50 protein-coding genes and 6 pseudogenes (1 of these 56 only partly in view) are annotated in these 57117 nt (G+C 60.8%); 18 read left to right on the top strand and 38 right to left on the bottom strand.

The features are described 5' to 3' along the window. The 3 genes from GV044_RS14500 to GV044_RS14490 form a co-directional block, all read left to right on the top strand. Nucleotides 1-1669, top strand: the 3' portion of a protein-coding gene (locus GV044_RS14500) for an error-prone DNA polymerase (RefSeq protein ID WP_159872117.1). The gene continues 1610 nt to the left of window position 1, outside the view; only the last 1669 of its 3279 coding nucleotides appear in the window; the start codon falls outside the window, past its left edge; the stop codon is at nucleotides 1667-1669. 3 nt (nucleotides 1670-1672) lie between these two features. Then, a complete protein-coding gene (locus GV044_RS14495) occupies nucleotides 1673-1960 on the top strand; it encodes a hypothetical protein (protein ID WP_159872115.1) in 288 nt (95 codons plus the stop codon). 71 nt (nucleotides 1961-2031) lie between these two features. Next, the gene (locus tag GV044_RS14490; RefSeq protein ID WP_159872113.1) at nucleotides 2032-2238 is read left to right on the top strand and encodes a DUF3606 domain-containing protein; all 207 of its coding nucleotides are present in this window, start codon (nucleotides 2032-2034) and stop codon (nucleotides 2236-2238) included. 41 nt (nucleotides 2239-2279) lie between these two features. On the opposite strand, the gene GV044_RS14485 is transcribed toward GV044_RS14490, so the two are convergent. Further along, nucleotides 2280-2642 carry an HU family DNA-binding protein gene (locus GV044_RS14485; RefSeq protein ID WP_159872439.1) on the bottom strand — a complete coding sequence of 121 codons (363 nt, stop codon included), beginning with the start codon at nucleotides 2640-2642 and terminating at the stop codon, nucleotides 2280-2282. A 142-nt stretch (nucleotides 2643-2784) separates the two neighbouring features. Here GV044_RS14485 and GV044_RS14480 point away from each other — a divergent pair, with 142 nt between their 5' ends. After that, nucleotides 2785-3417, top strand: coding sequence for an SOS response-associated peptidase family protein (locus GV044_RS14480; RefSeq protein ID WP_159872111.1), 633 nt, complete (start codon nucleotides 2785-2787; stop codon nucleotides 3415-3417). 323 nt (nucleotides 3418-3740) lie between these two features. Here the strand turns inward: GV044_RS14480 and GV044_RS14475 are convergent. The 25 genes and pseudogenes from GV044_RS14475 to GV044_RS22230 form a co-directional block, all read right to left on the bottom strand. Next, a pseudogene (locus GV044_RS14475) lies at nucleotides 3741-4060 on the bottom strand (RES family NAD+ phosphorylase); the annotation flags it as partial. Nucleotides 4061-4101: 41 nt separating this feature from the next. Next, complete coding sequence (locus tag GV044_RS14470) at nucleotides 4102-4413, bottom strand: addiction module antidote protein (RefSeq protein ID WP_159872109.1); 312 nt, start codon at nucleotides 4411-4413, stop codon at nucleotides 4102-4104. Next, the gene (locus tag GV044_RS14465) at nucleotides 4406-4666 is read right to left on the bottom strand and encodes a type II toxin-antitoxin system RelE/ParE family toxin (RefSeq protein WP_236555013.1); all 261 of its coding nucleotides are present in this window, start codon (nucleotides 4664-4666) and stop codon (nucleotides 4406-4408) included. Before GV044_RS14465 ends, GV044_RS14470 begins: the two co-directional genes overlap by 8 nt. Nucleotides 4667-5125: 459 nt before the next feature. Continuing rightward, on the bottom strand, nucleotides 5126-5425 hold the full coding sequence (locus GV044_RS14460; protein ID WP_159872107.1) for a hypothetical protein: 300 nt from the start codon (nucleotides 5423-5425) through the stop codon (nucleotides 5126-5128). Nucleotides 5426-6149: 724 nt separating this feature from the next. Next, nucleotides 6150-9164, bottom strand: coding sequence for a conjugal transfer protein TraG N-terminal domain-containing protein (locus GV044_RS14455; protein ID WP_159872105.1), 3015 nt, complete (start codon nucleotides 9162-9164; stop codon nucleotides 6150-6152). Between the two features lie 6 nt (nucleotides 9165-9170). Then, the gene (locus GV044_RS14450; protein WP_159872103.1) at nucleotides 9171-10616 is read right to left on the bottom strand and encodes a conjugal transfer protein TraH; all 1446 of its coding nucleotides are present in this window, start codon (nucleotides 10614-10616) and stop codon (nucleotides 9171-9173) included. Further along, the gene (locus tag GV044_RS14445; protein WP_159872101.1) at nucleotides 10616-11458 is read right to left on the bottom strand and encodes a conjugal transfer protein TraF; all 843 of its coding nucleotides are present in this window, start codon (nucleotides 11456-11458) and stop codon (nucleotides 10616-10618) included. The genes GV044_RS14450 and GV044_RS14445 overlap by 1 nt, the downstream gene beginning before the upstream one ends. Further along, nucleotides 11455-11589, bottom strand: coding sequence for a hypothetical protein (locus GV044_RS22545; RefSeq protein ID WP_256377276.1), 135 nt, complete (start codon nucleotides 11587-11589; stop codon nucleotides 11455-11457). Before GV044_RS22545 ends, GV044_RS14445 begins: the two co-directional genes overlap by 4 nt. 253 nt (nucleotides 11590-11842) lie before the next feature. Next, nucleotides 11843-13699, bottom strand: a complete 1857-nt coding sequence (locus GV044_RS14440; protein ID WP_236555005.1) for a conjugal transfer protein TraN — start codon at nucleotides 13697-13699, stop codon at nucleotides 11843-11845. Beyond that, nucleotides 13699-14445 carry a type-F conjugative transfer system pilin assembly protein TrbC gene (gene trbC / locus GV044_RS14435; RefSeq protein ID WP_159872099.1) on the bottom strand — a complete coding sequence of 249 codons (747 nt, stop codon included), beginning with the start codon at nucleotides 14443-14445 and terminating at the stop codon, nucleotides 13699-13701. Before trbC ends, GV044_RS14440 begins: the two co-directional genes overlap by 1 nt. Nucleotides 14446-14590: 145 nt before the next feature. Beyond that, nucleotides 14591-15604, bottom strand: coding sequence for a conjugal transfer pilus assembly protein TraU (gene traU, locus GV044_RS14430; RefSeq protein ID WP_159872097.1), 1014 nt, complete (start codon nucleotides 15602-15604; stop codon nucleotides 14591-14593). Further along, a complete protein-coding gene (locus GV044_RS14425; RefSeq protein ID WP_159872095.1) occupies nucleotides 15597-15896 on the bottom strand; it encodes a hypothetical protein in 300 nt (99 codons plus the stop codon). The genes traU and GV044_RS14425 overlap by 8 nt, the downstream gene beginning before the upstream one ends. Then, nucleotides 15893-16546 (bottom strand): type-F conjugative transfer system protein TraW, encoded by a 654-nt coding sequence (traW, locus tag GV044_RS14420; RefSeq protein ID WP_159872093.1) that lies wholly within the window; start codon nucleotides 16544-16546, stop codon nucleotides 15893-15895. The genes GV044_RS14425 and traW overlap by 4 nt, the downstream gene beginning before the upstream one ends. Continuing rightward, nucleotides 16543-17100: a S26 family signal peptidase gene (locus GV044_RS14415; protein ID WP_159872091.1), complete on the bottom strand. Its 558-nt coding sequence runs from the start codon at nucleotides 17098-17100 to the stop codon at nucleotides 16543-16545. The genes traW and GV044_RS14415 overlap by 4 nt, the downstream gene beginning before the upstream one ends. Next, nucleotides 17084-17737, bottom strand: coding sequence for a TrbI F-type domain-containing protein (locus GV044_RS14410; RefSeq protein WP_236555004.1), 654 nt, complete (start codon nucleotides 17735-17737; stop codon nucleotides 17084-17086). Before GV044_RS14410 ends, GV044_RS14415 begins: the two co-directional genes overlap by 17 nt. Continuing rightward, the gene (locus GV044_RS14405) at nucleotides 17737-18096 is read right to left on the bottom strand and encodes a hypothetical protein (protein WP_159872089.1); all 360 of its coding nucleotides are present in this window, start codon (nucleotides 18094-18096) and stop codon (nucleotides 17737-17739) included. The genes GV044_RS14410 and GV044_RS14405 overlap by 1 nt, the downstream gene beginning before the upstream one ends. Nucleotides 18097-18125: 29 nt before the next feature. Beyond that, nucleotides 18126-20693, bottom strand: a complete 2568-nt coding sequence (gene traC, locus GV044_RS14400; RefSeq protein ID WP_201299113.1) for a type IV secretion system protein TraC — start codon at nucleotides 20691-20693, stop codon at nucleotides 18126-18128. Between the two features lie 5 nt (nucleotides 20694-20698). Continuing rightward, nucleotides 20699-21490, bottom strand: a complete 792-nt coding sequence (locus GV044_RS14395) for a hypothetical protein (protein WP_159872087.1) — start codon at nucleotides 21488-21490, stop codon at nucleotides 20699-20701. Further along, nucleotides 21487-22317 carry a DsbC family protein gene (locus GV044_RS14390; RefSeq protein ID WP_159872085.1) on the bottom strand — a complete coding sequence of 277 codons (831 nt, stop codon included), beginning with the start codon at nucleotides 22315-22317 and terminating at the stop codon, nucleotides 21487-21489. The genes GV044_RS14395 and GV044_RS14390 overlap by 4 nt, the downstream gene beginning before the upstream one ends. A 15-nt stretch (nucleotides 22318-22332) precedes the next feature. Beyond that, entirely contained in the window at nucleotides 22333-23661 is a 1329-nt protein-coding gene (locus tag GV044_RS14385; protein WP_159872083.1) for a TraB/VirB10 family protein, read from the bottom strand. After that, complete coding sequence (locus tag GV044_RS14380; RefSeq protein ID WP_159872081.1) at nucleotides 23658-24419, bottom strand: type-F conjugative transfer system secretin TraK; 762 nt, start codon at nucleotides 24417-24419, stop codon at nucleotides 23658-23660. The genes GV044_RS14385 and GV044_RS14380 overlap by 4 nt, the downstream gene beginning before the upstream one ends. Further along, a complete protein-coding gene (locus tag GV044_RS14375; RefSeq protein WP_159872079.1) occupies nucleotides 24400-24978 on the bottom strand; it encodes a type IV conjugative transfer system protein TraE in 579 nt (192 codons plus the stop codon). Before GV044_RS14375 ends, GV044_RS14380 begins: the two co-directional genes overlap by 20 nt. A gap of 2 nt (nucleotides 24979-24980) precedes the next feature. Next, entirely contained in the window at nucleotides 24981-25265 is a 285-nt protein-coding gene (gene traL / locus GV044_RS14370; RefSeq protein ID WP_159872077.1) for a type IV conjugative transfer system protein TraL, read from the bottom strand. 446 nt (nucleotides 25266-25711) lie between these two features. Continuing rightward, nucleotides 25712-26083, bottom strand: coding sequence for a hypothetical protein (locus GV044_RS14365; protein ID WP_236555003.1), 372 nt, complete (start codon nucleotides 26081-26083; stop codon nucleotides 25712-25714). 391 nt (nucleotides 26084-26474) lie between these two features. Next, nucleotides 26475-27314 (bottom strand): lytic transglycosylase domain-containing protein, encoded by an 840-nt coding sequence (locus GV044_RS22230; protein ID WP_236555002.1) that lies wholly within the window; start codon nucleotides 27312-27314, stop codon nucleotides 26475-26477. A gap of 870 nt (nucleotides 27315-28184) precedes the next feature. Between GV044_RS22230 and GV044_RS14355 the strand changes: the two genes are divergently transcribed. Continuing rightward, complete coding sequence (locus tag GV044_RS14355; RefSeq protein ID WP_159872075.1) at nucleotides 28185-28823, top strand: hypothetical protein; 639 nt, start codon at nucleotides 28185-28187, stop codon at nucleotides 28821-28823. 214 nt (nucleotides 28824-29037) lie between these two features. Here GV044_RS14355 and GV044_RS14350 read toward each other — a convergent pair whose 3' ends face one another. Continuing rightward, nucleotides 29038-29556 carry a helix-turn-helix transcriptional regulator gene (locus GV044_RS14350; protein ID WP_159872073.1) on the bottom strand — a complete coding sequence of 173 codons (519 nt, stop codon included), beginning with the start codon at nucleotides 29554-29556 and terminating at the stop codon, nucleotides 29038-29040. 269 nt (nucleotides 29557-29825) lie between these two features. Between GV044_RS14350 and GV044_RS14345 the strand changes: the two genes are divergently transcribed. The 5 genes from GV044_RS14345 (at nucleotide 29826) to GV044_RS22540 (ending at nucleotide 35693) form a co-directional block, all read left to right on the top strand. Continuing rightward, nucleotides 29826-30413, top strand: a complete 588-nt coding sequence (locus GV044_RS14345) for a GntR family transcriptional regulator (RefSeq protein WP_256377275.1) — start codon at nucleotides 29826-29828, stop codon at nucleotides 30411-30413. 268 nt (nucleotides 30414-30681) lie between these two features. Next, the gene (locus tag GV044_RS14340) at nucleotides 30682-31281 is read left to right on the top strand and encodes a lasso peptide biosynthesis B2 protein (protein WP_159872069.1); all 600 of its coding nucleotides are present in this window, start codon (nucleotides 30682-30684) and stop codon (nucleotides 31279-31281) included. A 107-nt stretch (nucleotides 31282-31388) separates the two neighbouring features. Next, entirely contained in the window at nucleotides 31389-33053 is a 1665-nt protein-coding gene (locus GV044_RS14335) for an asparagine synthase-related protein (RefSeq protein WP_159872067.1), read from the top strand. A 611-nt stretch (nucleotides 33054-33664) separates the two neighbouring features. Further along, a complete protein-coding gene (locus GV044_RS14330; RefSeq protein ID WP_159872065.1) occupies nucleotides 33665-34774 on the top strand; it encodes a diguanylate cyclase in 1110 nt (369 codons plus the stop codon). Nucleotides 34775-35561: 787 nt separating this feature from the next. Then, entirely contained in the window at nucleotides 35562-35693 is a 132-nt protein-coding gene (locus GV044_RS22540; RefSeq protein WP_256377273.1) for a hypothetical protein, read from the top strand. A 1463-nt stretch (nucleotides 35694-37156) separates the two neighbouring features. On the opposite strand, the gene GV044_RS14325 is transcribed toward GV044_RS22540, so the two are convergent. The 5 genes from GV044_RS14325 to GV044_RS22790 all read right to left on the bottom strand — a co-directional run bounded on the left by GV044_RS14325 (nucleotide 37157) and on the right by GV044_RS22790 (nucleotide 44117). Then, on the bottom strand, nucleotides 37157-39478 hold the full coding sequence (locus tag GV044_RS14325) for a prolyl oligopeptidase family serine peptidase (RefSeq protein WP_159872056.1): 2322 nt from the start codon (nucleotides 39476-39478) through the stop codon (nucleotides 37157-37159). 10 nt (nucleotides 39479-39488) lie between these two features. Further along, entirely contained in the window at nucleotides 39489-42407 is a 2919-nt protein-coding gene (locus GV044_RS14320; protein ID WP_159872054.1) for a TonB-dependent receptor, read from the bottom strand. 222 nt (nucleotides 42408-42629) lie between these two features. Next, complete coding sequence (locus tag GV044_RS14315; protein WP_159872052.1) at nucleotides 42630-43595, bottom strand: FecR domain-containing protein; 966 nt, start codon at nucleotides 43593-43595, stop codon at nucleotides 42630-42632. Nucleotides 43596-43598: 3 nt separating this feature from the next. After that, nucleotides 43599-43751 carry a sigma factor-like helix-turn-helix DNA-binding protein gene (locus GV044_RS14310; RefSeq protein ID WP_159872050.1) on the bottom strand — a complete coding sequence of 51 codons (153 nt, stop codon included), beginning with the start codon at nucleotides 43749-43751 and terminating at the stop codon, nucleotides 43599-43601. A 12-nt stretch (nucleotides 43752-43763) separates the two neighbouring features. Further along, complete coding sequence (locus GV044_RS22790) at nucleotides 43764-44117, bottom strand: RNA polymerase sigma factor (RefSeq protein ID WP_371741628.1); 354 nt, start codon at nucleotides 44115-44117, stop codon at nucleotides 43764-43766. A gap of 121 nt (nucleotides 44118-44238) precedes the next feature. Between GV044_RS22790 and GV044_RS14300 the strand changes: the two genes are divergently transcribed. Then, nucleotides 44239-44469 carry a helix-turn-helix domain-containing protein gene (locus GV044_RS14300; RefSeq protein WP_159872046.1) on the top strand — a complete coding sequence of 77 codons (231 nt, stop codon included), beginning with the start codon at nucleotides 44239-44241 and terminating at the stop codon, nucleotides 44467-44469. A gap of 565 nt (nucleotides 44470-45034) precedes the next feature. On the opposite strand, the pseudogene GV044_RS14295 reads toward GV044_RS14300, so the two are convergent. Continuing rightward, nucleotides 45035-45978, bottom strand: a pseudogene (locus GV044_RS14295) (IS110 family transposase); the annotation flags it as partial. Between the two features lie 990 nt (nucleotides 45979-46968). Between GV044_RS14295 and GV044_RS14290 the strand changes: the two are divergent. From GV044_RS14290 to GV044_RS14265, 6 genes and pseudogenes are all read left to right on the top strand, one after another. Further along, entirely contained in the window at nucleotides 46969-47373 is a 405-nt protein-coding gene (locus GV044_RS14290; RefSeq protein WP_159872044.1) for a hypothetical protein, read from the top strand. Between the two features lie 442 nt (nucleotides 47374-47815). Beyond that, nucleotides 47816-48052 (top strand): transposase, encoded by a 237-nt coding sequence (locus GV044_RS22785; protein ID WP_159872042.1) that lies wholly within the window; start codon nucleotides 47816-47818, stop codon nucleotides 48050-48052. A gap of 93 nt (nucleotides 48053-48145) precedes the next feature. Next, a pseudogene (gene tnpB, locus GV044_RS22780) lies at nucleotides 48146-48286 on the top strand (IS66 family insertion sequence element accessory protein TnpB); the annotation flags it as partial. A gap of 13 nt (nucleotides 48287-48299) precedes the next feature. Beyond that, a pseudogene (tnpB, locus tag GV044_RS21865) lies at nucleotides 48300-48503 on the top strand (IS66 family insertion sequence element accessory protein TnpB); the annotation flags it as partial. Between the two features lie 217 nt (nucleotides 48504-48720). Beyond that, nucleotides 48721-49323: pseudogene (locus GV044_RS14270) on the top strand (IS701 family transposase); the annotation flags it as partial. A 360-nt stretch (nucleotides 49324-49683) separates the two neighbouring features. Then, nucleotides 49684-49962, top strand: coding sequence for a hypothetical protein (locus GV044_RS14265; RefSeq protein ID WP_159872030.1), 279 nt, complete (start codon nucleotides 49684-49686; stop codon nucleotides 49960-49962). 514 nt (nucleotides 49963-50476) lie between these two features. Here the strand turns inward: GV044_RS14265 and GV044_RS22210 are convergent. From GV044_RS22210 to GV044_RS14250, 4 genes and pseudogenes are all read right to left on the bottom strand, one after another. Then, nucleotides 50477-50599 (bottom strand): annotated as a pseudogene (locus GV044_RS22210) (IS110 family transposase); the annotation flags it as partial. 49 nt (nucleotides 50600-50648) lie between these two features. Further along, nucleotides 50649-51302, bottom strand: coding sequence for a TadE/TadG family type IV pilus assembly protein (locus tag GV044_RS14260; protein ID WP_159872028.1), 654 nt, complete (start codon nucleotides 51300-51302; stop codon nucleotides 50649-50651). Continuing rightward, entirely contained in the window at nucleotides 51299-51880 is a 582-nt protein-coding gene (locus GV044_RS14255) for a TadE/TadG family type IV pilus assembly protein (RefSeq protein ID WP_159872026.1), read from the bottom strand. Before GV044_RS14255 ends, GV044_RS14260 begins: the two co-directional genes overlap by 4 nt. A 5-nt stretch (nucleotides 51881-51885) precedes the next feature. After that, a complete protein-coding gene (locus tag GV044_RS14250) occupies nucleotides 51886-53814 on the bottom strand; it encodes a pilus assembly protein TadG-related protein (protein ID WP_236554998.1) in 1929 nt (642 codons plus the stop codon). A 374-nt stretch (nucleotides 53815-54188) separates the two neighbouring features. Between GV044_RS14250 and GV044_RS14245 the strand changes: the two genes are divergently transcribed. Continuing rightward, complete coding sequence (locus tag GV044_RS14245) at nucleotides 54189-54662, top strand: MucR family transcriptional regulator (RefSeq protein WP_236554997.1); 474 nt, start codon at nucleotides 54189-54191, stop codon at nucleotides 54660-54662. Nucleotides 54663-56382: 1720 nt separating this feature from the next. Here the strand turns inward: GV044_RS14245 and GV044_RS14240 are convergent. Continuing rightward, entirely contained in the window at nucleotides 56383-56730 is a 348-nt protein-coding gene (locus GV044_RS14240) for a hypothetical protein (RefSeq protein WP_159872022.1), read from the bottom strand. Between the last annotated feature and the right edge of the window lie 387 nt (nucleotides 56731-57117).

Raw genomic sequence — 57117 nt, 5'->3', positions numbered from 1 at the left:
CTTCAACCTGCTCAAGGAGGCCAAGGGCATTCGCAAAGGCCTCGCCGACCTACAGGATGATGACCCGGACGTTTTCGCCATGATCCAGAAGGCCGACACCCTCGGTACCTTCCAGATCGAGAGCCGTGCGCAGATGTCGATGCTGCCGCGTATGAAGCCGCGGCGCTTCTATGATCTTGTCATCCAGGTCGCGATCGTCCGTCCTGGCCCGATCCAGGGGGACATGGTTCATCCCTACCTGCGCCGGCGCGAGGGGTTGGAGAAGCCCGAGTACCCGCGTCCTGAGCTGCGCGCCGTGTTGGAGAAGACACTGGGCGTGCCGCTCTTCCAGGAGCAGGCGATGAAGGTGGCGATCGTGGGCGCAGGCTTCACGCCGGCAGAAGCCGATCAGCTGCGCCGCGCCATGGCGACCTTCAAGTTCACCGGCGGCGTCTCGCACTTCTCGGACAAGCTGGTCGAAGGGATGGTCACGCGCGGCTACCCGCGCGAGTTTGCCGAGCGCACCTTTCGACAGCTCGAAGGCTTTGGCTCCTATGGCTTTCCGGAGAGCCACGCCGCGAGCTTTGCCAAGATCGCCTATGCTTCGGCCTGGATGAAGTACCATCATCCCGACGTTTTCTGCGCAGCCCTGATGAACGCGCAACCGATGGGCTTCTATGCGCCGGCGCAGATCGTGCGCGACGCGCGCGAGCATGGCGTCGAGGTCCGACCGCCGTGCATCAATGCGAGCCGATGGGACTGCACGCTTGAGTGCGGTCGCGGCCGCTACTTGGCGGTCAGGCTCGGACTGCGTCAAGTGCGGGGACTGTCGAATGCCGATGGAGCCGCGATCGTAGGCGCTCGTAGTACCTCACCGTTCGAGTCCGTCGAGGACGTGTGGCGCCGATCGGGCGTCCAGCGTGCCGCCATCGAGAAGCTGGCTGACGCCGACGCCTTTCATGCGTTCGGCGCCGATCGGCGGCAGGGCTTGTGGAAGGTGCGCGGGCTTGGCGAAGCACCGTTGCCCCTCTTCGCCGCCGCCGACCGCGCGGCCGAGACCTTCAACGCTGAGGGTGACGAGCCTGAGGTGGCGCTCAGACCGCTTACCGATGGACGCGAGGTCATCGAGGACTACCGGTCGTTGCAGCTCTCGCTTCGTGCTCACCCTCTCACATTCCTCCGCGAAGAACTGACCCGGCGGGGCGTCACCCGGTGCGCAGATCTGCTCACCATTCGCGATGGCCGCCATGTTGAAGTCGCCGGCATCATCCTGGTTCGCCAGAAGCCCGGCAGCGCGAAGGGTGTGCTGTTCATTACGATCGAGGACGAGACTGGCATTGCTAACGGCATCCTCTGGCCCGACCGCTTCGAGGCGCAACGCCGCACAGTCATGTCCGCTTCGATGATCGGCATGAAGGGGCGGGTGCAGAAGGAAGGCGAGGTGATCCACGTCATTTGCGACAAGATCATTGATCACGGACACCTACTGCACAGGGTTGGCGAGATGTCCTTCCCACACCGCACTGGCCGAGGTGACGGTGCAAGGCATGGAGGCGCTCCGGACCGTGGCGGCGGCGCATATAAGCAGCCAAGCTGGAGCCCCGAGCCGCGCGACTGCTATTGGCCGGCGCATGCCAACGGCATGGACCCCGAGGAGGTTGTGCGTTTCAAGTCGCATGACTTCCGGTAACTCGTGGCCAAGTTGCCCCGGCACCAGCGCGTTGTCATTGCGCTCTCGCTGCATATCCTGCGCGCCGGCGTGACGCGTTCGGGAGAAAATCGGGTAGACACAGTTGAGGTACGGCTCGCGCTTCGCTGCCTTGTGCCTCACTCTCCGGAGCGCTGGCCGCTGGACCTGTACTGGGATGCCGCCAAGCAGGAGAACGAGATCGGTCGCGCTCAGGGTGTCACCGCTGCCTTTAACGGGATCGTCCGGCAGCTCAGGCGCGCCGGCTGTTATGAGGAGATTTCTCCCCTGTAAGTATCAGCAATTGCAGCCTTCTTGCTCCTCGCCGCATTGGTGCACACGAAACCATTATTGAGGAAATCGACATGGTTGACGACAAGACGAAGCCAGATGGACGCGATCGCAGCCGGGTCGCGGCTGACGAGCCCTACGAGGTCGAATACTTTGCCAGCAAGCACGGCTTGAGCCAGCACCAGGCGCGCACGCTGATTCAGACCGTCGGCAACGATCGCGCGAAGCTGGATGCTGCAGCGCAGAAGGTGAGCGGCATGCGCGGTCGGGAAAAGGGATGAGGGTGGCGCTGGCACCCTTAGGCGTGCCAGCGCAATGCCCTTCACCCGTTAAGCTTGTCCTTGATCGCCTTGGCCGGCGTGAACGTCAGCTTCTTGGATGCCTTGATCGTCATCGCCTCGCCGGTCGCGGGATTGCGGCCTTCGCGCTCGGGGCTGTCCTTCACCTTGAACTTGCCAAAGCCATTCAGCGAGATCTCCTCACCACTGGCAGCCGCATCGGCGATAGCGTTGAAGATTGCATCGACGATCTTACGGGCGTCAGCCTTAGATAGGTCGGCTGTACCGCCGATGGTCTCGGCGAGATCGCTGTTGTTCATGGATTGAGCACTCCTGATCGTTGATGATGGGCCGGGCCTAGCCGCAGAGATTGAACCATCCAAGCCCCTGCGGCATTGTTGCCTCATGAAAGATGGCCAGAACGGTTTTGGAAAACTGACTCGTAACATCCCGGCCGTCGCTCGGGACACGATCGACGAACACATATGCGTGCTACCTCGGGCGAGTGCAGGGCATCGCCCGCGCGCTTCGAGCTGCTGAACCAAGAGTATGTGCAACCGCGCTCGCATGCTGGGAGAGCCCGACACGATCTTTGGCTCAGCGGCGACGCTGTTCACCGAAAGGCCCCGCGACAACCGCTTTGATCCGCGCGAGCTGAGGCCTGGTAGCCGGAACTATGTCATCCGAGAGCAGGCCGGCGGCAGGGCATGGGATGTCATGACCTGGGACGTGCTCGGAGGACAAGCCAAGTGGAAGATGACCAACGTGCGCCAGCTTGGGTTGCCTCAGTGGCGCAAGCTGGCCGAGCGGCCAGAAAACCGGTGTCTCGTACCCCTGACCGAATTCTGCGAATTCACGCCGGAGAAGCACGACCTTGAGGACGGCAAACCGCCTCTCAAGGGGGAAATGTGGTTCCAAGTGGTCGACCAAACCGTTTTCGCGGTAGCTGGCTTCTGGCAGCGCACCAAGGAAGGCCGCGGCTTCACAATGGTCACGTGCGATCCAAATAGCATCGTTGCACCAATTCATCCCAAAGCGATGATTACGATCCTTGCTCCGGCCGATGTTGATACGTGGTTGAAGGGGTCTTACGACGAAGTCGTTGCTCTGCAGCGGCCGTACGATCCAGAGAAGATGACCGTGCGCGGTCCCGTGTTTCCGACTCGGCGCGACGAGCGCTGAACCCGGAGGCCGTACTCCCGGCGAGCTCGGAGCTCACCCAGGTTTGGACGCGTAGTCACGCTAAGAGGCGTGGGGTCAGGCGCCCGGGAGTGCCAAATGGGCAGGGCTAGGGCCTGGTCATGTCCGCAGCGGCGTCGCTGGCGGTTGATGCTCCGGCGGCCCCCTCCGTCATTGCTGAAGGGCGTGGTTGACCAGCAGCTCATGATGTAGTCGGCCGCGAATGACGCAACATCGGCGGAGCTTACGACCGCGTTCGTGTGAGCCGACCTGCCAGCGAGTTTAGCGCCTTCGCAGATGTAGCCGCGCGCTCACCTCCCCTGCCCTCAGGCGGAATTGGCAGGCAAGTCGACGACGCGGAAAACAGCCCCTGATCCGGCATCGCGGACAAGATCAACGCGCTCCCCACTCCAGTGATAATCGAGGTGGCGCCCCTGCAGAGGGTTCGACGCGCAACCAGGGTAAAAGAGACCGACGCATTCACCGCCTGCATTCCGAATGCTCGGGTACGCAGTGCCATCCGTTTCCAGAGCTCTCAGGTTCGGAGCGAGAGCTTGAGGTGCGCCGTAGCTGTGGGATCCAATGCTGGGCCCATTTACGTCGTCTCAGTTCTGAGATCATGGAGATCAGCAGCAACAGACATCAGGTGTGAGTATTCGCCAGTCCTTTTGGCAGCCGGGCGTCCGGCTAAGCCTCCTCCATTTCGGGCATCTTCTGCTCAACCGCGAACCGGAGGCCTAAGGCGCTCAAGATCATCCGAACCGTCTCGAACGAAGGATTGCCGCTCTCGCCAAGGGCCTTGTAAAGGCCAGCTCGAGACATGCCGGTAGCCTTGGCAATATCGCTGATCCCGCGGGAACGGGCGACAGTATCAAGGGCAGCGCGGATCTCCTCAGGAGAACCGTCCTCCAGGTAAGCGTCGAGATAGGCAACCACGTCTTCGGTAGAGTTGAGGAAATCAGCCGAGTCGAAGGCAGTCGTTTCGATCTTGCTAGCCATCGTCCAGTTCCTTCGCCAGGTCCTTGGCCGTCGCTATGTCGTAATCCTGTGTCGACTTGTCGCCGCCACAAAGAAGGACGATCACCGCGTTGCCACGCTGCACAAAATAGAGGCGGTAGCCGGGGCCGTAGAAGATACGCATCTCAGAAACACCATCGCCGACTGGCGCGAAATCGCCCAGATTGCCCGCTACAACACGGTCCAGCCTCTTCAAAATACGGGCACGCGCCCGTTGATCGCGCAGGCCCGCCAGCTATGCGGTAAAGCGGGCTGTCTGCCTGACCTCGATCATGCGTCTTCTATAGTTATCACCCTCGAGAATGTCAACTATGGCTTGCATCTCCACTCCGGTGTGACTTGTCAGCAGCGGTCTCGGAGATGAGCCCTTCCCTGCGGACTCTGGGAGTAAGCGGGGGAGTAGATACAAGCGCCCTCATCTTCACGCGGCAACTTCAGCATCTTACGAGGTATTATCCGCTCTCGGTGAACCACGAGGGCGATGATCAATCCTGGCGGGACGCTGCTAACGATCAGGAAAGCGCCGCGAGCTACGGCGCGGGAGCAGAAGAAGCTGAAGCCGCCCGCCCTCCCTCCGCCACCCTAGACATGTCGGCGCTCGCGGCTGTCACCCCGAAGCCGAAGCTTTGCCGTCGAACGGCTAGCGCCGGTCGGAGAGGTAACGCTGTTCTCCGGCCCGGGCAGCGCGGGCAAGTTATTGCCCGGTCAGCAGCTCGCGACATGCGGGGCTGCTGGCATCCAGCTTTAAGAAGTCACACACCTCTTCACTCGGCGACTCGTCAGGGACGTAACCGCCCTTCGTCTTTCGCAGATAGCCATCGCCGGCCAAGGTCGAGAGAACCTCAGACGTGACCTTCGCGCTGCATGCAAATCGCAAGTCAAGCTCGGCCGATGTCACCTCCTGGTCGGACGCAATCACGCCCAGGACGATCTCACGCCGAAGGATCGAGTAGATTTGATCCCGATCCATTTTCGTTTGCGAAGCAGCGTCCATCGCCCGACCCCCCGTAGAACCAGCACCCTTCTGACACGCGGCGGCACTAGGTCAAATTCGAGGCCAGCTGTGTGGTGGATCAATGTCGCAGGGAGCTCGTCGTGCTAAGGGCGGCTGCTTGATGTTCCCCGCCTGTTCTGCTAACACTCGGATCATGAGCACTATCCCCGGCCCCTACCTGTTCCCGCAGTATCCTGGCGGTGCACCTTACGGTCCTGCCATGAACGAGCAGCGCGCGCCTGATATCGAGTTCCTTGAGAGGCCGCACGTTGGAGGTGGTAATGGGAATCCGTGGGGTCTGTTGCTCGTCCTTCTCTGCGGGCTTATGATCTTCATTTGAAATGCGTTGACGCTAATCAGCCAGCGGTATCTCGAGTGTTGATGCGTAGCGCCGATTGGCACGAACGTAAGCAGTAGCAGCGTGAGGGCCCCATGCGGTTAGGAGGAGTTGCCTAGGCTCTTCTAAGAGCGCCTCGCGGACCCATCCGAGGTCGCTCAGTTGCCCCGCTTTCTCAAGCTCGGCTGCTGACATAACCCGGATCTCAACGGCCCGACATGGCCCCCATGAGACCTCTGCCACCAACGGCCCATCATCCGCTTTGGCAGACACATGACAGGTCTCATTTACAGTATCCGCGAGCCGGATATCGGAGACCTTGAACGAGTAACTGTAGAGCGCGCTTCCGAGCATCGCTGTGGCCATGATTGCGCTCACTTCAGCCTCCTACCGCCTTTGCACATGTAGATGCCGATTCGCGGGTTCCTTTGGGTCATACTCAAAGTCCACCCAATATGACGATCCCAGCCTTTGCTGAACTTGCCGCTGCCACTCTTCACCAGTCGCCTGCGAAATTTGATTGCCCCGAAAATCGAGCGCCGCATTCTTGTAGTGCTTACTACCGTCCACGTGACGGCGGTCATTCCCCGACGTTATCATCACATTGGGAACGCCAAGCTCTCGCCCGACAGCGGCTACGATCGGAATCGCGTCGATCATCGGCCGCTGCAAGTTTCTGAGGTCGCTCCCAGGCTTTACAATAACACCGTGTTCGCGAGCCACTTCGGTCGCCGAACCTCGTGAAGCCGCTACAGATGGAAAGGTGCTCCGGGGAGAAGCCGGACCTCCATCAAGCGTGGTTGGTACAACCGCATTAACTTCCGGCATCGGTTTACCTATCCCATGCGCGGCGTTGAAGTCTCTTGTAGGATCGCTCTCTAGGTTAGAAATAACCTTATGAATAGCATAGTCCCTAGCATCACGCTCTTGCGGAGTAAGGTTGACCTTATCTATGTGCGGAAGTCTGACGGCTGAGGTGCGAGCCATTTTCTCATATAGGGGCTGGATGATTGGGATTGCGTTCTCATTCAAGCGCCATCCGTTGCTTTCGGAGTACCGGGAAAGCTGATCTAGCATGGTTGCGCGGCGTTCATGCTCTGCAATCTGACGGCTTAGACTTTCGCGCCATTCCTCCGAATGTTCGGATCCCGATCTTTCGCCTGTTGTATTGGTGTCCGAGGCAAATGTTCCTCTACTATTAGACCGAGAGTCCTCCCTCTGGTCCCTGCTACCGATCATATCGGCTTGAGAGTTACCTTCGGTGACGCGGACGGATTTATCATCGGCGATACTTTTGTCATTGTAGTTATTGGTGGCGAAGGCACTCGCGCGCCCTGCTGTTACAGATGCATCAAGACCTGCGTTAACGCCAAGAGCCTCCGCAGCTAGCGCGACGGGATTTGGTTTTTTGCCTGCCGGCTTTCCATCCTTCGCATTTCCGGAGCCGGCAGCCCCGCCTCGGCCTACATCATAGCCGACATTACCTTTGATCTGACCTGCGAACGTGTCAGTCACGGTACCACTGTTATTTTCCCCCACACGGTTTGTTTCAGTAACAGAGGTTGAGTTCTCGCCGCTATTCGTATGAGTTCCCTGGTGTCCTTTGTACCTTTGGTTGCTGATTGTGCTCGTGTCCCCGGCCCGAACGTCCGACCCGCGGGCAACAACGTGCGCCTCATCGTTGCCAGCGAAGTTCCGGTTGGAGGTCGACGTGCTGCTATCCCGCTGACGGCGCAGTTCACGAGCTGCCTCCCAATGCGCAGCCGCCGCCCAGCTTGCCTCGCGCGTACCACTCTCTCCCATCTCATACGACCAAGGCAGCTTCGAGATCGCAGTGCTGGTGTCATAGACGGTGTGGCCGCCAAAGGCGTCCGCGTATTGGTGCTCGATCCCACCCTCGTTGTTGCGGAAGTGGTAGCCAGCTGCGCCGTAGTTGAGGTTCGGAGATGTGGTCCACTGATCGGTCTGCCGCGTGTTGGCCGTCAGGTTCTGGTAGCTGAGATTGCCATAGGCATAGTTGCCGGTGGTCTGCTCGACTGCCGCGGCTTCGGCCGCGGCCTGCGCCGGCGCCAGCATCGACGTCGCATGAGTGCCGATCGACATCGCCCCGCGCGCCATGCCGGCAGCGATGAACGGCACCGACATGAGCATGAAGCCGGCGATCGTCGCGGTGTCGGAGTTGACCGCATCGATTCCCGACATGGTCCCCATCGTAAGGCCACCTGGCGCAACAGCCGCCATCGAGCTCATCGTGCGGCCCATGATGAACATGTGCAGCACGACGTAGAGCGGTCCCCACGACGCGAGATAGAAGAACCCGGTGAAGTAGCCCTTCAGGGTCGACGGACCGGTCTGAGGCAGGAGAAACAGCGGGAACAGCACCGGGAACATAGCGTAGAACACGACCGTGAGCACGATGTTGAGAAGTGGCACCCAGGTCATCGCTTGCTGGGCGATGCCGATGTAAGTGTTGCGCGCCTGCTGATCGGCGCGGAGCGCTGCAAAGCTGTCGCCATCGTCGGCCGTGAGGTTCGCGCGAGCCGACATGAACGCCTCAACGAGGGCACGCTGCTGAAACACGTTTGCGGCCGATTGGCCTGTCCCATGGAAGGCTTGAGTGATCTCGGGGATATCGGCCTCGAGCTTTGCTCGGGCGGCTCCGGGTGCGAGATCAGGAAAGAGGCCGGGAGCGAGCTTGTTGAGGTCACTATTGACGGCCATCGGTATGTCGTCGTCCTTGAGCTCGTTGTAGCCCTGCTCGCAGGTCAGGATCGTGCTCGAGAGATCCGGCTCGATGTACTTCATGCCCCGCGCCTTCGAGCCAGGCCCCATGTCGGTCAGGATGTCCGTCGAGTTCGTCAGCGTGTCCATGCTCTTGAAGCCGAGCAGGAGGTCATAGAACACGCACTGCTTGTTGTACTCTTCGAGATTGGTGACTAGGCGCGCATCACGAAAGCCAAACTCGCGCGTCTTGTCGTAGAGCCGCGAGCCGTAGATGAAACCGTTTGTGCTCAGCTTCAGATCGTCGGGCATCACGAAGACCGTTTCGGCCGTCCGCGTCAGCCAGTCGCCCGCCTGACTCGAGAACGCCGCAATCGCGGCCAAGCCGATCGGCACATTGTCGACGACCGCCGGCGCCAGGCTCGGGTTGATCCGGTCGGTCACCTTCACACTCGTGGTCGGCACGAGCATGCACATGTACATGATGTTGGCGGAGAGAAACCACTTGAACCAGACCCGCCAGTCGAGCGTGAAGGCGACGATCAGCAGCACGTAGGCAAGGCCCATCACCATGACGACCTGCAGCATCGAGCGGAAGCCGCCGCCACCGCACCAGGCGGCGACCGCATTGAGGACGTTGACGATGTACTCGCCGCCGCCAATCGTGAAGACCTCGAGCATGGTGGATTACCTCAGACCTTGGGCGCTGGCGGCCTTGGAGAAGCTGAGCGCCGCCGACATTTGCGGCGACAAGCTGTTGCGCAGCGTCTTCTCCAGGAAGAGCGTCTTTTCGAGGATCGCCTGATTGGTCTTGACCCGGTCGGACACCCGCAGGCGCTGGCGCTCCACCATCGTCGAGGCGAACTGGATCTGATCCTGCCAGGACTTCATGCTGTCCGGGTCCGGGCCTTGGAAGGAGGCGCCGCCCTGCAGGATCTCCGAGTGGAACTTGGCAAGCATCACCTGCAGCAGGTCGACGGCCACGTACTCGGCGAGATCGTTCACCTCGCCATCGGTAAGGCCCCCAAACTGCGAGGCCGCGCTTACCGTCACCATCTTGTAGAGTGGCAGCGACGTAGCCCCCAGCAGACCAATCTCGTTGGTCGAGAGCGCGGTGTCGGTGTGGATCTTGTCCATCATCGACTTGATCATGTCCCGCACTTTGGGCTTCAGCGCCTGGCTCTCGCTGATAGAGAGGTTCTCCTCGGTCGGCTTGAGGCACTTCTCGGTCTCATCGCACTTGAGCTTCTTGGCAGGCGTCGTCGCCGTTCCGTCCAGGAGCGCGCCAAACACGCCCTCATCCGCGATGCCCTTGAAGGTGTACGTCGGCCCGGTATCGCCCGAGGTCGCCGGATTGTAGACGATGGTTCCGACCAAGGTCATCAGGAACTCGCGCATTTCGGTATCGAAGCTGGGGTAGCTCTGCTTCAGAAGCGTCCAGGTGTAGTTGTTGGGGCTCGCTTCCTTAACCTTGCCGTCGGTGTTGCCGGCGATCGTCTCGTTGCGCTTGCCGCCGTTGTCGCACTCCTGCTTCGCTCGCGCCATGTCGGCGAACTTGCCTTGAGCGTTGCCGATCGTGCGGCAGATGAAGGAGCTGGTGGCATCGCTCTTAGGCCAGAGGCCACCCACCATCTGCTGCGCCATCTGGCAGGAGTTCATCTGCCACTGGTTCATCTGCTGCACCTTCTGGCTCAGCTCCTCGATGGTCGAGGCGATCTGCGGCGAGATCGACTTGATCGCCAGCTGGAAGGCAAAGCCAAGAGCATTGCTCGCCGTCGCTTTCAGCATTGCCACAAGCTCGTCCGAGTTGATGAACGAGAAGCTGCCTCCGAACAGGTCGATACCGCCACAACCCGCACGAGCATTGGGCAGCTGCAGGTTGATCGGGCTGACGGTTTTTTGCGGCACGCGCGTGTAAAGCGAGCCACCGCTGTAGTAGCCTGCCGACTGCCCCTTGAAGGCTGCAGGGCCAGTGACGTTACCGGAGACGCCGACGTCGTCGAAGAACTGCTGCATCTCCGAGCCGACGCTCGCCGACGCGATCGGCGAGGCCACGAGCCCGCCTGCAGCCAGGACAAGGGACGCCGCGCGGATCCACGTCGCGAAGCGAGCCCAGCGACGCTTAGCGTTCATCAGTAGTCACTCCCGGGTTCCACGTTGGTGAGCACGAAGATGCGCTGCATGATCTCGTCGGCCGACATGACGCCGTAGCCGACCGGGATCGGCTGCTTGGTCACGCTGTCGAACAGCACCAGCGCCGGCACCTGCCCCCCCGAGAGCCCCATCCGCTCGTACTGGCCGGAGTTGGTCACGTACTCCGAGAACGCTGAATTCGGTCCGCCGTCCATCGAAACCGGCAGGATCGACATCGCGTACTGATCGGCGACGCTTTTCAGGATTGGCGAGAACACCTCGCACGCGCCGCAGCTCGCCGAGTAGAAGTAGAACAGACCATAGCGCTGCGAGAGGCTGGCCATGACCGAGTTGCGGTCCGAGGTGCGCTGGTCCGTCCAGGCCCGCTTGCCAAGCGTGGCGATTGGACGCTGCAGCGTATAGTCGAGATCGGGATGCTGCCACACCGCGCGGCTCCACACATCCGCAAAGGTCGAGGCACGATCGAGCTGCTCGCGCTGGTAGCGCACGTAGGCGACGACGTTGTCGGGCGAGGGATCGAGGATCGCCTTGGCCTTGAGCTCGTCCAGCTGCTTGCCGATGGCATCGAGGCGCGCGGCGGCAGGGACATTCGGCGCTGCAGCCGGCTTGTTCTCGACGGCCTTGTCGGCGTCGCAGTAGAACCAGGTGCCAAGCTTGCGCTCCTTGCAGTAGAAGGCGTCCGGCGCCGGCCGTAGCTGAGCCTGGGTCTGAACCGGCCCGTCCTCTGCGAGCGCGGCGCCGGCAGGCAGCATCGCCATTGCCAGCTGCGCAGTGAGAGCGAGGCCGGTGACAACTGGCTTCCACTTGCCAATTCCCTTCATGACTTGCCTCCCAGTCCATCGAACAGGTTGCTCAGCAACCGGACATTCAAAAGCCCCATCCCGCGATCGAGCATGCGGATGCAGCCGCCGTAGAGCGTGGTAACGGCATCGATCCCCGCCATCGTTGGCATGCATTTCTGGATCGCTCCCGTCGGGCTCGCCTCGAGCATGCCGCGCCGCACCAAGCGGAAGGCCGCGAGCCGAGTCTCCGACACGCGGTCCGGTTGCAGGAACCAGTCCGACAGGCTCGCGGCGATGCCGTCTTCGCCAGGGCGGCGCAGATCGCGTAATTGCCGTAATCAGAGCCATGTCGAACACAGACATATCCGGGACACTTGGGTCCGGGGGTATTCTCGAAACATCGGCATCGTCAGTCGTCATAAGTCACCGTCCCGCATGCAACTTGTAGTATTCCTCGATCTTCTTCTGGACATCGATGCTGGCCTGCACCTCGTCGGGCACCTTGGCGGCGTCCATGAACTCATCGTAGACCTCGGTGAAATCCATCTTGGAGAGATCGAGCTTGCCGAACTCGTCGATGGTAAAGCCCTTGCAATCAGCCGAATTGGGCTTGCCCCAAGGCTTGCCGATCTGCGCCCTGCCCTGCTCCTGCAGGATGCGCGCGAGCTTGCTCTGGAAGCAGCAGTAGCTCTTGCGCTTGGAGGTGCAGACCCCGAGCACGCTGTCCGAACAGTAGGTGCCGACGTAGTGGCACAGACCCATCCGGTCCTTGACGTCGAGCAGCTTCTCCTCGCTCGAGCACAGGAACATGGTGAGGAACGGCGTTGCCAGGGCGGCGATCGCGGCAGGACCATAGGCAATGGCTGCCGCGCCGGTCGCTGTGGTGATTAGGCCGGACGTCTTGCCGGCGCAGCAGTTGACCAGGCCGAAGACCGGTTTGTGACAGCCCGTCTTCTCGCCGTTGAAGAGGGTGACGGTAGCAGGGTCGAAATCGTCGCGCACTTCGCCCAGCGTGTGCACTGCGACCATTGCATCCTTGAACTCGGTCGAGGCCTCGCGCTCGATCTTCGTGCATTCGCCGTTGATGCAATAGAGATCGCCATTGCAGATGAAGGCCGGACCCGATCCGGTGCGGGTGTCGGGCGTGGTGCAAGCGTAGACCTTGTCGACGATATTGCAGCTGCCGTCAGGATTCTCGCTCAGGCACTCGTCATGATCGAAATGACAATCGGGCTTCTTCTCGAGTTCGCCGCAATCGGTCGCCGAGCGCCGCTCGGTGCATCGGAAATTGCGCTGCCAGGCCCAGCAAGGTTGCGTGACCGCGATGCCGTCGATGATCCGGGATTCCGGATCGCTGCTCGTGCACACTTCCGTGCCTTGCTCGACGCACTGCGCGTTGCTCTCGGCCGCGCACGCCCCATAGCTGCGCGTGATGATCGGAGGGCTGACCGTCTCGGACTTCGAAGCCCAATATTGACCGGTGGCCTTCACGATGCCACTGAAAACGGACGGGTCGGTCGCCGTCATGCCGCCGATCTCGCGCGTGCATTCGAAGATCTCGGGAGAAAAGCTATTCGGCTTACAGCTGCCTGCGGCGCTGTAACCGTACCGCGATAGCTCAGTGCAGTAGTTGAACGCGCCCTTGCTCTTGCACGTTCCGTCGGCGATCGCTGGAGCCAGCACCGCCCGCGACGCGTAAGGGCCTTGGGTCGCAGAGTAGTAGATCCAGGTGGTGATGCGGTCGAACCGGACGTTGAGCGACGATGTGCAGGTCCTGGGCGTGGTGATAATCTGGTCGCCCCGGTTGCAGGTCTCGTAATAGGTCGACGGGCCGGACCCGCTCTCGGGAACGGGCTCGCAGCTACCCGCAGATCCGTCGAGGTTGACGCCGGTGCCAAGGAAGCTGTCGGGATCCTGCTCCACGGCCTGCGCACCCGAGACATCGATCGTCAAGGGATCGAAGACCGGGCGCGTGGGATTGATCACGGTCGCATAGGCCGGGTCGGACGAAGCCGCACTCGTGCCCTTGGCGCTCAGATGATCGGGATCGTCGATCAACTCCGCCTGTGGCAACTCAGTCCCGGCATAGCCGGGCACGAGGCTCTCCGGCGAACCGGCATCCATGACGATCGTCTTGCCCATGGTTTGAGCCGCGGCACCGACCTCCTTGGCAGCGGCTTCGGCCGCCGCCCGGTCCTGCGCATAGGAAGGTTCGCTCGCAAACGAGCCGATGGTCGCCAGAGCTGCGGTGAGGCAAACGTGAAAGCGACAGCGTGCCATCAGTCACGCCGCGTCAGATTGGCCAGCGCCACACGCGCCGCCGGGGCGCCCGGACCCTTCGCATCGACGAAGGTCTCGAGCGCGTACTGCACCGTCACGTTGCCGACGATGCGATCGGATGGCGGCACGGCGGTCTTGCAGGCAAAGTCGTCGCATGGTGCGAAGCTCGTCGAGACCGTGACGTAAGTCGGTGCAGCCTGAATGTTGAAGGCGCGGAAGAGACGGGGATCGATTGCGACGTTCGCTGCAGCATCCTGCGACATCACGTGGCGCATGGCCGTGGCGAAGGTCCGACCGCTGTTCGCCGGAAGCCCACGCAGCACGACGACGCCGCCCGCCTTGTGAACGTCGGCGATCATCCGCTTGAGCGACTCTTCGGGCATCGAGAGGCTGGCAAAGGCGATGAACAATGGCGCGGACTTGGGTGCTTCGAGTGCGCCTCGCGCGCCGGTCACCAGCTCATCGAGGTCGACCGCGCCACCATCGGCGCCGGCGACCTTGGGAAGCTTGGATGTGTCGATCGCCTTCAACGCCCCCATGCCGTCGTCGGCAATCTGGCGGGCGTCCTCGCGGGCCGCGTCACCGCGACCCGCAACGCTGTCGAGGAACGCCTGCGCGTCCTTGGCCTGCTCCTCCGCCCGGTTCTGAATGGCGCCGAGATCCAGGCCTTCGATCGTCTGTGCGAGCGCAGCGGTGACAAGGCCGGCAGTGAGGAAGGCTGCGGCAATGAGCAACTTGCGGGTCATGGCAAAAGCACCTGCAGGGGAAGGCCAAACAGGTCGGCCATGAACAGCATCAGCGAGAAGACGATGCAAAGCGCGGCGAGGATCATGCCGCACGCCTGAAGGCAGACGGACAGACTACCGCGGCTGTGATGAGGTGAGCTCGCCATCACAGCACGCAGCAGTTGCGCTTGCGCCAGAGCAGATAGCCGACGTCCTCACCGATGACTGGGTAGACGCGGCCGGTCTGGGGCAGGATCGTGCTGCCACCGATCGGCGAGCAAGCTTCGCGGCCACTCACCATCGGCGAAGGGTTGACCATCTGCAGCCGGTACTGCTGCTTCTTGAGTATGGGCATGATGTACTTGTTGCAAAGGGCCTTGCTGCCCATCGTGCCCCAGGCCAGGCCCTGCCGGTGCATCTTGTAGATCATCCGCTCGGCCGCGAGGCGGGTCGACTGCTCCATGCCGGCATTGGCGCCGACATTGCCGTTCATCGGGTACATCGAGCCATTGCAACCCGCGCACCAGAACAGCGGATCTAGAGGCAAGTGCGCAGTCGAGGCGACGCAATCGGCAGCGCATGCGGCTTGCGCGATCGGGGTCGTGAACAGCACTGCCTCTGGGTTGATGATCGTTGTGAGCGCGTCTTCCTGCCAGAGTGGATCGATCTCGGTGATGTAGGCGATATCGAACGAGGCCTGCTCGAAGCACAGGAAATCGGTCAGGATCTCCATCCAATAGAGCAGCGGATAGACGTAATAGTGGACGTGGTACTTGGCCGTGTTCTCGCCCTTGCCGCCGATCTGCGAGGACTGGCTTACGTAGCCGTTGCCGATCTGGAACCCCGGCGAGAGCTTCACGCCGCCAAGGTTGGGAAAGCAGAACGGCTTGGTGGTGACGTCGATCAGGCGCGCCGGCTCCCAGAACCCGGCAGCAACGCCGACACGCGGGATAGGCGAGCCGCAAAAGCAGATCGGCAGATTGGGATTGTCGGTGTCGGCGCGCGCCGAGGGCCAGATCTTGAACGACCCGATCGAGAGCGGGAACAGGCAACCCCAGCACACATCGGTGATGGGATTGACGAACTTGCCGGTGCAGCGCGACGGCATCGTCTGCGCGCTCGCGACGCCTCCGGAAAATAGAAGCGCCAGGAGGCCGAGGAAGGCCAGCAGCCTAGGCATCGTTGGCGGCCTCTCGCGCGTTCGTCGTCTCAATCGCGTCGGTCAGCCAGGCATCGTCGGCATGCGCCTTGACCGCAAGATAGATCGGCACCTGAACGACAAGCATGCCCACAGCGCCGGCGAGCAGCACCAGGACAGGGAAGCCGACGGCGGCGTAAAGCTGGCTCCATGCGCCGACAATTACAGCGATGAGCGCCAGGCCGACGATGATCCGCATGCGCGCCGCGCGCAGCTGCGGGGTCTCAGGCGCCGCCATCGGCGCCGGCAGACGATCCTTGAACCATGCGATCATGTGCCGATCTCCCGCTTGAGGACCACCTCACCGACGACAAGAACATCGCCCTTCTGGCGCACCAGCGCCGGTGTGTGCCGGATCCCGAACTTGGTGGTGAGGTTGCCACCCTGGTCGAAGTAGAAGCGGCGCTGGCGCGCCTTCATCTGCTCGAAGGGAGAGCCCTTGACCATGATGACCATGGCCTTGGTGTCGTCACCGATCTTGGCCGCCCATTCGAGCTCTTCAGGGCTGTCGCCGTCGATGAAAGCGAGCTGGCGGGGCAGTGAGACGACGTTGAGCGGATTGACCCTGGTGCCGCGCGCCGCGATCAGATTGCCCTTGGTGTCGCGGATGTCGGCCGCGACGGTGATCGCCGGATCGTACTCCCACTCCCGCGGCTCTTCGGCATGCGTCAGCCCCGCCACCGGGTCGGGATGCATGACCTTGCGGGTCGAACGGGCCGCGAACTGGCGGTTCATTCGATCGAGCTCACCGCTAGCTTGCGCGCGCAGCAGCCGTGCGTACATGACTTCGAGCATGTCCAGCTCGGCGATCGGCCAGGTCTGGCCCAGCTGGCCCAGATCGCGCGCGCCGGCAGCGCCGACGTTCGGCAGAGCCGGCCCCACGAGCAGCGCGACGGCCGCGGTCAGGGCGACCCGCGCGATCACAGGATTGACACTCCGACGCCGACCAGCTGGCGCTTGCAGACAAAGCCGATCGCGGCATAGCGGCTGTCGAAGCCGTCCTTGTGGGGCGTTGCGGCAAAGATGCAGTCGCGCGGCACCACGCCGACCGGCCCTGGGCGCAGGACCTCTCCCTGTCGCGTCAGCGGCTTCATGCGCGCAACCGGGGTCCCGTTGACCAGGACGTCTGCCCCGCGGTGCGACACCACGTCACCCGGCAGGCCATAGGCGCGCTTGATGAACGGCTCGGGCGGCGAGCCAAAGTGCTTCACCGTCAGCGGATCCTTGCCGGGCGTAAACGCGACATACTCACCACGCGCAGGGAACCGGCCCGTTTCCACCAGGAAGGCCCAGTTGGGCAGCGATTCCGAAGCGTTTATCATGATGGCGTGCGTATCGTGCCAGTGGCGCAGCGATTGGAAGCCGAGGCCGATCGCCGCGACCAGCGCGAGGCCAAGAAGCTTGCTGCGCGCGCTGAGACGGCGAGAGGGCCGCACCCCTGCCCCCACGGTCGCGACCGCGTTAGTTGCCAAAACCATTAGGAGCTCCATCGGCGGCGGCGTTTGGCAGTGCTGCAGGCACTCCAGCAGGTGCCGTGTTCGTGGGCGCGCCGGCGCCCAGGAGATAGTTGCGCATGGCCGACTCCACGTCCTGCCGAGGGGCGGCGCGCGGCATTGCGACCGTGGAGTAGACAGCGCGGCGCACCGCGTCTGTCACGTCGGGGACGTCGCCGGCGACGATCGCCTCGTTGATGAGCACGATCTTGCCATCGCTCGAGACGCCCTTCACCACCTTGTCGAGCTCGCCCATAAACGCGCTCGTCTCTGCCGAGATCTTCTCGGGCGGGGTCGCCGAGCGCGCCTGTGCGCGGATGTACTCGCCGACCAAGCCCTGCAGCTGGACCTTGACGAACTTGGTCTCGCCGACCCCCTCCAGGTCCATGACCGAGCGCGTCATCCACGCGCCCCAGGCCAGCGTAGCGACGCCGGCAGCGACGAGCAGGATCTGGGTGGGCGACACGCCACCCCTTTTAGGCTTGGCGCGTTGCGCCGGCGCAGCCGGAGGCGGCGGCGTCACCGCCGAAGCTTCCGGCATTTCGGAAGCCGAGACAGCGGCAAGGTCCGGCTCGGTTGCGGGCCGCGCCTCATCGGCGCTGATTTCGGACACAAGCGTCATCACTTGATCTCCTCGAGCGCACGCGCGAGCGGCGCGCGGCGGAAAAAGGCAGTGCCGCAGAAGAACAGCGTGCAGCCCACCAGCAGGATCGTGTTGAACTCGGTCTGCCGAGCGGCATCAGCCGCAACGTATCGGGTCGAGAGGTTGGCAAGCTGGACCATCGCGCCGCTAACCGAGAAGCCGCCGATCGCCAGGAACAGGAGCGTCAGGCAGCCGAGCGTCACGAGCGCGTTGACCGTGAGCCAACCGGATAGCCGAAGTGCAACCGCTAGGGCCGCGCCGCCGAGTTCGCGAGCCGGCCGTCTGACATCGCAGGTCGCCGCCGGACGGGTGTGGGCGCGATCGAATGAACCTTCCAAGTCCAATGATGCTTGTGCAGGAGCAATCGTCATTCCGCCGCCTCCATCAGTTCGTCATTGGCCGGCACGCGGTCCGGGAACGCGACCAGCTCGATCGCGTCCGCCATCGTGTGACCGGCTTGAATTTGCTGCTCGATGAGCGCGAAGACGTTGGGGCTCGACGAGTAGAGCGTGCCGGAGAAGCGATCGAGGACGAGCCGGCACACTGCTTGTGAGTCAGGGCCACGAATGAAGACGTCCGAGTATTCGGTGCCATTGCGCTTCAAGGACCGCACCAGCGCGTCGGTGTAGTTGTCCATCTCGAAGCGATCGGACTTCTTGAAATCGGCGATCGTCTCGGTCTTCTGCTGCAGCAGCACGAACCAGTCGGAGTTTTCGAGCGCGGCCTGGCTGCCCGATGAACGGTAGTAGTCATTGAGCGACTGGGTCGCGGTGATAAGCGAGGCGCCGTACTTGCGGCACGTGCGCGCGTAGGTTTCGACGAACTCGGCCATGGCGCCGCCCTTCAGCATCTGCCAGGCCTCGTCGATCAGCAGTGCCTTGGGGATCGCGCGGTCAATCTTGCGCATGGTGTGCGAGGCCACGAACATGATCGAGGTCAACACCACGCCGCGCAGCTCGAGCCGGGTCGCAAGGTCCGAGAGCTCGAAGACGGTGAGGTCGGCCGAGAGGTCGAGGTTGTTGTCGCCGAGGAAGAACCGCCCGAACGTACCGGTGCTGGCGAACGGCAGCAGAGCGGTGCCTAGATCCTGGCCGAACGGATGCCCGGTCTCGCCCAGCGCGGCGATGATGTTGTCGATCGTGCCGTCGCGCCCGTAGTCTTCCCAGACCCGATTGACGGCCGCGTCGATCAGGCCGCGCTCGGTATCGTTAAGCCGGTCCTCGAAGCGCGCCATCTGCGCGATGATGGCCTTGAGCATGGCTAGACAGTCGACGAGGTAATCCTCGTCGGTCTCGGTCATGTCGGGATCGATCATGCGAAACGGGTTGATCGAGATGCCCGACGACAGCCGGAACTCCGTGAAGCGACCGCCGAGCGCCTTGGCCATGTGCTCGAAAGAGCGGCCATCGTCGATGACGATCGTGCGCGCGCCCACCCCGGCGAGGCTGGCGGTCAGATCCTGGAGCAGCACCGATTTGCCCGAGCCCGACTTGCCGACGATCGCGACGTTGTGGTTGCCCGCGCCGTTCTGGAACGGCGACCAGAACTGGGGCTGACCGCGCCGGCCCACGAACATCAGGTGCGGAATGTGGCCGCCGTTATACTCGCCCTGCATCGGCGCCATCGAAGCGACGTTGGACGAGAGCACGGTGCGAAAGCGCTTCATGCGCTTGAGATCCGACGCCAGGCCATCGGCCAGCAGCAGCGGCAGTGAGGCCAGGAACGAGGGCAAGTGCAGGTAGGTCTCATCGATGAGATCCCATCCAGCTGCCTTGTAGATCGCCTTGATCGTGCGCTCGTTGGTGTCGCCGACGCCCTTGGGCGAGACCATCGTCACCGAGTAGTAGACCTGGTGCAGCTTCTGGCCGGTCCGCACTTCCTGCTGGACATGCGTCCATTCCGCGGCCTGGGAGCGCAGTTCGGGCCGCAGCTTGGCCCCCTTCCCTTCGCTGAGCGACTGCGTGCGCGCGAACTTGAAGCCGGCCTTGGTCGCGGAGGTTTCCGTGCTCGGAACGATCCCGGAGATCGTCTGCAGCACTGGGCACGGCAAGTTGAGCTTGGGGTTGAAGATGTCGCCGATGACCTTCTGGGTGTCCCAAGGTGCCCAGCGATCGGGAAAGTAGCGCACCGACATCGAGCGCACGTCGAACTGCTCGGGCCGGAACTCGCGCATCTCGGGAACGCCGTCGACGTCCTCGCCGCTTGGGCGCAGCGCCTGTGCGTGCAACAGGAGCCGGTCCTTCTGCACCAGCGTGACCAGATCGCGCCTGACGCACTGCTCGTTGATCGGATCGAGCGCACTGTACTCGGGCGCATCGTCGCTGGCGCCGGTCGAGGGGCACAGGATATCGTCGATCAGCCGGATCAGGTCGACCGGGTTGAGGCTCCGCGCCGGGATGTTGATCGAGTCCAGCGCGGCAACCACGGCCTCGCGCATCGAGGTCAACGTTTCAAGCGACACCGAGCTGGAATCGGGAAAGCCGACGCTGAAGATCACGCGGAAGTTGCGAAGGTGGAACGGGCCATCGCTGGCGAGCGTCGCCCAGGCACCATTGCGCAGCAGGTCGAGCCGGTAGCGCGCTAGCTTCTCGAACACACCACCGGCCATAACGCGCGGGAGCACCCAGCCTTCCAACTTCTCCGACACGCGCGGCGAGGGCCAGTTCGTGACCGTGTAGTGCGCGCCCGCGACGAGGATGTCCGCGAATACGGTGTTGAGGATGTCGCCGATCCGCTCATCCGCGCCAACCAGCGGCGCGAGTTCGAGAATGAAGCCCTTCGAGTTGGTCAGGTAAAACAGCTCGCGCTTGGGGTCGAAGGCGCGATACCCGAGGTAATGCGCGAGCATCGGCACTTCGGGCGCCTTGGAGCGGGACTCGGGCTTGCTCGCGTCGCCGGTCACGAGCTCGATCATGCGGCGGATAATGTCAGCCATGTCGCTCAATCCACCTGGGCCGGGAAGTCGGCCGCCTTGACCTTGGCGCTCTGGGCGAGCTTGCCGGCCACCTGGTCCTTGATCGCGGCGATCGGCGAGGGCTTCGCCGGCGTCGCCGCTTCTGGTATTGCCTTGCCACTCTCGCTGGTCGCGACCTTGGGCAGGACGATCTTGGGGCTCTCCGCCTTGGGTAGGCCGTGGCGCACGATGACGTTCTCCGTTCGCGCAAGTGCCTGTGCTTCCAGCTGCGGAGCGGAAGATCCCGGCACCGATGCGCGCGGCGCAAACGCAAGCATCTGCGGCGCGCTCTCGGCGGCACCAAACAGACCCGCGTCCGGTCCGCTCGGCAGGCGATCGCCGACTGCGCGATCCGCAAGCTGCGGAACCTGGCCGACGTCGACTTCGGCCTGCACCGCACTCTTCTCATGCAACTGGCCGTAGCGATCGACGTAGGCCGGGAACACGACCCGCAGGACACGGCTATAGCCCCGCGGCTGCGACGTGCCCCTGTGGGCCGGCGCTGAGGCCGAGGAGAGCCGCATACCGGGTGTGTCGCCATCGTCGACCTCGTAAGGGCCTGCCGGCACCACAACCTCGTTCGAGGTGCGATCCTGGATCGTCGCGATGGCAGAATCGTCAATGACGCTGGAAGGCGCGCAGGTTCCATTGGGAGCCCCGCAGGTGAAGTCACCTCTGATATTGGCCCCAAACGTAGTGCAACCCGCGAGCCCCGATGCGACGAGGCCGAGCGTGGCCGTGGTGAGACCGTGCCGGGCGCGTGGGCGATGCGCGCTCACGATCCCGCCCCCTTGAGCCAGGTCTCCAGGAAGGCCGTGGGCCTGAAACCTTGCAGCACCGCGCCGTCCGCGCGGACGATCACCGGCGTGCCGTCGAAGCCGTTGGCATGCGCAAACTTCTCGTTGGCATCGAGCCCCGAGGTGTCGCACTGGCGACCTGCAGGCAGGTCCCGGCCCTCGTAAGCGTCAGCAAGCGCCTTGCGGCGATCTGGCGCGCATACCACCGCGTTCGAGATCATCCGGGTGCCGAGGACCGAGATCGGCCGCTCGATCACGCGCACGTTCATGGTGCGCAGCGCCTCATGCAGCGCCTTGCAGTAACCGCAGCGGAAATCGCTGAAGACAGTAACCTTCGGCCCGCCCGAGCCCCACTCAACGGCGCCATTTTTGGGCAGCCCCTCGAGCGAGACCTTCTGCGCCCCTGCCTTCTTGAGACCACGGCCCGCCTGAACCGGATCGGCAGTCTCAGGCGCGGCGTTGGCTGCCTCTGCCTTGTCGCCGGCGGCGGCACCGCCGATGAGCATCTCCGGATTGATCTCGAGCAGCCGTGCGGCCGTGAGATCCTGGCGCATCTCCATGTCGTAGACACGGCCGATCACCAGATAGCGCGCTGAGCGATCGGTGTAGAACAGCTGCGAGCCAGCTTGCACCTCGCAGAGCGTGCCTATCCGCGAGCAGTCGACCTTGGCGACCTGCGTCTTAGGCAGCCGTGCCTTGAGAAGCTCAAGGACTTGCGCGTCACTGGCCGGAGCCTGTGCGTAGGCGCCGACCGCGCCGGCGAGCCCGACCAGGCCCAGACCGGCAACGATCTTGTGATGAACCTTCATCTTTCGAAACTCCCGTCAGTTGCGAATGAAGACGCCGTCGAGAAACACGATCTCGACTTCGATCCCGGTCGGCATTTCGATGACCGGCTGGTATTGCTCGGCGCGCTCGATCAGGTACTTCGAGACCGTCTCGGCCGAGGTCGAAATGCCTTCACCCAGGCCGCCTTGCGCGAGTTCGCCGATACCCAGCTGGTCGCGCTTGCCACCGACACTGACCTGCGGTGCCGTCAGGGTGGATTGAGTATTGAGCGAGAAGCCCTTGCCGAATCCGCCCGCGAGCCCTGCCAGGAACGCCTGGCCGACGAGCCCTCCTTCGCGGCTGACCACCTTGCCCCGCACACCAGTCTTACCGCCGAACGCGACAAAGCCCTTGACCTCGCTGACGGCAAAGCGGCCGCCCGGCTGCGGGCACGTCATGCGCTGCAGCTTGACGTAGACCTTCTCGGAGCTGAGATCGCCTTGCGCCGCGCCGTTGACCATGCAGCCCTCGATCGTCGTGCGCAGCAGCTTGCCTTGCGAGTAGACCGAGCGCGCCGGCCCGGTGATGCGCAGCACCACGGGCAGCGGATCGTTCTGGCTCTTGACGTTGGCCGCGGCATCGACGCCCACCACCACGGTTGCTTTGGCAATCGAATTGGGCGGCAGATAGTTGGGGCTGTCGGTGTAGCTGGTGGCCTTCGAGGGTGCGATCCGATTGCCGGTCCCACCGTTGGCCCTGCCCTCGAACGAGACCAGCTTGATTTCGTTGTTGCGCGTTAGCGCCAGCCCTGGCTCGGCATTGGCGAGCGCCGAAGCTGGCGCGGTACTACTGGCCTGGTAGGTGCCAGGCGCCCCCTTCCCATAGAGCCCCGTCGGTCCTGCAAGCGGTGCGCGCTTCGCTTCCGCGAGTTGCGCCTTCAGTTGCTCGTTCTCCTGCTCGTAGGCGCCAAGAACACGCGAACCGTCTTCGGCCATCGCGCCCTTTTCGGTCTGCAGCGCCTGGATCTGCGCCTGCAACCCTTCGATCTGCTTGCTCTGTCCTTCCAGGCCTTTGATCTGGTTGTTGAACGAAGCCATTTGGCCTTCCGAGCGCGCCATCCACTCGGCTTCCGACATGCGGCGGTTGACCATGGCATCAGTCGACACCTTGACCTCGGAGTCGCTTTCCTTACCTGCAAGGCCTTCCTTGATCTTGGTACTGGGCGTCAGGATCCAGGCCATGGCAACGACGGAGAGGACACCACCGCCGCCGTAGAGCGCGAGTTTCTGGCGCTTGGCGGTGGCGTCGTTGACGACGAGCTCGCCACCCTCTTCCGCGCCCTCGGAACCGTCGAGGTTTTTAGGCTTGCGCTGGAACAGCTTCATCGGGGGTCTCCCGATGCCACGACGATGTAGGCGGTGGTCGCCTCGCCGGGCTTGAGGTGCGGGTTGGCCACGCTGACGGCGATCGCCTTGGGACTGACGCTCTCCTCGCTTAGTTCGACGGGCCTGGAGCCCTTGTTCTCGATCCTGAGTGTCTTGCCGGTGAGTTGGGCCCCTTGGTACTCACCAATCATCTGGACCCGCAGAGCACCGACGTTGACCGGTGCCAGAACGTGCTGACGGATCTCGAACCCGTCGACGATCGCCTGCTCGTACATCGCTTTTACAAGCCGCACGGCGTCGTCCTTGGCGAAGAGCGAAGCCGGCATTGCGGTGGCCGACTTGGCCGGCTTTACCAGATCAGCGTTTGCGACAAACACCTGCGTCGCGTCGTCGCCGGCTATCGAGCAGACGAACTTGTAGACGAAGCCCTTGCGCGACGTGCCGAAGAACGAAAGCGCTTTCCTCGAGTACCCTTCAGGCACCGAGATATAGATGTCGCCACGCACCGGCTCGTTGACCACCGAGAAGTCGTCGGTCGGGACACCGGTGGCGACCTTGGACACCGAGGCGAACTCATCGTCCTTCAGCGAGATGCGCGTGAGATCGCGCAGCGAGGCGGTGCAGCGCACTTCCCCGTTATCCGCTGCGATCAAAGACTGATCGGCTGCCAGGACGGGATGCGCAGCGAGCGCCAGCGCCAAGAGGCCAACACCGCCGAAGGCGGGCCACTGTAATGCGTCACTGAGCATCGGCGTCATGGCTCTTCTCCACCTTTTCGACAATGCCGAAGCCTCGCAGCTTCAAGCTCACGCCGGTGTAGGTCCAAGTGAAACGGAAGGTTCTGGGCTGGGTGGTGACTTCCTTCGAGCCCGCGACCGTGTGCAGCACGCCGATCACGTCGCTGGTGAGCGCCTCGGGATCGGTCCTGATGGTGTTGATGGTGAAAAACTGCGTGATCTGCGATCCGCGCTGTTCCTCAACGACCTTGATCAGATCGCTCTTGAGCTGGCCCCGGCTTCGTGGGTCCGTCATCTCCAGGATGTTGTCCATCCAGTACTTGAGCGTTTCTGGCGACCGATTGAGCGCCAGCAGTGCGACGTCTCGTGTCACCATCTCGAGGTATTCACGCGACACGCCGGCACTGCTCAGCGTCAGGGGTGAGCGGGAGATGGGCTGGAGCACGATCTCGCGATCGCGCGTCGACGCCATGATGAAGAGGATGAGGATCACGATCGTCAGCGCGATCGAGACAATCGCAAGTCCGTTGCGCTGCTTGAGCACACGTTGTGACGATAGATGAGCGTGCGTGATATCCATAGCTATCCTGCCATCACGCGAACATGGGACGGCGGCGCTACCTTGAGACCGAAGAAGCTGCCCGGAAGATGCCAGTACGCAACATGGAGTATCCACGAGATGGATCGACCTGCTTTTGCTTTGCGATATACAAACCAAGCGCCAATCGCGGATACGAGACCAATAATGATGTGCTGACTAAGTACCCCCCACAGAAAGGGTACGAACATGATGATGAACTCGTCGAGGGTCCAAAAGCCGATGAGCTCAGGATCATCAAGATGCTTTGGGATTGCATATCGGTCCATGTAACACCGCCGTCAGGTTAAAGAGCTGGCCGGGGGAGACTTTCAGCCAGCTCCAGGGACACCCGGATCAGATCATTGCGGTGCCTCCTGCCGACGATCGGCACGTCGACGCCGCAGCGCGCCATGATTCTGAAGCGAAAAGTCAGAGCTAATTCTTTGATTGAGCCTCCCGCACGCCGCGAGAGGCAAGGTGCGGTACCCACTTCAGGGATCGTCCAGCTCGGAGCTTGCGATAGCCGAACCAAGCTGTTGCGAGAAAAGAGGCCCACGACGAAATGTTGAGCCACGACGCCCCGGCAGATGGTATAACCATCATGGGAAACTCATGGATCGTCTGAGGGCCAATCAGCTCTGGATTGTACACCTGTAAGGGTATGCTGTACCGTTCCGTAGCGCCCGGCCCGAGTAGAAAAGGCCGACAGGACGCCTACTCTTCCGACCGCCACTTAGATGGTGGCCGTCACCGTGGAAGTGACGATGGGAATGCCGGTGCCAGCGCCCACGCCAACGCCGACGGGGATCGCTACCTGTCCAAGTGAGAAGCGGCCTGAGGCTAGGCCGACGATCCCTCCAGCGAGTGAAAGAACGGTAATGATCTTGCCTCCGGAACCCTCAAGAAAGCCGGTGAACTGCGTCAGCGCCGTATCGAAGGTTGCATCAGTCCCAGCCCATGCAGCATCACAGCCTATGATGGTTGCGGCGATAGCGGCCCCGGACAGTAAAACCAGCTTACCGCCAGCATCTTTGCGCAGACTGCGACGACGCTTTCTGGACCGCACACGTTGCAAGATCGGCCTATTGATGGCGAAGAACCTCATCTCTATCTCCTGAAATGTGCCGTGCCGTTTGCTTCGGCCATCCCAGTAACATGCAGGTCACACGTGATATCGGAATCATTTTAGCTCTGCATTCCGAATATACGGGTAGTAGAGGGAACCTTGACGCAAATCTTGTTACTTGGCGAGGCCTGGCATCCCGACGCCGAAGCTTAGAAGGCTAAGCCTCCCCATGCCTGCCGGATGGGTGGGCCTCGTTTGTGAAACATCGCGGGGCGAGGAATCAGCCGCAACGCCTTTCCCAGGCAGCGCTAGCTGAAACTTGAATGAGCCGAAGCTTCGGTCCCGGTTGCATGCGAGCACGATTGCCGCGCTATGATCTTTGGGAGGCCTCCAGTTTGTTCGTCACGAGCGCACATCCATCGCCGACGGTTCACCGCTTGTAGGAGGTGAGCACGACAGTGCGAGCAGGGGTATGTCCTGCTTGTACCGCTTTGATCCTGCTTGCGCGATACATGCCAATGCTTGTGAGTATGGCCCGGACGTACTCTCGGGTTTCGCGGAAAGGTGGCACCTGCCCGTACTTAGCCACGTTTCCCGGTCCTGCATTGTAGGCGCCTAACGCCATGTCCCAGGCGCCAAATGCATCGAGCTGCTTGCGCAAGTAGCGAGCTCTACCATCAAGGTTGGTTTCGACTTGCCAACTTCGAGCTATCCCAAGATCGCGAGCCGTCGCGGGCATCAACTGTGTGAGCCCGACTGCACCTTTTGAACTTAAAGCAGCCGGATTATAGCGGCTTTCCTGGATGACGAGTGCATCAAAAAGCTCGATGGGGATCCCTGCCTTGCAAGCGGAAGCAGCCATTTGCCGGTAGTAGCGTTGGCGGCGTAGCTCTACGCGCGGTGCCAAGAGGGGATGAGGCCGGTATTGTTCATCGTAACACGGTGTAAGCGGGTATGCGGCCGAGATTGAGAAGATCGGTCCGCTGACCGGCTTGTTGTTCCTCATCCATCTGGGAATATAGAACCTGGGCGAAGCCTTTGGTAGCTGCTGAATCGCAGGAGAATCGGGAATCGATCCGCTCGAAAGCGGGGTGTCGGCACGATCAACCAGATCGGCATCAGTCGGATCCTTGCGGTCATGCCTGTAGCCCGCCTCTATGATTTGGAAGCCGGCCGCGCTTGTCGGAAAATACACGACCTCTGGCTGACGGGCGTCGGCTTGGGGAGAGGCTAAGAGCGCTGCGCAGCAGAAACAAAGCAATCGGGTCATGAGGTAAAGCCTCGATGTGAGGCTTAGTTCGGCTATCGCCCAAAGACACTATCGCCGGGCGCTATGGCAGGCAAGTGCCTCGAGCGAGGTGGAAGGGCGCCTGATTTTCGCTGTCGAACGGCTCACCCTATCGACAGGGACAAGTCGTTCCCCGTACACCGTCAGTGCGGCTTCGATCCGCAGTTTGCACATGGTTGATTTGCCCGATCGTCTGATTGGGGTGCTCAACGCGCCTCATCCACACCGCGGGGTTCGCCGGCGGGGACAAACGCTGGTCAAGGCTGACCAAGTGAAAGCCTGACTTGGTCGACGCCAAATGGCGCAGCTTGGACGAGATGTCCAAAACCCACGGCGCCCCGGATCGGGGAAGCCCGCGCTGTCGCTTTGTTGACCAACACTGGGCTCCTTGCACAGGTCCCGGGCTTCTAAGTCGGGTTCATCCCCAAATGACAGGACGCTTAGCCAGTGCACAAGACTGCGATAGCAATGCGGGCAGGGTCTGAGCTTAAGTTCAAGTGCCGCGCTCAGCTGAACCACTGGCGACACTTCACCTGAGCGCAATTCTGTGGGCCAAACCACCATGGTCGACGGCAACGACATGATTGGAACCCACCATTATCAACTGCGTCTCAGCTACCGCCCTGAAGGATGCGAAGCTGGCAGGAAGCTTAGCCGTGCATCTACCAAATCATAGCCATCCGGCTGTGATCGCTTCATCTATAATGCCGCACGTTTTATAAACTCGCGGGTTTCGCGGGAACCAAGTGTGACACTTTATCGCGAGCGCCGGTAAAGTGTCACGGGTGGCTAAAGAACCCAAGCTCGACGGCAGGGATTCACACTGCCTCCGTAATGTGCTTGATATGTTCCATGTACCAGCTCGATCTTTTCAGCCCCCATCAACCAAAGCGTGGCGGCAATGCGCAGATCAGTCGAAAGGCTAGCCACGCGGTATCTTCGCCTTCCCTCGAGATCCTAAACGACCGACCTTTGCAGCCTGATGTGGTTGAGCAGCCTGACGCGGTCGATTTGCCTGAGATCCTGCAGCGCCTTGCGGATGTATCTGCGAGGCCGCGTTACACATTCATGGTGCTGAACTTGATAGCCCGGGTTTCTGACGCGTCCGGCCGTGCTGGACCCTATGTGCGCGAAGGCAAAGGTCTTGTGGGCATCAGAGACTGGCTGAGCGACGCTTTGATCCCCGTCGCACAACGCGATCCACGGCGCCTCAAGATCGTGAGGAAGGTACGCGCAGAAGTGGCTCACAACGTCGACAATCCCACGGATCCGGATTGCACCGAGACCATCGTCGCTCAAGCAGTGAGAGACCGCTTGCGGCATTCAGGGCGCACGAATGTCAGCCGGGCAGTTTCGGACTTGGTTCGCGCCGGGCTCTTGCGCCGGCACTACCAGGGCTATCGCATCGATCACGAGAACCGAGGAGCACAGCGCGAGGCCGTCTACACGATAATGCCTGAGGTGCGACGAGCGCTGGGTCAGCATGCTTAGTTCAGTCCCGACCGCGTTCTAAACCGCGCGCGAGGCCGAAGGGCGGGACGCTGATCAGTGCTCGTCGTTTGGTCTAAGCGACATCTGTGATCCGCCATGCCGACAATGGCAACCAATGAAGAGGATGCAGCACTACAGCGCCAGAGCTAAAGACTCTGCAACGAGACGAAAGCCACAGAAGTAGGATGTGCGCCAGTGACGCTACCAGTGCAAGTCATGGTGCCTCTCGCCGCTTTGTGCGTCGAAAGCCGCGCAGGCTGAGACGGCCAAGGTCGATGTACCCACGCTTCCCGTTTAGCCACTTGGAAACGGTAAGCTCATCGTCAGCGATCTTCTTCTTCAGCTCTGCAAGGTATCTCTGACATCCGGTGATGACATTAAGCGGCTCAAGTAGCGAGACATCGGAGCCCATGTCCTCGGCAAACCGCTCTATCGACATAGTGATGATGAGTGGAAACTTGTTGTCAGCACAATGGACGGCAAACTCAGGCGTCCGGTACATGACAGCAAGCAGGATAGCGAATGGGTCACTATCCGTTGCTTCCGAAAACTTTTGAATTTGGCCAAAGAGGATCCTTCCAGAGCCACTCTCGAATTGTTCGTATGTACGAAGCGCCAATCCCATGCTGTCAGCGATCTCACGCGATGTAAGATTGCGCTTCTTCTTTATCGCTCGGAACACCTTGCACAAAATGTCTCGTTCTTCGGACAGGTCGAGAAACGAGAACGACATACTGATCTCCATGAGCGGCCACGATGGCCCTCGGCTCACCTGCGATCCGCCTTCATCGTGGCTTACGCACCACGACCAAAGCGTCGTCCTCTCCGCCCGCGCAATTTTTCGTGCGGGATCCCCGCAGCGCGCTTGCGGAGTATCATCAGCAAACGCGCGTTATGCAACAACTTGCTGGCCGTTACCCGGCCGACGCCACGATGATCGCGCAATTCGCTTGAGTCGCTGCTGCTCCTGCCCACACGATTGGATCAGGAGGCGGCTTAGCTATGCACCACAAATCACGATTAACATTCGAGGAAGTCTATGCGGGCGTGCTGGAGCGGCTCGTCCAGGGTCAGCACCGGCCCTCGCATCGGATCGGCATTGTCGAGCTTTCACAAGCTTTGCACGTGAGCACGACGCCAGTGCGCGAGGCGCTGCGTCAGCTTGCCGGTCGAGACATCGTCGTCGACCATCATCGCGAGGGCTTCTACCTTGCACCGCTCAACGCGCGAACAATCACCGGGCTATACTCAGCGCATCAATCTTGTGTCGAGCAGGCGGTCAATTCTGTAGCGCAAGCGCACCCAAGCTGGCGTCGCGTCCGTAACCTGTGGCGGCTTTTCGATGACGTCACGCTCCAGACCAAGGATGCGGCGCTTATCGGATTGCGCAGATACCTCGCTGACCGGCTGAGCATGGTGCGACGTTTCGAGACGCGCACAATCGGCGACATGCCCGCGAGGGGTTCCATGCTCGCAGCGGCGCTGGCCAAGCAGGATCTTGCCTCAGCGCACTTGGTGAGCCTTGCGTTTCATCAAAATTGCATGGCCCGGGCTGGGGAATTCGCCCTTCTGTTCAACCCTGAGGTCTGACCTGCCTATATCTGCGGTATTCTGACGATATGATTTCGCGATCTTCGGAGTCGGACCTTTTACTCTGCAAGCCGTCGACAAGCGGCGGTTAGTCGAGGAAGATTGCTATGACACACAAAGTACAACTCGCAGGTGCACCGGCTGTTCAGCAGCCTGCGTTGCGGACGATGGGCAAAGCTCGCAAGCTGACGCGCGCTGCCTTCAGCGGGAACCGCGCCGAAATGATCACCGATCGACTTTATACGATCGGCGGTTGAGCACCAGGGTGGTGCGACCGAATATCGGTCGCACCACCCATCCCGCGCTGGCGCTATCTGTGATGCTTTTCACTTATCTGGCCCACTGCCCCGGTGGCACCGTCCTCCTCGACCTTGAGCACGATACTTACTTGTGCCGCTATGATCCTGAATCGATTGAGAGAACGCTCTCGTCCGAACATCAAGCTCCTGCGTGGCGAGAGTGCGACGGTGTGCAACCAGCACGGATCGGAGTCCGAGATTGCGCGTGCTTTGTTCTGGCACTCGCGATCACGCTTGTCCGCCTTCCTTACCGCCCGCTGCGAACCCTGCTCTGGCATGCAACGCAGCCCAGTCATTTCGTTCCCGTGGCTATTACTGCGCCGATGCTGGCCGCACGGTTTGAGCGCATGTGCCTCTATCTTCCTGTTCGGCTTCTCTGCCTCTCAAAAACCTACGCCCTGCTGCAATTTCTGAAACTTAGTGGTCACTCTGCGGACTGGGTCATAGGCGTCCGGCTGTTCCCGTTCGAGGCTCATTGCTGGCTCGCTCAGGAAAATCTGTTGATCGGTGAACGCGCGCACCTGGTTGAAAAGTACACCGTCATTCTGCGATCACAGTCCGCCACATGAGACCTTTTCTACTGTTAAGCTGGGTACAAGCCGATCGATGTGCCGCACGGACGACACAGGCAATTTCCTGTGAAATCAAGGCGCTGTCCTCAAACTTTGAGCTCTGCGTGCACGAGCCCGGCTTACTGGTCGCCGGCTCCTCGCAGGACGTTCGAAGAATGTCGGCTAAGTGCTTCGTTATCGGCGATATATTCGCCGGAGCGGCTCGCGACGAGAAATGCGCGATAGCAGCGCCACCTGATCGGTCGAGCTTCACAAGCTATTGCCGCGAACTCACCGCCACTCGTTGGGGCAGCTATCTTGCCATCTGGAACGACTGCGACGCCCGATCTGATGTCACGCTGTTTCGCGATCCGATTGGCATGCGCGAATGCGTCAGATGGCAGCACTCAGGGATCCTCTTCATCACGAATGAGCCGGGGAAGTGGTTACCGTCGTACCCGCCCGATGACTTTGACATCGATCTAGAGGAAGTTCGCCAGATCGTGGCGTTCCCGTCGGCGGTAGCCGATGCAGAGCCGTTGCGGGGCGTCAAGGCTCTCGAAGCAGGCCTGCTCACGCGTCTTGCGGGTCCTGAGAGCAGCCAGCAAAGACTTTGGGCGCCACGCACCTTCTGTTCGAGATCGGAAAGCCCGGCTGCAGCACCCGAGATGCTGAGCCATCTGGTGGACAGTTGCGTCATGGCTTGGCGCTCGGGCAACGATCGAGCAGTCGTCGAACTTTCTGGCGGATTGGACTCCGCCATAATTGCTGCGAGCCTTGTAAAGGCTGGTTCGCTAGCTGAGGCCTTTACCTTCTACAGCCATGATCTGCCAGGAGACGAGCGCCGCTTTAGCCGAGAGATAGCGGTGCACCTCGCTATATCGAATACGGAAATTGTGCTCGGCCCAGAGGCACTCGACGCATCGCGCCTTTCATCGACCGTCAGAGGATGGCGACCCGGGATCGGCAGCACATCGCTCTTCCACGATGCAGTACTTGCCTCTCATGCGCAAACCATCGGCGCGCGCCAGCTGTTCACAGGGCGCGGAGGCGACGCCGTCTTCTTCCAACACCCTTCGGTGCTGGTCGCGGCGGAGCCATCGCCCGATGGCCGGGCAGGGTTCCTCAAGAGACTAGAACCAATGGCGCGCTGGTGCCGGACCAGTGTTTGGGCAGTCGCATGTGCGGCGCTGACGCGGAACTTGTCGGCGCTCGAGCCAGCTCGAGCAAGCAGGTTCCTGGCGAGCCCGCAGCCACGCCCGCGATCTCTGCGCTGGGCTGGCGACCTTAACGGTCTAACACCAGCCAAGCAGATGCAGATTCACGGGATTGCCGCAGAGCGCAATGCGTTTGGTCCTAGTCATTGCTCGCAGGTCCTGGACGTTATCCATCCCCTCCTCTCCCAGCCTCTTGTGGAATTTGCGCTGGCCCAATCGCTGCTGGTGCTCACTGACGGACGACGAGATCGCGCGCTGGCGCGAGCCGCTTTTGTGAATAGGCTTCCGCAAGGTGTTCTGTCCCGCCGTGGCAAGGGATCGCTCACAGGCTATTTCGGCCAGGTCCTTGCCAGAAGCGTCCCGCTGTTGAGACAGCGGTTGCTTGAAGGTCGTCTATGCCGGGCGGGTCTGCTTAACCGCCCAGCGCTCGAGCTCGCATCAGATGAGAACTACCTTCTGCAGTTCGATTGCTACGCGGAACTGCTTACATTGCTAGAGATCGAGGACTGGTTTGAACACTGGCGTATGCAGATCGACCGCCTTGGCAGGTGCTCACGACATCTGGCGCCATAAGCCATTCCTTTGAGGCGAGATCTGTTCAGCTGCACAGCCCGCAACCGGCGGCAGACTCTGGAGCGGCTGCGCCGCGAGCTGCCTCGACCCTGCCCAGCTTGATTGGCGACCGCTTATCCAAGGGAGAGACGAACAAGCGGCCGCATACCTGTGATCAGCTCTTTGTGAGTAGCCGGACACGATCAAGGTGCGAGGCTTGTTTCCCAGCGTTCGACGATGCGCCCCGATGGCCAGGGGGGGGGCTTCCACGCGTGCCGGCGTTCCAGACGATCGCAGACGAGATCCGAACTCCTGTTCCCTGCCAGTCGTTCCGGCAGGAGGCGCGCCCCAACACCTTTGGGGCGGCCACGGATTTTCAGATGGGGGTGATGAGGATCTCGGAAACTCGGGTGCGTCGCAGCCCACCATCGTTGTGCTAACCGCTTCACTGCCGAACCGCCGTGCCGAGAACGGCTGCCGCAATCCTCGGGCGTCGAAGCGCAAGAAAGGCTGCGTGCCAAGCAGGAGATCTTCCGGGCGCCGGTTCGATGCGAACGGCATACAGAGCTAAGGAGGTTAGTAAGGTTTGGGACGTAGGAAGAGGTAGATTGGATCGATCAGGGACCAACGCTATGCCTTTCAGCGTAACGGAGCCTGTCAGCGACCGCGTTTACGTTGCTCAGGTCCTTTCCCTCTTCTCCAGCGTCGCTACCTCCACGGTCACGGCTGGCATCTTCATCATCGTCCTATTCATCGCCTATCAAAAGGTAGGCAATCCGGTCTTCGTTGCTGTCGGTATAGCCGGCTGTGTCCTGAACGTCTGGCGCATCTCTGCTTGTTTGTGGTTGCGCAAGCTCGCTTCCGGGCGAGTTATCACGCGAGATGAGGCGCGCCGCTTCGAAGCCCAGTTTGCCGCCCCTCATCTCGGCTTTGCCGCCGCCCTCGGCGCGTTTAGCTTCTTGATCTTCCGGGGAGCTCAAACAGAACTGCACATGCTGACGATCTGCGTTGCATTCGGTTACTGCGCGGGGGTCGTGGCGAATTGCGGCTCGCGACCTGTCCTGGCGCTCGGGAGCATTTTGCTCGCGATCGGGCCTATTATTTGCATCTCGGCAACCAAGCAAGAGCCGGTGTATTCTGCCCTGGCAGTCGTCGCGACGGCTCTTATCTGCGGCGCCGGTCGCTCCATGATCGTTCGCTACGATGAGGCGAGAAAAGAGATCGCCGCTCGCATTTCGTCAGTCAGCATGGCCCGCAGAGATGGGCTTACCTCGTTGCCGAACCGCTTGGCGCTGGACGAGTTCTTCAATGCGCGATTGGCATTGTCCGTCACCGGTACAGTGGTGGCGGTCCACTATGTCGACTTGGATGGCTTCAAGCCAGTAAACGACAAGTACGGTCATGCTGCCGGCGACCAGTTGCTCATCGCGGTCGCCGACCGCCTTCGTAAAGCTATCCGGATGAGCGACATGGTTGCTCGTCTGGGCGGGGACGAATTTGCCATCGTTCAATTCGGCTTGAAGAACGAAGATGAAGCGTTTGAATTATCCTGGCGAGTTCGCGACGCCATGGAGCAGCCATTCGCGATCGATCAATCAAGTATTCTCATCACGGCCAGCTTGGGGACAATCGTGAGTGCGGATAGGGCAGCTAACCTGCACCACTTGCTCCAGCTTGCTGATACGCAGCTATACGGCATCAAGCGTGCGAGACATCGGCTGCGGCTGACCGCAACGCTTTAATGCTCCGCTGATGGCGAGGCCAAGGTCGCGTCGGACCTGCCTACCTGAAGCAAGTTCGGGCTGCTGCTAGTAAGCCGCCACGTGCTCAATTTCATGCGGTTAGCGAGGAAGGATCAGAGAACGCGTCCCTCCTGACGGAAGTGATCATCATGAGGAGAAGTTCAACTTCAGAGGAAGGTGTTCATTTCAAACGTCTCAAAATGCTGAAAAAAGGATTGCCGCCCTCGTCTTTCTGCCGCCTAGATGGTGCGGGTTGTGACCGCTTGGCGGTTCGGGGACACCATCAAGAGTGTCAAATGCAACGGTCCACCCCGTGACGACTTTGGCTCTCGAAGGGCAACAACGGTTGCTTCCATGAACTGCCACGATCAAGGCGTTCAACGACCGCCGCTCTGATCTGCCGGAACCCTCGGCGCCATGCAGCTCTGCCAATCCCGCCTTGATAGGGATTGTCCGAAATGCGTAACCCAGCCTGGGCCGCCTTTCGCCCCCAGTGTGCCGCGATGCTGATGCTGCTCAAGGTACCTCCTTCAAGCTTTGCTTCTGCAACGCAGCATAGCACTCGTGGCCAAAGGATACCCGCTAAACCTTTCAGATCATCAACCCCACGTTAACCAAGACCTGGTAGCATAAGCTCACCCGGTCCCGAGTGGCGAGGCCTGATCGTTTGCCCATCCCGATGCTTGATCGGGCCTCGCCCAGCAACAGCAGCGATCTGGCCCGGCCGCCCATGTCGAGGTGCGACTTGCGCAAACGCGCAGTCAGGGCGGGGTTTTGGGCGGGTCTGATGCTCGCCGGCTTCGACATGGCAGCCTACGTGCTCGGTTTTACAGTGGGGGCGTTTTCCGAACGCCTTGCGCTTGTCAGTGGCGTCATCGCGTTCCTCGTCGGGTCGAGCGGACTTCAGCTGATCTGGTAGGCGCATCACAAAGATTAAGGGCGGGAAAAAGGCGAGCTCATGCTCAATCCTCTTGATATCGGCCGGGGCCAGCGGGCAGGCAACCTGTCGCGCAAGCCTCGCAGAGCTTTAAGCAGCCTACCTATCAGATGCGCTTGGAGAACCCCTGAGACTTAAGACCGCCCTTTCAGGCGACGACGACACTGCTGATTGATCGCTCCGTATTTCACCGCAGTCGCTCTCCCCACGGTGCAATGCTGATCCATGCCACGCTCCTGAACCATCAGCGGAGCCTTCCAGGGCTGACCTACCGCGACCGCGGTCGTTGTTACCGCTGATCGACTGAGATCAAGCGCAGCCCCGATCGGGCCGACCCAGAACCTACAACAACGGGCCGTGCGGACGAAGACAGAACAGAGAGGGTGCGGCGCCGTGCATCTACCGAATTATCGCGTTCGGGCTACGTGGATCGCCTTCTGGCCAGCCAAAGCTGTCATATCCCTCAGCCGGCCGGGAATATCCTTTGATCACCAACGCATCGCGAAGTAGCACATCTCGGGGACGGCCCTTGAGATGAGCCTCGTCGACCCTCCGGAAAGCGGCGCGGTACTCTTGCTGCGATATAGGCGCATACCCTTGCACGGCCACAGGGCCGGCTTCTTTCCTGAAAGTCACCAATCGCAGCAGTTTCTGAAGCATAGCCTCTCTTCTAAAACCATTTTGTGTCATAACTTAGACGACGACATCGCGCTGCTTTTAAGCTCTACAAGCAGATCGACCGGACGAGGTCAGGGGCAGGAATGCGAGCTCGCGCGAGCGGTCCGACAGATCGGCGAAGCGTCAGTAACGCATAGCGAGCATCATAATCAGCGATCCAGCAGCTTCCAAACGTCCAACGATCGATGGCCGGTAGATCCGAGGGGGTCAGTCTCACGGTTCTAATACCTTCCAGTCGCTCTGACCTTGCATGTTCAAGGAGCTCGCCATTCAAACTCGTCAGCGCTCATACTACCACGCTTAGGTGGTAAAGGCAGCTAGGTACCGCCCGCTTCCCTCACGATGATGACCTGTTTGTCAGGGCGGACTGGCGTCGGGGGGGACCAGACACCAGCCCTGACCGCACAACCGCATGGCGGAGGATAGTGCGGCTGGCCTGTGTTGACACTATGCAGACCATGGTTTGCAAGAACAATATGGCGGAGAAGGAGAGGCAGACCAGGAACACGAGGCAGGTCTGCGGATCAGACTACTTTCAATTGTCAAACCTACCTTGCCGACCGACCTCAACTAGCGGCAGCACTCGTTCGCAACGAGGGTGTTCCGATCTAGGCGTCGCGACGCTGTGCCAGCCGAGCGGCTTGCGAGGCGAGCTGCCTGTTGAAGGCGAAGATCTACGCCGAACAAGGCCTGGCAGGGACAAGGCTCGGCGCACCCGGCGCTAAGGCGCAATGATCCCGTCCGCTGACATCATGCACAAAACCTGTTCATCGGTCCTGAAGCCTTGGTGTTTCTAGCTGACCTTCAGATGCCGCGGCTTTCTGCCCCTCAGTTTTCGAGTTCAGTTCAGACCGGAAGAAGGCCGTCACGCGCGCGTAAAGATCGCGCAAGTTGGCAGGGCTCGAGACAACGTGCCCTTCCCCCCAGTACGTGACTAGCTGTGCGGGCTTGCCTTGGCGGAAGAGCGCGGAGAAAAGCTGCTCGGCCTGACCAAGGGGCGATACATCTTGATCCGCTGCCGTGATCAGCATTGGTGCTTGAATTTTGTCGGCCAAATAGACCGGACTGTTGGCGACATAACGCAAGGGCACACTCCAAGGCGCGCCCCCCATCCGGCCCTGCCCCTCCTCGGCCCAGGCATAGTTTGCCGCCACGGGCAACATCCGCTCCGGCGATGCGCGAGTGCCCGGTCCGAAGGTGCCGACGGTCCCTGCTAGATCGTAGATGCCCGAGGAGGCAACGATCGCATGAAAACGAGAACTTTGACTTGCTGCCATGGCCGCGGCGTAAGCTCCGTAACTGTGCCCCCACAGGCCCACGCGCGCCCGATCACAGCAGCCAGTGCCGAGCGCTTCCTCCAGTACCTTCTCAATTGCCCGGGCGAAGGGATAGCCTTGGTCTGGAAGCACACGTGGCATGGGCAGGCTTGGAAGCAGGACAGCAAAGCCTGAGGCTGCAAGCAACTGCGCACTGGTGTAGTAGCGCTCCCCGCCGAGCTGCTGGTCTGCTGGTGGCTGCTCACTGTATATCTGCCCAGGATAGGGAAAAACGACGAGCGGCAACGGGGCGCCACGCCTGGTGCCTGGTGGCAGGACCAGCCAGCTGACTTGCTTCCCATCACGCCCGTTTTGAACGAGAGCACGCCAGGTTGCGGGTTCCACATCTTTCATGTGGGTGTTGAGATTTATGAGCGGTGTCATGGCTCGTTTGCGCAGCAATACGAGCTGCTCGGCCCCGCGCGCTTTGCGCAAGCGTAGTAGCGTGGCACCAGTCTTGCCCCCTAGAGGAAGTGCTTCGGTTTGGGCGACGAATTCGCCAAGGGCATCCGAAGCGTTGTCCATGCCGGATGTGAGCGCTTGTCGGTGCCCCTGCGCGTCTATGAAGCGCAGGGGCGTCGTGCTGCTCACCCGAATCCAATCGGCCCCGTCTACCGGCCACTGGCCGTTCGCACATGAACCGCTCACGCGTACAGACAGGCGTCCCACGATTTCAGCAGGCCCCTTCGCTCGCGCTGAGTCAGTCCCCGGCACGACAAGCTCCTGCCCTCGCCAGCGCAGCGGACATCCGATCGAACCTGCAGCGCTCGCCCGGCCGCGCGGCGCAGGCAGGAGCGCAACGAACCTTTTGGCGGGCTGGGCCAACAGGATCTGCTGGCGCCCGTGAGCGACGATGAGCGCGACAACCGTGTCCCCTCGACGGTTCCAAGAGGGCACGCCAGCGAGCGTGCAAGTGTCGCAAGGCGACCAGATGCTATGCGCGTCAGGCCTGAGCAGAAGCAACTCTTCGCTCATGTAAGGCGTATCCTCGTGCACCGGGTCCGCCGCTGCGGGCTGGAGCGGACCTGCCTGCCGGGTCGCGGCAAGCCACGAACCAGACGGCGCCGGAGCCAGTGAGACCCAGGGCCCAATAATAGAAGCTGTCGCGACATGTCGGTTAAGATCGAGGAGCAGCAAGCGCCGCTCGCTGTGTTTTTGCAGATCAAGAAAGCGGCCGCTGCCGGCAGAAGTGACCCCCAGTCGCCCAGCAGCCGTATCGGCGCCGCGCTGGGCCGCGCTCTTGCGCGGCATGGTGTCGGCAACGAGCCATCCCGCGGCGCGGTCGTCTTCCTGAGCGATCACCACGAGCCTGACGTCGTCTACCCAGACAGCAATGCTATGGAAGGGATCATAGCTCGGTGCGAAGGGCCACCAGCGCACCTCCCGGCTTGCCAAGTTGACGGTTCCGAGCCGGAAGCGATCGCCTTCGAGCCTGGCGATCGCAAGGTGACGTCCCCCAGGGGAGAAGCCCAGAAGGATGGTGCCGCTTGGTCTCCCGTCCGTCAGAAGCGGCTGTGCCCTGCCGGGGCTCGCAAGATCGACCACATAGGGTGTCGAGCGCAAGACGTCCGCTTTGGCGATCCGCCCATGCTCTTTTAGCGAAAACATTCCCTCTCTTTTTTCGAACGCCAGCCATCGCCCGGCAGGGTCGACGAGAACCTTGCCGATGGCTTCAAGGCGAAGCAGATCGTCGACCGTGTAGGACCGAGCCGACGCCTGCGCGGCGTGGAACAGGCTTGCGAGCCATGCGAGCACGAGAACTGCAGAACGCATCGGATCACCGTCACCAGCGCTTGCTGACTTCGAAGGCGACAAACCGGCCCGTCGCATCCGCGTTGGCGCCGTCGTATCCTGCCGCGGAACTGGAGTCGTAGAACGGCGGTGACCGATCAAGCAGGTTCTGCGCAACCACTGCGAGCGTCAGTCCCGCCAAAGTGCCAGCCTTCGGCGCATAGCCGATGCGCGTGTCAAGCGTCGACCAGGCCTTGATCCGCCCGCCCAGAAGATCGCGGTATCGGTCCACGTAGTTGAGCCCAACGAGCAGATCGAAAGCTCCCCTGCTCCAACCCAGCGTCGCCCGGCCCCTCAAGTCCACCGGCTTTTCCGCGCGATTGCGCTGGTCGATCGCCGCTGCTGTCGGCGTCAGTCGCTCGCGCCAGCGCCCAAGATATGTAGCGTTTATGCCGATATCGAACTGGTCTCGCCCGTGCTGGAAGGCATAGCCCACATCAACATCGAGGCCGGAAACATCGACGCTCCCTGTGTTGACGTAGCGCGTGTCGACAATGGCGGTGACACTCTCGAGAGGGTAGCCGCCGATCCCGCCTGCTTGTGCAAGGAGCGCCTCGACAAGAGCGCGATCGGCGGCGTTCGTACCTGGTGCGACCCGGCGGACGAAGGCACTCAGATTGGGGTCAACAAGCGCCCGCGAGAAGTTGCGCAACGCTGGCAAGTCGATGCGGCGATCGAAGATCGTGCGAAAGCCGGTGACACTGGCACGCAAGCCAGTGAAGACTGCGGGCTTCAAATCGAAGTCGAGCGTCCAGCTTCGCGCACGCTCAGGCTTGAGCGTGGAATTGCCACCGCTGCGTTGCAGTACGACGAGCGAATTGCCCACCGCGTCGGGCAACAACGAGGGACTGATTGTCTCGCGTTGACCAAGCTCACGAAGGTTGGGCGCACGGAATGAAGTTCCCCAAGTTCCCCGTAGCGCAAGCCCATCGAGGGGCACCCAGCGCAAGGAGAACTTGGGGTTGGTCGTATGCCCAAAGTCATCATAGCGTTCGATCCGCGCCGCACCTGTTAACTCGAGTTGCTCGATACCAGCTCGGGCATTTTCGGCGCCGACCAGCGGAACATTCACCTCGGCAAAGCCCGCCCAAATGTCACGCGTATAACGTGAGGGCGCACCGATATTGGGCTGCGGCGTGAAGATGAAGTCACTTGACCGGCTGAAAAAATTTTCGCGGCGGTAATCAGCGCCGATAGCCAACTTCAGCATGCCGCCTGGCAGCGTGAACAAAGGTCCATCGGCCAGCGCGTCCACAGTGAGGACCCTTGAGCGTGTCCTGGCATCGGTGTAGCCCGCGATCGCCCCAAGCACTGCGGCACTGTTCGCCGAACCATTCCCATAAGGGTTGAAATATCCGTCCCTTGCCGGCGCATAGGCTGTCAATGGATCGTCCGGGATGGCTCCTAACGCTTCAGCAAGGACGTACTCGTTGGCGATGCGGTCGGTGCGGCTCATGTCGCGCTGACGCGCGAACCCTGCGTAACTGGACAGCCGCCAGCCCGACCCGAGCTGCGCATCCAGCGATCCTGTCAGCCCCAGCGTTTTGGCAGAGCCAGCCGTGCGCGTAGCGCCAAGCTCACGCGTGAAAGCATAGCCGATAAGATCGCTCGACGCTCCCGTGGGCGACACGAACCAGGGGTTGGCATCGGTGATGAACAGGATCGTCGCGTAGCCGGAGGTGCGGCTGTCATACCGGCGATCGGCGAAGCGACCTTCGATCGAGAGTTCAATGCCGTCCGCGATTGTCTGCATCGCCCTTGCATAGACACTGTGCCGCCGTTGATCGGGTGTCAGATCGGACCCAATTCTGAAGTTCTCGAGGTTAGCTTGCCCCGCGAGAAAGTCGTTCGCATTCAGCACCGTGCCGGCCGGCCTTGATGGGATTGCGTAGACTGGGCCTAGTGCTCCGCTCTCATCAAAGCCAAAGACATTGCCAGGCACGCTGTAGGGGTAGCGATGATCGGTGCCGCCAAAGGCGCGTAGGTCTGCAGAACGTGCGTACTTGCGGTCGGCACTGCGAAGACCCACTCGCTTCTGAAATTCGTAGGCGATCAGCAGCGACCCGCCGCCCCAGCGTGCGCCCGCTGTCTGCGAGAGCTGCCACTCGCGGGCGTGCCCTTGTGTGACCATGCCGCCGCGCGCGCGAGTTTCGAAGCCGTCGAAATCGTGCTTAAGGAGGATGTTGACGACCCCTGCGACAGCATCCGAGCCATAGAGCGCGGATGCGCCGTCTGTGACCACCTCGACTCGCTCGAGCGCGCTCAAGGGAATGCTCGAAATGTCTGCGAAGTCGCCAACGAGTCCCGACCCGGCGATGCGGCGGCCGTTGACGAGCACCAGCGTGGCATTCGGCCCGAGCCCTCGTAAGTTGACCCCGGAGGCAAGCGTGAGATTGTTGCCGGAGCGATCAGCGAACGAAAGCGCGCTTTGTTCGTTGGCCATGCCGTTGAAGTTGCCGGGCAAAGCTTGCAAGGCTTGCGCGACCGACGAGTAGCCGTTGCGCTCAATCTGCGCGCGAGTGACGATCTGGGTCGGCGAAGCCGGCGCTGCTCCGTGGATGTGCGTGCCGGTGACGACGATCTCGCCTCCCTCGTTTTCTTCAGAAGGGGCGGGAACAGCAACACTCGACATCGAGGGAGTGGGACGAAGCGGCTTGGCTGCAGTCAGGACGAAGACTTGCGGTGAGACCTGCTGGATGGTGATGCCGGTACCAGCCAGTAGCCGTTCGAGCCCTTCGCGCGCACTGAAGCGGCCGCGAAGCGCTCGTGAGCGGCGCCCGTCTGCGAGTTGCGGCGCGTACAGCAGTTGGACTTGAGCTTGCTCGGCATAGCGCACCAGCGCGGTGGACAGCGGCCCTGCAGCGATATCGAAACCATACTGCGCCTCCGCCGCCTGGACTACGGCAGGCATCGTCAAGGCGGCTGCTGAAAGCGTAGCTCCGAACATCCGCCTCAACAGATAATCACCACGAACATGGCATTTCACTTCGGTGTCCCCCCTTCATCGCCTCTGGCTGCAGAGACGGCAGGCGCTTCTCGGATGAAGGCGCTGTGAAAGAGACGTTTCAGAGCAGGGGTAACCCTATCTACAGTGACCGATTAGTGACGAAAATTTCGCGAAACGCTTCACAAGTTACGGTACCAGCGTAATCGACCCGTCCGCTTGGCGCTGCGCCGTAAGGTCTAGCATCGCGGCGGCCGCATCTGCGAAGGCCGCAGTATCACCTGCCTTGAACGAACCGCTGATCAGTTCGCCCTCGTCTTTCGGAGCCACAAGGACGATCTTGCGTTCCGAGTAGCGGTTGACCTCGTTGACTGCCTCCTTGAGCGCGATCTTGTCGAATACTAGCCGTCCTTGTGTCCAAGCGAGCACTGCGCCCGCATTTGCCTCAGTCACGGCTTGCGCGGCGGGGCGATCCGATTGCCAGGACTGGCCAGGGCGGAGCTGCGCAACCAGTGTTTCACCCTTGCGGATATCGACCCCTCCAGAAAGCAGTGTGACGGTGATTCGCGAGCCGACGTGCCGGACATCAAAGCGGGTGCCGGTGGCGACCACTTGAATGTCACCAGTATCGACGACAAAGGGCCGCATAGTATCATGCGCGACTTCGAAGAGTGCTTCGCCGCCCTCCAAGTCGACGTGGCGCGCGGCGTCCTTCATCTTCACATCGAGCCGAGTGTCTGTCGCGAGACGCACGTGCGAACCATCGGTCAGCGCAACGGCTCGCTGCTCGCCGATGCCGGTCATGTAATCGGCAGACCGCGAACGTAGAACCAGGAGCGCACCTCCGACTGCCACGGCCAACGATAAACTACATACGAGAGTGGCCATTCGTAACGACGGACGACGCGAGTGCATACTTTGAGGACGCGCAAGCGCCTCTTGAGTGAACCGCTGCATGGTGGTCCGCGAACGCAGGTCTCCTGCCCTGCCCCATAGCCGCTCGACTTGTGCAAAAGCTTCAGCATGAGCGGGGTCGCGCTGCCACTCGAAGAAGCCTTCCAGCGTCGTTTTGGCAAGAGGCGTGGTCTTCAGGCGCGCGAACCACTCGGTGGCTTCCGCCTGATGGTCCTTATTGGCCTGGTCCTCGTCATCCATAGCCTAGTCCCGGAGCTTGGTGAGGCAATGCTCCAATGCCTTGCTCATGCGCGCTTCGACGGTCTTGATCGAGACCCCCAAATGCAAGGCGATATCACGGTTGGTCATACGCTGGAACCGGCTGAGGACGAAGACGTCGCGTAGGGGCTCAGGCATGCTCGAGATGATCTACTCTAGGAGTGTATCAACCTCTTGTTCCTCGAGGTTCGTGGGCCGGAAGGCAGGTCTTTCCGGGCTCGACCACAACTTGAGCTTGCGCCCTTGCAGATTGTCTCGCCGCCGTGCATCGCGGAAAAGGTTGATCGCGATCTTCAGAAGAAACGCACGAGGGTGCTCGACGCCGGCCTGCGTCGCCCTAAGAACCCTGACCCAAGTTTCCTGCGCGATATCGTCCGCCTGAGCGCGATCAACTCGCAAACGGCGCTGCAGGATCTCGCAAAGCCATCTAGCATCTCGATCGTGCCACGACCTGAGCGCCGACGCGGATGACGCGCCATCAGGCGCACTACTCTCACGAGACATAGAAAGTGCATGCCATCAGGAAGGCTCGTCTGCTGAAAATCGACGGAGCGACTTTCGGTCCGCGGAACATGAAGAGTATACTCCGTGGTGGTATGCTCTTCAAGGGTGTCCTTGTACTTGGATGGAAATCCGCACTGTTTTTGCATCGAACCTGAAGATGCACCGACGGATGCGAGGCTTGTCGCAAGAGGAGCTAGCCCATCAAGCCAAGATCGACCGCACATACATCAGCGCGCTGGAGCGTTGCCTATACTCCGCGAGCATCGATGTAGTAGACCGTCTCGCGGAAGTCTTAGAAGTTGAAGCGTCGGATCTTTTAGTCCGTCCCAGCTCGACGAGACAGAGCACGTGAGCGCCGTTCACCCTTACTTCCACTGAGCCAATCACTTGCTGTCACTGGATGTGCGAACCGCAGCTGATCCGCGGCGATTGGTCTCTTGGACATGCAGATCATCGCCAGCCAACGCTTTGATCGCCTCACGACGCCGTTAAGCAGAGACCAATCCATGAACCGGCAGATGTCCGAGACATGGATTGGGTCCCCACTCGCACCCACTCGACAGCCCGCGAACGTGGTGATCCTGGACAAGCTCGTTTGGCTACAAGAGCCCTACGCAGCTGCCATCCTCAGGGAGCGAAGTGCACAGTTCCTTTCTTGCGCCGTAATCCCAACCGCCGCTTTAATGAAAGAGCGCGTTTGCTAAGCGCAAGCCCCGCAGATCAGCTCCAGGATCAAACTATCCCTAATGGAACGTCGATACACTTGCGACCTCTACTCAGCCGATAGAGATCGAAATGCCCGGCTGTCGGAGGCTGTGCGCCTCATTCATCCAACCATGCTTCAAAGCTTCCGAGCGCGGCCCTCGCTGCAAATGTATTGGCTTATCGACCATTAGAGTCTCCGTGATGGTCAAGCGGGCGACGGTGGCTACCCGAGTTGGCTTGCGCGCGAGCAAGGCCACGAGCCGCGGGTCGGCTGTCTCCGGCTTGCGCTTCACCCGTTTGATGAGTGACGTCATGCCGACAACGAGCAGTGTTCGAAGATATTTGTCCCTCATCTTGGTGATACGCCCGAGCCTCTCGTTGCCGTCGCTCGAATGCTGCCGCGGCGTCAGACCCAACCAGGCGGCGAACTCTCGCCCTGAGCGAAGTTGGCTCGCGTCAGTGACAGACGCGGCAAGCGCCGTTGCCCCGATGGAACCGATGCCAGGGATCGACACGAGACGCCGAGCCGTATCGTTCGTCCGCTGCCAGGCGAGCAGATCGAGATCGATCTCTTGGCACTGCGCCTGAGTGCCGAGCGCTTGCTGCGACAAGTGCCCAATGATCTTCGCTGCTTCACTGGGCGCAGTTGGTGCGTCGCCGTCGACAATCTTGAGCGCCATCTCCAACGCCAGACGAATGCCCTGGGGTTGTTGATGCCAAACTCGGCCGGTATCGCGCGCATCATGTTGACGAGTTGCACCCGTTGCTTGACCAGCAGGTGCGGACCCCATGCATAGACAAGGCCACTTGCTGCTCCGGCGACTTTACCGGCACAAACCGCATCGTCGGACGCGTCACCTCCTCGCAGATCGCTTCCGCATCAGCTGCGACAGTTTTTGCCGCGCTTCACATAGGGGCTGACATAGGCGACCGGCATCTATTGCACGTCGTGCCCCAGCTTGATCAACTCGCGCGACCAATAATGCGCTGTGCCGCACGCCTCCATGCCGACAAGACAGGGCGTTAGCTTAGCGAAAATTGGCAGGGCCTGCGCTCGCCGCAGCGCCCCGCGGACAACAACGTTGCCCTCCCGATCAATGCCGTGAACCTGAATAACGTTCTTCGCCAGATCAAGGCGGATTGTGCTAATCTCCATAACAGGTGGCTGCCATTTGCTCGTGAAGGTCTGAAAGCCATCACACCACGGCACCTCAATGCCGTGAGCGGGAGCCACCCACCCCATTCATTCAGATGTGAGCGAAGCATCCGTGTCGAGTACCGCTTCAATCGCCGCACTGATCAGATCCGAGCCGCCCGCATCGACAAAGAGCTTCGCCGCACCTATAAGTTGTCGCCGGAGCTTATGGCACCGCAACAACCATCGATCTAATCCGCTAGGTATTTAATTTTTTCTTGGCGAAAACTGCTTTCCAAGGTCTTGGACCCCGCCCTATGACTCAGATGGCTATATGCTCATTCTGAGCGAAGCAGCGGGTACTTTTCGATGGTATTCGCGACAATCCCGGTCAAAGTTCGCGAGTACTCCAGCGCCGCATATGAGTGTTTACGCCACACCCAGCAAGGCTCAGGTAGCAGAAAAAACCGTTAGGGGCCGGAAAGCCGAACCCGCCACGTCATGTTACTCCGTTGCGAGACGCTATGCACCGCGGCTGATCAGGGTCAAGTTTGACGACAAGGTTTAGCAAATTTGATGTTACCCCCATTTATCCCTTCTAATTTGATTATGTCTTGAATGAAGGCTTCTCGGCCATGCCATCGCCAGAGTCCTTGTAACATTCAGCTGCCGCTAGATTGCAGCTCTTGAGCAATTTAACTCGCCGGCTGAGGAGCGCAGCCACCTGGATCGGTCATATCTTGGCGCAGGCTGTAGCCTGTGCTAAGGTTGTCGAGCGCTGCGCAAAAGGCGGCGCTGGGACTGGTAATCCCGCAAGTGAGCTCACTCGGAACTTTGGTTTCCGGGGTGCCGACGCGCATGTCCAGACCGCGAGGTTAAAGGCGGCGGCGCATGTCACTTGCATGTTACCAGCTCCGGCGGCTCCCGCGCTTAGCGTGCGGGAGTTCGGGGTCATTTTTCCGCATAACCTCGTTGTCTCGGCCAACCACTGGATGCCGTCCGGAGGCGATTATGACCGTGCAAGGGCATACATCTGCGCATTCTCAAACAAGCGGCGACGCGTGGACAAAGGCGCTGACAAACTTCATCGATGCAGACGCGCGCTTTGAGCCTGTGTGCGCTGCCCTGAGCCAGGCCGAGCGGGCGTACTTCGCGCTGACGAAGAAGGACGCACATGAAGCCAATCGGGATCTGCTGGCAGAACGCCGTGCCAAGAAACGGTTGGACAAAGCTTATGAGGCTGACCGCAGATGCGGGGCAGCCGTCCATGAGGCCGTGCAAGCACTGCTCCGAGTGCCCGCGCCAAACCTTTCCGCTCTTGTGAGCAAGGTAGAGATCATAACGCGCCATGAGTGTGACGAGGACTGCGTCCAGTCCATTCTCTCGGATCTTAGATCGCTGGCGGCTCGCAACTGAGATGTCCGCCAACAGGTTGCCCAAGATACAGCCATGTGGTTGTTATCGCGGGCTAGCGGGACCCAAACTGCCGATCTTGGTGCAGGTCATCCACGCCCGATGCCTCGGCTCGGGGCTGACTTGCCGCTATCGAAGCTGACCTCATTTGACGAAGAGATGGCGGCCTGCCGCTCGCCAGTCTTGGGCTCGATGGCATTCGCCAACTTCTCCTTGCTGTCCAAGTAAATCGCAGCATGTTGCCGGGCGCGACTGATCGCGACGCAGGCGGACTTTGCACCGACTGTGGTCGCGCGAAAATTTGTAAGCGGTGTTTCGCCTCCACCTTGTGCGGGCTGACCAGTCGGGCACAGGATAGCGCGGATGGAAGATCTCGCGCTAACGACCGGACTGGACACCCACACTGAATTTAGTCCGGAGCCAGCTCGCCGGGCTTCTAAGTGGGATGGCGGGCCGGCGTCGTTCCTGGACGCTGGAGCAAAAGCTAGCGATCGTGACAGCGTCAGAGCGCTGCGATAACATGGCTGCGCTTGCGAGGCGGCACGACATCCGGACGTCTCAGCTTTACACGTGGCGGCGGGAGCTGCGCTACGCTGTTGAAGCGGCGCGCTCCGCGGAGCCTATGTTCGTTCCTGTTGTTGCCGAGAGCACTCTAGCTGCGGATCAGGATCCGACGCCGTGATTGAGGTCGAGGTCGAGGGGCTGTAATACGTGTCTCTCGTGCGGCGGGTGTCGAGCTAGTTGTAGCGGTGGTGCAGGCGCTACGGGTATCTCGATGATCGGCCCTGGCGCTGGTGCGCGGGTGATGGTCGCGACCCGCCCCGTAGACTTTCGCAAGGGGCCCGACGCCTTGGCAGCGCTGGTTGGCGCCGAGTATGGCGGTGATCCATTCTCGGGCGTGATCTACGTCTTCGCAGGCCAAACGTGCCGATCGGATAAAGCTGGTGTGGTGGGACGGCACCGGTCTGTGCCTGATGGCCAAGAAGCTGGAGCAAGGAGGCTTCCGCTGGCCAGGCATTCAGGACGGCGTGATGCGCATCACCGCGGCCCAGCTCGGCGCCTTGCTCGAGGGTTTGGACTGGCGCCGCGTACATGGCGGCCGGCATCCGATAGCGCCGCAGATCGGCGGTTGACGGGCTCTCTCGCTATTGATCCAATTGGCTCATGCTCACCGAAGCGGACCTACTCGGTGAGGTAAATGCGCTCCGCGCCCTCGTCCTCGACCAGTCCCGTCGGACCGATGCGCTCCAGTCGGCGCAGGCCGAGGTGGAGCGATTGAAAGCCATCATCGATGCTCTGCAGCGCCATCGTTTCGGCCGCTGATCGGAGCAGCTCGATCCCGACCAGCTCGAGCTTAGCCTTGAGGAAGTCGAAGCTGCACTGGCACAGGCTGAGGCCACCATCCAGGCCGATGCTGGCAAGCTTGGCAGCGCTCGGCCACGCAAAACCAACCGCGGCTCCCTGCCGGCACATCTGGAACGTATCGAGCAGGTGTTCGACGTCGACAGCAAGTCACTTGGTGCAGAGAAGATGCTTGCGGAGCGATCATGGAAGGCGGTCAGTTGGCGGCGGGGTACAAAGGGGCGGCTGACCGCACGCTTTGCGGCCCTGCGCGTCCGCGTCGCTGACGGACCCACCCAGCGCATCCGCGACATGGGAAACCAGCATCTACCCGGTGAAGAGGTCTGGCTTGTGGGCGAGCATCGCTCAACTGGAGAGCGCAAATACTATCTGTCGAACTTGCCGGCCGACACACCGATCAAGGCACTCGCCGGTGCAATCAAGGCCCGGTGGATCTGCGAGCAGGCGCACCAGCAATTGAAAGAGGAGCTCGGCCTGAATCACTTTGAGGGCCGATCATGGACAGGACTACACCGACACGCGCTGATTTCGATGATCGCCTACCTCTTCCTCCAATCTCGCCGCCTGAAGGCAGCGGGACGGAAAAAAAGAGTCGGGGGACCACCGCCACAGCCCAGCATGCCAGCGATCCGGCAGGCAATCCTTGAGCTCTTCGCGAGACCGCCGCGTGTGTACTGCCCGCTGCAACGAGCTTGTTAGCGTCGCCTCAACAGTGAAACTGCCATAGTAGTGCTAGAAGGCGTACCCAACCGATAGCTGCAGGATTGAATAGACTTTGTATTCGTTCACTTCATCGCCCATTTCAGCGCGCTCTCGAGCGACATCCGCTTGGAAAAACGAATTGGATAAGAGCTGACCAGTGGTGACCAAATCATAAGTTTTCGGGCGGCCGCGCAGCAGGAACTATCCGGCGCGCCGCTGCAGTATCCACCGAAGGCCCTAGGCTGCACGGTGAGCGACCCCGACGTAGAGCATGACGGAAAGGAAGATGAGCAGACGGCCGGTGATGTGCCGATGCTTTCGACCCACAGCTACAAGCACAACATCTTCAACGACCAACGCCGAATGCTTGAAGTCACGAACCTCACATCCTTATTCGAGGGCAAGAGGATCGTCTCAGCCAATACCGGCAATATCCACAGCAGAAGCCGCATCGTGCCCGAGAAGTCGGGTAAACCCGTCGCAAGGATTTGCCACTCAGCCGTTTCAGCTGAGCGGCGTTCTTTGTAGGTTTCTCGATCGATTAGATGGCGTTCCAGGCTGAAGTGGTTGTGAATGTTGGCGTGAACAGAGGCGAACGTCTGCCAGGTCTTCATCTGCGTGAAGCGTGACATCGCTCGCTCTTGTCGTCGGAATGGCAGGTGAGAGTTCTCCACGCGGATGTTCGTACAGCGGCCGATCTCCTGCTTCTCGGGATTGCCATGTTGATTGTAATGTTCGTAGTCAAGACCGGAGGTCGAGCTTGTCCACTCCGCAATGGCGGCGAGGGCTTGTAGCGCTGCGCATGGTATCAAGCGGCGGCGTTGGACGACGGTTGATCAGACTGTGATGCGCGGGTTGGATACCGCGAGACCGCGTATTCGTCTCGGGCCTGCCTCTGTCTCAAGTCGGGCATCGGCTCTGACCGGCCACAGAACCACATCGAGGATTGTCCTACCGTGCCCCCGCTTCCATTGATGAGCAGCGCAGAGTGTGTCTTTAGCGCAGATGCTCCTTTTGCTGCTGCCTTGCTGCTGTGGGTTGATCAGACTGGTTGCTTAAGGCTGGTGGCGATGGCCCAGACGAAGGCGGCCAGTTCCCGGGCGATCGCGACATTGACGACGTTTGCGGGTTTGCCTGCGCAAGCCATGCGACGATGCCGGGCGCAGGAACTCGCTTCTGGCGTCGCGATCGAGTCACCCTCTGATCCGTTACAATCAGCAGCGCGCCGGCGTTACGCTAGCCACCGGATTTACGCCGGACCCAGATGTATCTCGGCTGTCGCGCACCAGCACGGTCGCTATCTCGCGGATGCGCTCGCTCGGCGATATGTAGTCGGATATAAGCGGCTGGTATGTATAGGCGATTTCAACGAACATCGACGGCACGCCGGGCAAAGCCGTCACCATCCCACCGGTCGGGCCCATGCCCTTAAAGCTGCTGTTGTCCTTCCCATCGCCTTCGACCCCGTAGCTAGAGGGGTAGCTGAGGGCGCCGTAGCAGCGCTGCCAGTGGATGTACTGGCCTTTGGGCGGTTCGTTCTGGACCTCGAGGCTAGACAGAATGATCCGGCCCCGATGCGGTATGTCCAGAGCTGCCGCCTGCAAATTGGCACCTGTAAACAGGTCATTGATCTGCCTATCATCAATCTGCGTTTGAATCGTGTTCTGCGTGCCAATGCGCGAGGCGTTATCCGCAACCTGTAGCGCCAACTGACTGATCTGCTGACGCACCAAAACGAAGTTAGCTAGTTCAACGCACCAAAGCGTGACCAGCAAAAGGAACGGCAGACAGATGGCGAACTCGATCGCCGAAACGCCTTGCTGATTGGAGGCGATCTTTCGGCATGTCTGTGCACAAAGGGTGCTCATGAGCAAACTCCTGATGCGGGCTCCGCCTGCTGATCGTTGGGCTGATTGCGCAGCAACGTCTTGGCGACGAGCTGCACCTTGCTGTTGTTGGCAAACATCGCGGCGAGCGGCAGGTGATCATAGGTGACCACTGCGGTTAGTAGGACGACGTCCTTGGCTCCGCCGCGGCCGCTAGCGCCGCCATCTGAATCCCAGCTTCCATTGCGGTTGGCGTCGACGAAGGCTTCCTTGTGGTCGCAGATGCCGTTGTGATTACCATCGCTGAATTCCTCCGGGCTCGCAACATTGGCGTAGTCGCGGTACGATGTGGGCGTGATCACCACCTGAGCTCCCGGTGCCACCTGTTGTATAGCCGCGTCCACAACAGCGTTGATGGCGGTCTGGCGACCGGCCGACCCAGCATCCTCAAGGCTCAAATCGCGTGATGCCTTCTGCAGCTGGCCTGTCAGCACGGAGCGCACGTACATCGTGTGGCAGACATCCAGTCCGCCAAGCACGAGTAAGAGGAAGACCGGCGCAATAAGCGCGAATTCGACAATAGCCGATCCGCGCTCATCGCCAGCCGCCGTCTGGAGCATCGACCTCATTTCGTAAGCCGCAACTGCGCGATCTTCGAGGCAATCTCAGCAAAGGTCGCGTTGAGCTGCTCAGCGTTGTTGGCCTGGAATGCCCGACCCTGCGATGCGCAATCCTGAAGAAGTGAGGTAAGCGACGTCCCGAAGGCGATGACCCAGACAGTAATGCCTTTCTGGCTTTTGGCTATGGTGCAATACTTGCTGAGGCGGTCTTCGACGATGCCGTCCTGGGCACTGTCCGAAGGCAGGCTGCCGGCATCCGTTCGCCGCCGGTCAAGGGCTGACAGCCCGTACGCGTCGTAGGCCTGGAAGTGCGTCTCGGTATCTCCATCGGTCATGAAGATGATGTTACGACCAATAGAGCTGCCGTTTGGGGCGGCGGCATTTTCGGATCCGAACAGACCTTCGCGCGAAATCAGCCGCAAGCCCCACAGAAAGCCGATATCGTGATAGGTGTAGCCCCTGGTCACAAGCCCGTTGAGATATGTCTGCAGAGCAGTGGACGTCAGCCCCGCCTCTTTCGTCTGCAGCTTGCGCGCTGGGCTTGGACAGGCATTGTAGAGCGAAGACTGGCTCGAAAGGCGGATGTAATCGCTGTACGAGTAAGCTGGTAAGGTGCTCCAGCCTGACGGGGTACCACCGTAGCTCGTGACTGATCGCGCGAAGACAATGCTGGGTATGAAAGGTCGCCACTGCGTATCGGGATCCGAAGCCACCGGTGCGCTATCAACGTCCATATCCCAAGCGGTGCCACTCTCGTAGGGTCGCAGCGTTTTACGCTCCTCGATACATGCTGTGCTTGAGCCGAATGTGAAGCTCTGCGGGCTTGCCTTGGTTGTGTCGGTTCCGGGATTGTTTACCGGAAATCCGATGGTCCCACCGGCCATCAACCCGTTCGCGGCGCTACCCTTGAATGCACGCACATCATAGGCGACCGGTTTGTACCACCAGTAGTTGCGCGTGGCCATATTCGCTTGGCCTGCGTTGGGGTTCTTGTCCACGGTCTCGGTGCGTGTCTGCGAGGTGGTTGGATAGCTTGTCTTGGTGATGACGCACTGACCACTCGAATTGATCGCGGCTGAGTACGTGTCACCACCGTAGGTCCGATAGTTGGTGCGTGATCTCGGCAAGGATGAAGCGTCGGGGCTCCAAGCAGAGTTCGACGAGGTGGTGGTCGTCGCATTCGCAGGCGCGACACAGTTTTCGGCGCTGCCGTACGTTGTTGAGGTCGTCGAGTTGATACTGGGCGCCCACGCAGTGTAGGTGGTCAGGGTCTGGCTCTGAGTGGACCCTGTCGCTTCCTGCTTTTGGACGTCAAAGACGCGCGACTGGTAGGTCGCTGTATCGACCATCCATTCGCGCTTCAACAGCATGCCGACGTTCACCGTGTTGGAGTAAGGCACGAAACCATAGCGCACCTGCGTTCCTGGGACTTTGGCACTCTCCAGCGTGTTGTAGAAGCTGGTGACTGCCTTGCGGAGCACGGCGATCTTGCTTTCTGTGTCGCCACTGTTGATGTCGGTCATCGAGCCGGTCGTATCTAGGACGAACATGACGTCCGTGTTTGGCAGTTGCAGCTGTGCATCGCACTTGGTCTCGATTGGCGCGTCCTCGAAGCCGAACAGCTTCATCAGTGTCATAGGTGCGGTTACAGTGGCCGTACCGTGCACCACCACGTTCGCGTCAACGGTGGGTTCTGGGAAGCTGACGCCAGATGTCCCGTACTTGCCGGACGTGAAGTTAGCATTGAAGTACGCAAGCGCCGTTGGGTACGTCGTGCTTTGCACGTTGGTGCCCTGCATCGAGCGGCGGTAAGCCAACACGCCGGCATCGCATGCTTGCTGTAGCCGGTTCTTCACGAGGTACATGCGGGCGATGTCGAGCGCGCCCCCGCCGAGCGCGATGAAAACCACGGCGCTAGCGGCAGTGATAAACATGACGTTGCCACGTTTGTCACGGCTCAACGATGCAAGTAAGCCCCGCAAATTTGCCCCCTGTATATGCTCGCCCGCATCGCGGGTTTGTCCCCGCTCCAGGCTGTACAAGCCAGGTCTGAATACTTCGTTGAAGCTTGGAAAAGGCGATCCGCTCATCGACCAAAAGGCCGACCGGCATCGCTTTGATGTCGTGCGAAGGACGGTCGCGGCCCTCAGAGAAGGTCGCAAGATCCGCCGCGAGCAGCACCGCCCTTTTGATGCATACGGACCACGGAGTCGAGACTTCTCGAATCGTCAAGAAGCACCGCAGAATTGCTTGTGTCAGCGCTTATGGAACACTACCTGCGTCATCGTCGCAAAAGAAGGAAGCAAGAGTGTCCGCCGATCTACTCTCTTTGACTACCGAGATTATCACCTCGCATCTCTCGAACAACAAGACCGCCGGTGAAGCACTGCCCAAGCTGATCAGCGATGTATACGCAGCGCTCTCAAGCCTCGGCCAAGAGGCCCTCGCTGAAGAAGCGCCGGTTCGTCCTGAGGCTGCCGTCACGATCCGCAGGAGCCTTGCCGATCCGAAGCGCATCGTCTCGATGATCGATGGCAAGCCTTACGCCTCGCTGAAGCGGCATCTCGCCACGCACGGCTATACGCCCGAGTCCTACAGAGCCACATTCGGGCTGAAGCCGGATTACCCCATGGTCGCGCCGAGCTATGTGGAGAAGCGGCGCGAGATAGCCAAGCAGACCGGTCTTGGCCGCAGGCCAAAGAGCGCCACACCGACAGCACCGGCCGAAGAGAAAAAGGTCCGCACGCCTCGCAAAGCGAAAGGTCTGGAAGAGGCAGCTTAGTCGACTACGAACACCTGGTAGAATGCGTAAACAATCATCCGAGCGTAGAGCGAAGGATGATTGTTTAACGCTCTTTGAATATCGCCGCAGCTTACTCGATTACCACGGCCACAAGGCAGCAGCCGTCATCAGAATCGATCCGACCCAGACTGCAACTTCTTCATCCCACTTGAAGAACTCGTCGTCGATCAGTGTTTCAGTCATATTTGACTGACCTCCCGCCCTTAAAGGACCCCCGTCCAAAACCCTCAGGCGTCAGCGTCGTGAAGCCAAATCGCTTTAACCAAATAGCTGCGATTAGAAGATATCGTCCGGCGGATGGGGAAGAGGATCAATACGGCGCTGTGGACGATCCTGATCGGCGGAGGCGCCGTATCAGCAGCCTACTGCCTTCGTTTGCCGCAGGAGAGCTTCAAGGTGCGAGCTTGCCTCGTTGGCGGGGTGATTTCCATGCTGCTCGGCTCGGGGTGGCGGCAGCAAAGCAGATGGAAGCCAGCCAACTCTACTGCGTCGCACGAAAACGCTGTCCAGCTTTTAGCTGACAGCGACATGCTCGAAGCTGCGTCTCCTGCAAGCTCCATGGACGAGCCCGCAGATGTCAGCCTTCAACCACAATGCAGAAGGGCAACCAGCACAGATACAATACCCGCCCAAAGCATACCTGTGGCGCCAACAATGACGCCAACCTGCCTAACGAAAGGCATCTTCTTGGGCTTCAACGTGCCAAGAGCGTGAGAGGGTTGTGACCGCCGCCTGCCTTCCCCAGAAAATACCGCATGCTCCTGGAAGCTTTGTCCGAGTTGAAGTTTCTCAATCGGCTCCGTTGCTTCGCGGTGCGGTAGAGCCTTGCGGCCCACCAGACGTGGGAATTGATCCATAATGACCCTCTACGTCTCGTCTTTGCCGCCGAGATCATTAGCATTCATCGAAGCGGTCAAGACGACTGCTCCGGATGCTATCTTGGTGCACTGATCGCGCTTGCCAAGGCCGCTTCGTGTGCTCACACCGATTTCCGCTGCATAGTTAAGCAAACCGTCGGCCCGAGGCACCCCGATCAGATACGCGGAGCGGGCGCGCGGTAGCAAAACGCCAAACCTAGTCTGCCTCACGGGTTGTGCCGAAGAGACCAGACGAGTGCGGAGATGCTGGTGACGAGGGCGGCTAGGGCAACGATGTAGGCGGGAACTAAGGTCATCATCGGCGACTCCTGATGACCCTGAGCTAACCTAATAGGTACTCTGTGGGAAAGTTGTTTGTGCTCGTCGAACTGGCTCACGTTAGGTACTAGGTCTCTCCATCTCATAACCTGTGTACCGGCCGCAACTCGCTTCCCTAGGCACCCACGCTATCACATGCACGGGGGCCGGCGCCCTGGAGCAATAGCCTCCGGGAAGCGTGTGAGATCGGCGGGGTCGGGCCTGCACCAACGGTGCGCATCTTGCCACGGAGAAGTCTACATCAACGTCAAATTACACCGGAAGACAGAAGCCAAAAGACATGGGCCGACGAAGGCATGCCGGATGCCTAGGTGACGATGCGGTGATGTCGCCGCGTCATTCTAATGTTCTTGATCGATGAGCCGCTGGTGCCAAACGCAGAAACTCGAGCATACGAGGACGCGCGGCGATGTTCGGCTTTTCACGACGCGTGCCCGGCGGCACATGCTACTTAAGTTCAGGTAACGAGCATTCCCCGCTGATGTTCGATTCACGCACCATGACTAAGCAGATTTGAAATCTATTGTGTCGCTACCGGTCACAACGTAGTCGCGGTCTTCGTGCGATGACTTGGCAGGTGGCCGCAAACCAAGAACCGCCATGCGCTCTGCCACTTTTTCATCTCGCTGCCACATGGATGCACTGGGGCTACTCTCTTGAAGTGCCGCAAAACTCGCTTCCATCTCGCCTTGACAAGCATCTAGGGTTTCGAGTGCAACGTAGTACTCGCGACGATCGATCTGTTGTTGCGCTCGCGCTTGCTCTAAGTGCCGCACGGCTTGGTCGACGTTCTCTTGCGACTGCTGGAGCTTTTCTTCCGCTGACCTGTAAGCATTCACAGCAGTCTGCATCTCTGCCTCAACTTGAGAGATGGGGCGATATGTTCGAACCGAGTGCATTAGTGTGCCTCCACCAAGCAGGCGAACGTCGTGCATCCGCTTCTGACGGTTTTGGCACATGCCCCCGAGAAAATCGAGTCCTTACAGCTGGACTCAGACACCGGCTCAGGCTGCGATCATGCCTCAGCCCCATTTTTAAACGGAAACCTGGAGCCGCCGCCTCTGCAGCGCCGAAGCAGATCCAAATATCATCGTTGGACGTACGCATCCGATAGCGGCCGCGGTCGAAATGTAGCGCGGACGAGCGTGCCTTGCGTTAGGCTCGGTGGAGGAATGCCTCGAAGCCTTCTTCAGCCAACGCGCGTCGGAAGGCTGCATCGGCGTCGCGATCGGTTTCGA

Source organism: Novosphingobium sp. 9U (assembly GCF_902506425.1).
Classification (GTDB): domain Bacteria; phylum Pseudomonadota; class Alphaproteobacteria; order Sphingomonadales; family Sphingomonadaceae; genus Novosphingobium.
Note: the sequence above shows the minus strand (reverse complement) of the source record. Positions and strands in the feature narration are given on the sequence as shown.

What these genes read in the sequence shown, in the direction of transcription:
- GV044_RS14490 (WP_159872113.1), top strand. Translation starts at nt 2,032, where the DNA reads ATGGTTGACGACAAGACGAAGCCAGATGGACGCGATCGCAGCCGGGTC.
- GV044_RS14485 (WP_159872439.1), bottom strand. Translation starts at nt 2,642, where the DNA reads ATGAGGCAACAATGCCGCAGGGGCTTGGATGGTTCAATCTCTGCGGCT.
- GV044_RS14480 (WP_159872111.1), top strand. Translation starts at nt 2,785, where the DNA reads ATGTGCAACCGCGCTCGCATGCTGGGAGAGCCCGACACGATCTTTGGC.
- GV044_RS14470 (WP_159872109.1), bottom strand. Translation starts at nt 4,413, where the DNA reads ATGGCTAGCAAGATCGAAACGACTGCCTTCGACTCGGCTGATTTCCTC.
- GV044_RS14460 (WP_159872107.1), bottom strand. Translation starts at nt 5,425, where the DNA reads ATGGACGCTGCTTCGCAAACGAAAATGGATCGGGATCAAATCTACTCG.
- GV044_RS14455 (WP_159872105.1), bottom strand. Translation starts at nt 9,164, where the DNA reads ATGCTCGAGGTCTTCACGATTGGCGGCGGCGAGTACATCGTCAACGTC.
- GV044_RS14450 (WP_159872103.1), bottom strand. Translation starts at nt 10,616, where the DNA reads ATGAACGCTAAGCGTCGCTGGGCTCGCTTCGCGACGTGGATCCGCGCG.
- GV044_RS14445 (WP_159872101.1), bottom strand. Translation starts at nt 11,458, where the DNA reads ATGAAGGGAATTGGCAAGTGGAAGCCAGTTGTCACCGGCCTCGCTCTC.
- GV044_RS22545 (WP_256377276.1), bottom strand. Translation starts at nt 11,589, where the DNA reads ATGCCAACGATGGCGGGGATCGATGCCGTTACCACGCTCTACGGCGGC.
- GV044_RS14440 (WP_236555005.1), bottom strand. Translation starts at nt 13,699, where the DNA reads ATGGCACGCTGTCGCTTTCACGTTTGCCTCACCGCAGCTCTGGCGACC.
- trbC (WP_159872099.1), bottom strand. Translation starts at nt 14,445, where the DNA reads ATGACCCGCAAGTTGCTCATTGCCGCAGCCTTCCTCACTGCCGGCCTT.
- traU (WP_159872097.1), bottom strand. Translation starts at nt 15,604, where the DNA reads ATGCCTAGGCTGCTGGCCTTCCTCGGCCTCCTGGCGCTTCTATTTTCC.
- GV044_RS14425 (WP_159872095.1), bottom strand. Translation starts at nt 15,896, where the DNA reads ATGATCGCATGGTTCAAGGATCGTCTGCCGGCGCCGATGGCGGCGCCT.
- GV044_RS14415 (WP_159872091.1), bottom strand. Translation starts at nt 17,100, where the DNA reads ATGGTTTTGGCAACTAACGCGGTCGCGACCGTGGGGGCAGGGGTGCGG.
- GV044_RS14410 (WP_236555004.1), bottom strand. Translation starts at nt 17,737, where the DNA reads ATGACGCTTGTGTCCGAAATCAGCGCCGATGAGGCGCGGCCCGCAACC.
- traC (WP_201299113.1), bottom strand. Translation starts at nt 20,693, where the DNA reads ATGGCTGACATTATCCGCCGCATGATCGAGCTCGTGACCGGCGACGCG.
- GV044_RS14390 (WP_159872085.1), bottom strand. Translation starts at nt 22,317, where the DNA reads ATGAAGGTTCATCACAAGATCGTTGCCGGTCTGGGCCTGGTCGGGCTC.
- GV044_RS14385 (WP_159872083.1), bottom strand. Translation starts at nt 23,661, where the DNA reads ATGAAGCTGTTCCAGCGCAAGCCTAAAAACCTCGACGGTTCCGAGGGC.
- GV044_RS14380 (WP_159872081.1), bottom strand. Translation starts at nt 24,419, where the DNA reads ATGACGCCGATGCTCAGTGACGCATTACAGTGGCCCGCCTTCGGCGGT.
- GV044_RS14375 (WP_159872079.1), bottom strand. Translation starts at nt 24,978, where the DNA reads ATGGATATCACGCACGCTCATCTATCGTCACAACGTGTGCTCAAGCAG.
- traL (WP_159872077.1), bottom strand. Translation starts at nt 25,265, where the DNA reads ATGGACCGATATGCAATCCCAAAGCATCTTGATGATCCTGAGCTCATC.
- GV044_RS14365 (WP_236555003.1), bottom strand. Translation starts at nt 26,083, where the DNA reads ATGAGGTTCTTCGCCATCAATAGGCCGATCTTGCAACGTGTGCGGTCC.
- GV044_RS22230 (WP_236555002.1), bottom strand. Translation starts at nt 27,314, where the DNA reads ATGACCCGATTGCTTTGTTTCTGCTGCGCAGCGCTCTTAGCCTCTCCC.
- GV044_RS14355 (WP_159872075.1), top strand. Translation starts at nt 28,185, where the DNA reads ATGTACCAGCTCGATCTTTTCAGCCCCCATCAACCAAAGCGTGGCGGC.
- GV044_RS14350 (WP_159872073.1), bottom strand. Translation starts at nt 29,556, where the DNA reads ATGTCGTTCTCGTTTCTCGACCTGTCCGAAGAACGAGACATTTTGTGC.
- GV044_RS14345 (WP_256377275.1), top strand. Translation starts at nt 29,826, where the DNA reads ATGCACCACAAATCACGATTAACATTCGAGGAAGTCTATGCGGGCGTG.
- GV044_RS14330 (WP_159872065.1), top strand. Translation starts at nt 33,665, where the DNA reads ATGCCTTTCAGCGTAACGGAGCCTGTCAGCGACCGCGTTTACGTTGCT.
- GV044_RS22540 (WP_256377273.1), top strand. Translation starts at nt 35,562, where the DNA reads ATGCTCGCCGGCTTCGACATGGCAGCCTACGTGCTCGGTTTTACAGTG.
- GV044_RS14325 (WP_159872056.1), bottom strand. Translation starts at nt 39,478, where the DNA reads ATGCGTTCTGCAGTTCTCGTGCTCGCATGGCTCGCAAGCCTGTTCCAC.
- GV044_RS14320 (WP_159872054.1), bottom strand. Translation starts at nt 42,407, where the DNA reads ATGCCTGCCGTAGTCCAGGCGGCGGAGGCGCAGTATGGTTTCGATATC.
- GV044_RS14315 (WP_159872052.1), bottom strand. Translation starts at nt 43,595, where the DNA reads ATGGATGACGAGGACCAGGCCAATAAGGACCATCAGGCGGAAGCCACC.
- GV044_RS14310 (WP_159872050.1), bottom strand. Translation starts at nt 43,751, where the DNA reads ATGCCTGAGCCCCTACGCGACGTCTTCGTCCTCAGCCGGTTCCAGCGT.
- GV044_RS22790 (WP_371741628.1), bottom strand. Translation starts at nt 44,117, where the DNA reads ATGTCTCGTGAGAGTAGTGCGCCTGATGGCGCGTCATCCGCGTCGGCG.
- GV044_RS14300 (WP_159872046.1), top strand. Translation starts at nt 44,239, where the DNA reads ATGGAAATCCGCACTGTTTTTGCATCGAACCTGAAGATGCACCGACGG.
- GV044_RS14290 (WP_159872044.1), top strand. Translation starts at nt 46,969, where the DNA reads ATGACCGTGCAAGGGCATACATCTGCGCATTCTCAAACAAGCGGCGAC.
- GV044_RS22785 (WP_159872042.1), top strand. Translation starts at nt 47,816, where the DNA reads ATGGCGGGCCGGCGTCGTTCCTGGACGCTGGAGCAAAAGCTAGCGATC.
- GV044_RS14260 (WP_159872028.1), bottom strand. Translation starts at nt 51,302, where the DNA reads ATGAGCACCCTTTGTGCACAGACATGCCGAAAGATCGCCTCCAATCAG.
- GV044_RS14255 (WP_159872026.1), bottom strand. Translation starts at nt 51,880, where the DNA reads ATGCTCCAGACGGCGGCTGGCGATGAGCGCGGATCGGCTATTGTCGAA.
- GV044_RS14250 (WP_236554998.1), bottom strand. Translation starts at nt 53,814, where the DNA reads ATGTTTATCACTGCCGCTAGCGCCGTGGTTTTCATCGCGCTCGGCGGG.
- GV044_RS14240 (WP_159872022.1), bottom strand. Translation starts at nt 56,730, where the DNA reads ATGCAGACTGCTGTGAATGCTTACAGGTCAGCGGAAGAAAAGCTCCAG.